The following is a 57,671-nucleotide window of genomic DNA, read 5'->3' as shown; positions in this document are numbered from 1 at the left end:
GATCCACGACATCATGGCGATCCCGTTCATGCTAGGTTGGGCGCTAATGGTAACGTTATGGGCTAAGAACCAGATGCCAAAGATGTATGACCTTAAGTGGATGATGGTTGTTGGTGGTTACATCAACTTCGGTCCATTCAAAGGTAAGCACCCTGACGCAGGTTTTGCGAACGCGGGTGAGAAATTATGGTTCTGGGCATTCGCTGTGTTCGGTCTAGTGATTTCTGCTTCTGGTATGCTGTTGCTATTCCCGAACTTATTCGAGCCTAGCCGTACATTAAGCTTAATCGCGTTAGTGCTTCACTCTGTCAGCGCTATCATCATTACTGCTTTCTCAATCGTGCATATCTTCATGGCAACGGTTATGTCTGAAGGTGGTATGGAGTGTATGGTTTCTGGTTACTGTGATGAAACATGGGCTAGCCAGCACCATAACCTTTGGTTCGATGAGATCAAAGCAAACGGTACCCTAAAGTACAAAGACTAATACTCGTTTGATTATTGTCTGTAAATGCCCTGACTAAGTCGGGGCATTTTTTTGCGCCAATGAAAAAAATTTATTGAGTGGTTAAGGCGAAATGGGTATTACCGCTAAAACTCGCTAGAACGGCGATAGCTGCCAATTTCAATTTATGACCAACTAAGTCTCTCTAATGCATTTATACACTGCTGTGGCGGCATTTAGCTGCAATCTATCCATCGCAGTTACAATCATCCAAGCTTGAGCCATCTCTCTTTTTCGCTAGCAGTAGGGTTAGCGCAAGTCCTCTGCGTCAGCGGTTATGGGCTAGCTGTTGAAAAGCCGCCCTTACCCTACAGCCTCTCACTATATGTAATGGGTGAGTTAAACAGGTATCGATTACTGCCGCTAATGCTTGATTTCACCACGTTGGCAACCGCTTTATGCTCGCTAACGTGAAATGGTGTTAACAGTATGCGTCGCTCAAATTTCCTCTGCATAATTGCTTCTTTGTTTGTCACGAAAAAACAACAAACTTACACCATAAAATGCCTATGTTCGGTTTTGTTTGTTGATAATGGCGGCTTTCTAGAGACAGCTGTTAATGTTTGGTGTTATTGATCTAAATTTGTATAAGTTGCTGACAATTAGCTTGTTTTTGTTGTGTTATTTTAGGTTTTAACTGGAATTGTTTGTGGTTGTGCGCAAGTTAGCTTTTTAAAATATGCTTTAGTTAACACTTTTATTCTGATTTGCCTGAAATCGAATCTTTAATCAGATTTAGATCAACTTTTTTGGGGGTAAAACTCTTTATATTACGCCGGCTATATTGGGGATAGCTCTAACGAATATACACTTTTTACAATGTTAACTGCTTAAACAACAAGTGGTTAACCTGCGTTGCAAGTTGTAGCGTCATTGGATCTATCTTAAGTGTTTATAAACAAAACTATTCCTTCCTACTAGGAGTGAAAATGAAAAAGCAACAGCCTGATCTGAACCGCAGATCTTTGCTGAAAGCACTAACTATCGGCGGCACTGCAAGTGTTGCTATCGCCGCAACTGGCGTCAGTGTTGCTCAAGCAAGTGAAACGAAAGTCAGCACTAAAAATGTAGATGGCTATCATGAAACTGCGCACATTCGCAGTTATTACAATAGCTTACGCGGCTAGTCTAGGAGAAGTACAGCGATGAAGTTAACTCGCCAATCCAACGCGGCACCTACCGTAGAGAAAAAGACTCTAGGTATTAGCCGTCGTCAGTTTATGAAGCAAGCCGGTATCACATCTGGTGGTATCGCAGCAGCTTCTTTATTAGGCACAGGCATGATGCGTAAAGCAGAGGCTAAAGTGCAAACTGTTGCTCATGACGCACCAACAGAAATCAAGCGTACTGTATGTAGTGCTTGTGCGGTAGGTTGTGGTCTATACGCAGAAGTTCAAAATGGTGTTTGGACAGGTCAAGAGCCTGCATTTGACCATCCATTCAACTCTGGCGGTCATTGTGCTAAAGGCGCGAGCTTACGTTACCACACGCATTCAAATAAGCGTGTTAAGTACCCAATGAAGCTTGAAGGCGGTAAGTGGAAGAAGCTTTCATGGGAACAAGCTGTTTCTGAAATCGGCGATAAGATGCTTGAGATCAATCAAACATCAGGTCCTGACTCAGTTTACTTCATGGGTAGCGCGAAATTCTCTAACGAAGGTGCATACATGTACCGTAAGTTAGCGGCAATGTGGGGCACAAACAACGTTGACCATTCAGCGCGTATTTGTCACTCAACAACTGTTGCTGGTGTTGCGAACACTTGGGGTTACGGTGCACAAACCAACTCTTTCAACGATATTCGTAACGCAAAAAATATCTTCCTGATTGGGGCAAACCCAGCAGAGGCGCATCCAGTAGCGATGCAGCACATCTTAATCGCTAAAGAGCGCGGCGCGACAATGACTGTTGCCGATCCACGTTTCTCTCGCACTATGGCGCATTCTGATATCCACCTTCCATTACGTCCAGGTACCGATATTCCTTTGGTTTACGGTCTAATGTGGCACATTTTTGAAAATGGTTGGGAAGATAAAGAGTTTATCCGTACACGTGCTTACGGCATGGACAAGATCCGTGAAGAAGCTGCGCGTTGGACTCCTGAAGAAGTTGAAAACGTAACTGGCGTATCTCGCGAAGCTGTTTATGCTGCTGCTAAACAAATGGCGACTAACCGTCCAGGTACTGTAATTTGGTGTATGGGTGGTACTCAGCATCACGTTGGTAACGCTAACACGCGTATCTACTCTATCCTGCAGCTAGTGCTAGGTAACATGGGTGTGTCTGGTGGTGGTACTAACATTTTCCGTGGCCACGATAACGTTCAGGGCGCAACGGACATGGGTCTGCTATTCGACAACTTACCAGGCTACTACGGCGTTGGTGAAGGCGCATGGCACCACTGGTCTCGCGTATGGGATCTACCATTCGATTCAGTTAAAGCACGTTTCGACCAAAAGTCTTACTTAGGTCGTAGCCCAATGACTACTCCAGGTATGCCATGTTCTCGCTGGCAAGATGGTGTGTTAGAAGCTAAAGACAAACTTGCTCAAAAAGATAACCTACGTCTAGCATTCTTCTGGGGTCAGTCAGTGAACACTGAAACTCGTCAGATGGAAGTGCGTGATGCATTGGACAAGCTAGAAACAGTTGTTGTTGTTGACCCATACCCAACAATGGCGGGTGTTATGCACCGTCGTCAAGATGGTGTTTACTTACTACCTGCAGCTACTCAGTACGAAGGCGAAGGTTCAGTAAACAACTCTGGTCGTAGTGCACAGTGGCGTCAGCAGGTTGTTGAGCCGTTATTCGACTCTAAGAATGACCTAGAAATCATGTACCGCTTAGCGAAGCATGTAGGCATTGCTGACACATGGACTAAGCACATCAAGGTTAACGGCAACATGCCAGATCCTGATGACATCATGCGTGAATACACTAAAGGTATGCGTTCAATCGGTTACACCGGTTGGAGCCCTGAGCGTATCCGTGCTCACACCATGAACTGGGGTGATTTCTCTTCTGAAACACTAGAAGCACCAGGTGGCGTGAACAAGGGCGAGACTTATGGTCTACCTTGGCCATGTTGGGGTACGCCAGAGCAGAAGCACCCAGGTTCACAAATTCTATACCGCACAGGTATGAACGTTAACCAAGGTGGTGGTAACTTCCGTGCTCGTTTCGGTGTTGAACATGAAGGCGTTAGCATCCTAGCTGAAGATTCAGCTTCTGTTGATGCTGATATTCAAGACGGTTACCCACAATTTGATGACAAGATGCTGAAGCAACTTGGCTGGTGGGATGAGCTAACTGCTGAAGAGAAAGCACTAGCTGAAAACCGTACTTGGTCTACTGACTTGGGTGGCGGTATCGTACGTGTTGCACTAGCACACAATATGGTGCCATACGGTAACGCTAAAGCACGTTGTCGTGTTTGGACATTCCCTGATGAGATCCCGACACACCGTGAGCCAATCTACACTGCACGTCGTGATCTAATTGAGAAATACCCAACTCATAACGACATGCAAGTTCACCGTCTACCAACCTTGTACAAGACGTTACAAGACAAGGTTATTTCTGATGATCTAGACAAGAAGTACCCACTAATCTCTACTTCTGGCCGTTTGGTTGAGTACGAAGGTGGTGGTGAAGAGTCTCGTTCTTGCCCATGGTTGGCTGAACTTCAACAAGAAATGTTCATCGAAATTAACCCAGCTGATGCGGCAGATCGCGGCATTCGTGACGGTGATGACGTTTGGGTTGAAGGTGCTGAAGGCGGACGCATCAAGATCAAGGCGATGGTAACTCCACGTGTTGGCGCTGGTGTAACTTGGATGCCTTATCACTTCGCGGGTGTAATGCACGGTGAAGATCTGCAATATCCAGAATCTGGTGGAATTAGCACTAAGCCTTACGTAGTGGGTGAGTCTTGTAACACGGTAATGACCTACGGTTATGACCCTGTGACTCAGATGCAAGAAACTAAAGCCACACTTTGTCAGATTGCTAAAGCTTAATAGCTGTATTAGCTAGGAGAATTGCCAGAATGGCTACAATGAAATTTTTATGTGATACCAAGCGCTGCATCGAGTGTAACGGTTGTGTCACAGCATGTAAGAACGAAAACGACTCTGCTCTAGAGTGGGGAATTCAACGTCGTCGCGTAGTAACTATCAATGACGGTGTTAAAGGCGAAGCATCTATCTCTGTAGCATGTATGCACTGTGACGATGCACCTTGTATGGCTGTTTGTCCTGCAAACTGTTTCTACAAGACAGAAGACGGCATCGTACTTCACGACAAAGATACTTGTATCGGTTGTGGTTACTGCCTATACGCTTGCCCATTTGGCGCGCCTCAGTTCCCTAAATCGGGTGCTTTCGGTGCTCGCGGTAAGATGGACAAGTGTACTTTCTGTGCGGGTGGCCCAGAAGAGAATTTCTCTGAGGCAGAGCATCAGAAGTACGGTGCAAACCGTATCGCTGAAGGCAAGCTACCTATGTGTGCTGAGTTGTGTGCGACTAAAGCGCTACTAGCGGGTGATGCAGATATTGTTTCTTCAATCTTCCGTGAGCGTGTTGCATACCGTGGTTCTAAAAACGCAGCTTGGGGTTAATCAACTTAGGTTGACTAACTTCCAGCGTACCCTGAGTGGCTCATTAACGTGAGCCACCCAGTGGTAAAAGAGGACGTATTATGAACAAATGGTTAAAACACATAGGCGTGGCAATCGCACTGTTTTTCAGTGTGTCTGTTTTCGCTAACGCTACTGACAAAGTGGGCGACACAGTTGAAGTGAGCAACGGCCAAATCTGGGCACAGTTAAAAGCTGGCGAAGAAGGTCGTACAACTTCAACGAGTGAATTCCACACGCAAGCAATCAACACGTATGACCTACGTGTACTTGAATTGCGTAGTGATATTCTTGCTCCAGCATTAATGGCAGCCCTTTTCGGCATGATCATTATTTTTGTTCTGTTTATCAAAGTGAATGGCATTTCTAAGCTTCACGGTGGTTACTCAGGCAAGCTGGTTTACCGTTGGTCTAAGTTTGACGTATCAATTCACTGGCTAGGTGCTATTCCTTGTCTGCTATTGATCCTAACAGGCCTAATGCTAATTGCTGGTCGTTACTTCGTTCAGCCGTACATCGGTGAAGGCCTATGGGCTAGTCTAGTTAACGCTTCTAAGCAGATCCACGACATCATGGCGATCCCGTTCATGCTAGGTTGGGCGCTAATGGTAACGTTATGGGCTAAGAACCAGATGCCAAAGATGTATGACCTTAAGTGGATGATGGTTGTTGGTGGTTACATCAACTTCGGTCCATTCAAAGGTAAGCACCCTGACGCAGGTTTCGCTAACGCGGGTGAGAAATTATGGTTCTGGGCATTCGCTATGTTCGGTCTAGTAATCTCTGCATCTGGTATGTTGCTACTATTCCCGAACTTATTCGAGCCTAGCCGCACACTTAGCTTAATCGCACTAGTGCTTCACTCAGTCAGCGCTATCATCATCACTGCTTTCTCAATCGTGCATATCTTCATGGCAACGGTTATGTCTGAAGGTGGTATGGAGTGTATGGTTTCTGGTTACTGTGATGAAACATGGGCTAGCCAGCACCATAATCTTTGGTTCGATGAGATCAAAGAAAACGGTACCCTAAAGTACAAAGAATAGTCTTCTTTACACTTAATGCCTAAACACCCTAGCTATTCGTAGTTGGGGTGTTTTTTTATATGGGGTAGAGATGTTAACCTGTATGTTTTATGCGCATTCGCTAAAGTATGATCAGCTTAACAAAAAATCTTACACTTGGTTGATAGGAAACGCTAAATCGTAACCTAATCACGTTTTAAGCTCATTTAAAGTGCTAATTTTGCTCATCGCTAGTGCATTCCAATGTTTCCGATTCTTTTGTCATTAGCATTCTTTTATAGGAACTTTTATGTCTTCGATTATTTTGCCTGAAACTGCACAACCCTATAACGCGAATATCACCACGCCTAACTGGATGATTAGCAGTATGGAAAAAGTGATGCAGTTTTATGTGGATCGTAACTTACGACTCGATACGGTTTCGGCAGAGATGATGCCAAATCCAATTGAAGGCAAAAAGTACATGCTTTATGCCCATGTCCCTTTCTGTCACACCTTGTGCTCATTTTGTACTTTCCACCGCTTCCTATTTAAAGAAGATAAGGCTCGTGCTTATTTCATCTCTCTGCGTAAAGAGATGGATATGGTCAAAGCCTTAGGCTATGACTTCGAGTCTATGTATATCGGTGGTGGTACCACTACGGTTCTGGAAGATGAACTTGCTCGTACTATCGAGCACGCTAAGAAGCTGTTCCCTAGCATTAAAGAAGTCTCTTGTGAGTCAGATCCGCAGCACTTAGATAGCCCTGGATTTAAACAGCTTGAAGGCCTAGTGGATCGCATGTCTATCGGCGTGCAGAGTTTCAACGATGATATTCTTGCTATGACAGATCGAATTGAAAAGTTCGGCTCAGGGCAAGAGACATTTGATAAGATCATGGCGGCAAAAGAGCTGTTTCCGATCATCAACGTGGATCTTATCTTTGGCTTCCGTGGCCAAACCGATGAAGTAATCCAGCATGACTTGGATATGGCATCGAAATTAGATCCTCGCCAGATCACCACTTACCCGCTGATGATCACTCACCAAACGCGTAAGAGTGTCAAAGGTAAGTTAGCCGCACCACATGGCGATATGGCTCGTCAGTATCGTCAAATTCTAAACAGCCTTAACGGTCAGTATAACCAGTTATCGGCTTGGGCATTTGGTAAGGCAAATAACGAAGGCTTCGACGAATACGTTATCGATTATGATGAGTACTTAGGTGTTGGCTCAGGCTCGTTTAGCTTCTTGAACGACACACTTTATGTAAATACTTTCTCACTGCGTAACTACCAAGAGCGTATCGCAACGGGTCGTATGGGTGTCGATCAACAGAAAAAATATGGCCGCAAAGAAGTGATGCAGTATCGTTTCTTATTGGGGATGTTCTCTGGTCGACTATCGCGTAAATACTTCCGCGAAACATTTGGCGTTAATCTAGACACCGCGCTGTTTAAAGAGATGACTTCGATGAAGGCTATCGGCGCGATTAAGAATGATCCAACCGATCCTGATAACCTGATCGTGACCGATAACGGCAAGATGATGGGACTACTGATGATGAAAGAGTTCTATTCCGGTATGGATAACGTGCGAGCACAATTGCGCAAGCCGCTTAAAGCCTGCGATATGTAAGGCTAGCAGTTATTACCAATCTAATACTCGCTAGCGAGTATTAGATAGCCAAAAGGGTGAAGCTATACAGCTTCACCCTTTTTTGCGATCAGTGCCTGTAGTTTTTTGATATCTTCTTTTATCTGCAATACATAATCATCGGTATATTGCAGCTGTTCGAATTCAGACAGGCAGACTTGATACCTAGCCAGCTGAGCCTCCGGCGTTGCCCCAAACTCTATCTGTTCGTTTACACCAATAATTGAGTCCATTCAATTACTCCAACATCGATATTTGACTACATGCTACTTTCGTAATTCTTCATTTAGCTATGGCATTATTGAACATCTAATTCTAATTATGATCCGTCTTTGCTGAGCTATACGTTGGTTTATTTAACTTTCAGAGAGTTAGCTATTAAGCGTGTACATTAATGAGAAACGAGTGCTTGCGAGGGCTTACGTGAGTATGAGAGATCGCTTACATCGATAGGAATAAATACAGCTGACTCCTCTTTATGACACATGTTTGGCCAACGGCTTGGAACCCGCTCATAAATCTCTTACTATCGGACTAATTATCTTCTTTAATCGAAAAGTCATGGCGAATATATTACTGGTAGCAAACCTCAATTGTGATCGTATTTTTTTGCTCAACCACAAGCTTAAACCCGGCGGTCGATTTCATTATAAAGATGGCGGTCAGCGTCTAGGTGGAGGCGGTGCCAATACTGGGATAGGCCTAGTCTGGGCTGGGCATCAGGTTTCTCTGGTGACTGAGGTTGGTCGTGATAAGGTTGGTGATTGGTTGATAGCCGAGGCGAGTACCCAAGGAATTAACTGTAGCCAGATCCAACGCCGAGCCGGTAATACCTGTGAGATGTTGCTGATGATGACTCCTGACGGTGAGCGCACCATAATTAGACCCGAACGACCCAAGTTCGAGCTGCCTTTGCCGCCTAACTGGAAAAAGGTCGATGCGTTATATATCAACTCTTCAACCGAAGGTGCGGCGAGTTGGTCTAAAACGGCTATGTCACATTGTTGGGTGGTGGCTCAGTTAGCCAAAGATGAGCGGGCTAGGCCATGTCACGTGCTTATTGCATCGCTGAGTGATATGCAGGGGCGTTGCAATGGTGACCCTTGGCAGTTTGCTCAAGCGATAGCGGGTAAAAACCTAAAGTATTTCGTGGTGACCGATGGCGAGCATGGCGCCATGGCGTATAGTGCAAATGAGGCTATACACGTTGCCGCCGTGCCTAGCAAAGTTATTGATACCACCGGTGCCGGGGACGCTTATGCTGCTGGGCTTATTCATGGCTTGGTTAGCCAGCAAACGATAATAGAGTCTATGCAGGAAGCCGCCGTTTGGTCAGGATTTGCCGTGGCGTGTAATAGTTCTATTCCGGGTAAGGGCTTGAAGCAGCATCTGATGCCTGAGTAGTCCTTGTCGAGTTATGCTTAAGTCGAACTGTGTTTAATTCATATGCGCGTCATATTAGTGACATGCAATTGTCACCTTGTGCGCCTAGGATACCCCGCAGCTACTCTCTGAATGAAAACTTCCACTCTTAGGCTGTATATTGTGCCTCGCTCTTTCGGCGAGGCTTTTTTATTTGCTGCATTTAAATTGCGGCAATAGCTTAAAAGTCGATGCGAGTCTCTGGCTTTTCAGTTACCATTTCACAAAAGTTTAACAACTGCTGGGGTGGGTCGCAGCAGTTCACTGATGTTGAGTGAGGATAGAGTATGGGCAATAGGGTTTGGAACGATAAAAAGCGCTTTATATGGATTCTCTCTTTATTGCTGCTATCCGCTTTTGCGGTGACTAGCGGGATCAGTTATCAAGTTGCCCATGACTCATTAAGTGAACAGATTAAAGAGAATAATCTGCCGCTCACTAGCGATAATATTTACTCCGAAATTCAGCAAGATCTGCTTAGACCGATTTTTATCTCCTCGTTAATGGCGCAAGATACTTTCGTCAGGGACTGGGCCATTAATCATGAGCAGACACCAGATAAACTGATCCGTTATCTCAAGGAGATCCAAGATAAGTACGCCACAGTTACAAGTTTTTTTGTCTCCGAAGCCTCACGTAAGTATTACCACTCTAGCGGTGTATTAAAGCAGATAAAAGATATCGATCCGGAGGATGCCTGGTACTTTCGTGTGCGTTCTCTACCTAAGCATGAATACTATGAAGTCAATATCGATCCCGATACGGCCGATCAAAATAGGACAGTGGTTTATGTTAACTATAAGGTGTTTGATTTTGAAGGGAACTTTATTGGTGTCACGGGTGTTGGGCTGGCAGTCGAAAGCGTTAAGCGTCTGATTGAGCTCTATCAGACTCGATATAACCGCAGCGTCTATTTTACCGATAGGCAAGGGAACGTCACTTTGCACAGTGAACAATATACTGGTGAGGCTAGCCTACAAACCAGCCCTGGTTTGGAGTCTCTCGCCACCCGAATTCTCACCAGTCCGAGTACTTCGTTTTCCTACCAGAAAGCAGGAGAGACGGTCTACTTAAATAGCCGCTTGGTACCTGAATTCAAGTGGTACTTAATTGTTGAACAACAAGAGGCTAGAGGTGAGCAAAAGCTATTGACGACCTTCTGGGCCAATATAGGGTTAAGTCTACTTATTACCCTAGGCATCTTACTTATCGCTAATATGACCTTAGGTCGATATCAGCGGAAATTAGAGTGGATGGCCTCAACCGATAAACTGACGGGAGCGGCTAATCGTCAAGCTTTCGAAGAGTACTTCGCCAAATCTTTAGCCAATTCGGTATTAGAGAGTTCGCCAATGTCGGTGTTGTTATTAGATATTGACCACTTTAAGAGGGTAAATGACTTACATGGTCATAATATAGGTGACCTAGTGATCCAAACTTTAAGCCATCTCCTTAGAGGGCAGCTCAGGAGTGATGATTTACTGTGTCGCTGGGGCGGGGAAGAGTTTTTGATATTACTACCCAGTTGTAACCTAAGCCAAGCGAGTGATATTGCCGAAAAGCTCAGGGAGCTGGTGGAGGCTCGGCTACTGACAATCAATGGCTGCGAAATCAATGTCACTATAAGCTGTGGCGTGGCAGAGTACAGAGTATCTGAGAAGGCCGAAGAGCTGATTAATCGTGCCGATATAGCGCTCTATCAAGCCAAGGAGCAGGGACGTAATCGAGTGGTCATGTCTTATTAGCGCCTTGATTGTAGCGGTGACCCCAAGGCTTGAGTTGCGGGAGTTTTCTGCCGCCGACGCTCAGGGTTTCTATTGCCTTAATCGTGACCCTCAAGTGCTGAAATACACAGGGGATGTTCCATTTGAAAGCGTGCAAGATGCAGCTAATTTTATTCGACACTATGATCAATACCGTCTTAATGGCTTTGGCCGCTGGGCGGTTTACATCAAAGATACTCAAGAGTACATCGGCTTTTGCGGTTTGAGTAAAGTGCAAGGGGCGAGTGATGTGGACTTGGGGTTTAGAATTCGCCGTGAGCATTGGCGCAAAGGGTATGCAACCGAAGCCGCTAATGCTGCCATTGCCTTAGCATCACAGCGTTATGGCTTGCAGCGATTGATAGGGCGGGTGATGGCTGAAAATCTCGCCTCGATTCACACCTTGCAGAAAGTCGGATTTATAGCTGACCCTAGCCAACTTGATATTGAGGTTTGGCGTCATTTCTATATGGAGCTGGATCAAGTTGCCGCATCTATAGGTGATGGTGTTAGGATAGTTTAAGTTTTTCAACAGAGTAGATATCGATGGTACCTCAAACATTAGTCGAGCAGATCTCAGGTATATATCATGGCGAAACAATAACTGAACTCGGTAGCGTAACTTCAGGGATCAATCACAAGGGGCGTGCCACTGAGTTGCAAGTTGGCATCCAAGCCGTTGCCGGAGATGCGCAAGCCGATCCCAAGCATCACGGTGGACTAGACCGAGTGTTACATCATTTTCCCCGAGAGCATTATGGCCAGTACCGACGCTGGGATCTGATGAGTGGCTTTAAAGATGCGCCAGCCATGGGAGAGAATATTAGTACCGTGGGACTCGATGAGACTCAAGTGCATATCGGCGACATCATTAAGATTGGTGACGTTGAGTTACAGGTTACCCAACCACGTTCTCCCTGCTTTAAGCTCAATTTGCAGTTTGGTCATGATGACTTTGCCCTAGCCATGCAGCAGAGTGGTCGCTGCGGTTGGTTTTATCGAGTGCTCAAGGCTGGCACCATCTATGAGGCTGATACTGTCGAGCTGCTCGAGCGCCTGACTGATATTAGTGTCGCCGAGGCGATGCATATCTATTTCTTACCTGAATTTAATGCCGTGCAATACCAACGCTTAGTTAATTGTCAGGGGTTAGCACAGGCTTGGGTGAAGAGCTTGCAGCGCCGCATAGAAAACGGGGTCATCGAAGATTGGCAGATGCGCCTGTATGGCACATCAAAATAAATGAATAGATTCAAAGTGAAGATAATTTCAAGGAGTGGAATGTATGACCCGAGATGAGAAGAATATGGGAGTGTTGGTACACCTAGCGAGTTTTTCTGGGTACTTGGTTCCATTAGGCAGTATTTTGGGGCCATTGATTGTGTGGCTGATGAAACGCGATGAATATGCATTTGTGGAAAGCTGCGGCAGAAACTGCCTGAACTTTAAGATTAGTGTCATTATCTATTTTATTATCAGCGCGATACTCATGTTTGTCGGCATCGGTTTTTTTCTATTTGGTATTTTAGCCATCTTCGATGTGGTTGTGACGGTTATCGCCGCGATTAAGGCGAGTGAAGGCGAGAGTTACAAATACCCACTAACGATTAACTTCATTAAGCAAAGGGTTTATTAATAATCTCTTTATAGAAGGCTGCAAACAAAAATGCCTATTGGGGAGATCCGATAGGCATTTTATTTAGCTTTTTATTTAGTGCGGCAATCAAGAGTTACTACATGTTAGGGTAGTTTGGTCCGCCGCCACCCTCTGGGGTTACCCAAGTGATATTCTGACTCGGATCTTTGATGTCACAGGTCTTACAGTGAATGCAGTTTTGACCATTAATGACAAACTTCTTCTCACCGGCTTCCTCTACTACTTCATACACTCCAGCAGGGCAGTAACGCTGTGCAGGCTCATCGAATTTGACTAAGTTCACTTCGATGGGAATGCGTGCATCCTTTAAACGTAGATGGCATAACTGATCTTCTTCATGGAAGGTATTAGACAAATATACTGAAGAGAGCTTATCGAAACTCAACTTGCCATCAGGCTTAGGATAATCAATCTTGCTGTAAGCACTCACCTCTGCCATCTGAGCATAATCAGGCTTTTCATCCCTTAGGGTGATAGGCAGCTTGCCACCGAACCAATTTTGATCGATATAGTTAAAGGCGCCACCTAGGTAGGTACCAAACTTGTGCATAGCGGGGCCGAAGTTACGTGATGCGAATAGTTCCTCTTTTAGCCAGCTTTCATCGAATCTATCTTGTAGACAATCGAGATCTTTACCCGCTTCGACTCCCGCCATCAACGCTTGGGCTATTGTTTCGGCAGCTAGCATGCCGCTCTTCATTGCGGTATGGGTGCCTTTGATCTTGGCAAAGTTAAGTGTGCCAGCATCACAGCCAATTATCATGCCGCCAGGAAAGGTCAGCTTAGGCAATGAGTTTAGACCGCCTTTCGTAATCGCTCTTGCGCCATAGGCGATACGCTCGCCACCCGTTAGCGTCTTAGCAATAACAGGATGAGTCTTATAGCGCTGGAACTCATCGAATGGACTTAAGTGTGGGTTCTTATAGTTGAGATCGATAATCAAGCCTACAGCAACTTGGTTGTTCTCTAGGTGATACATGAAGCCGCCACCAGAGGCACCTTCAGTTAATGGCCAGCCACCGGTGTGAATGACCTTGCCGAGTTCATGTTGTTCACTCGGCACGGTCCAAATTTCTTTAAAGCCAAGACCATAGTGTTGCGGGGTTTTGCCATTGTCGAGATGGTACTTTTCAATAAGCTGTTTACCTAAGTGACCGCGACAGCCTTCACCAAATACTGTGTATTTAGCGTGTAGCTCCATACCTGGCTCATAGCCATCTTTGGGTTGGCCATCTTCACCCACACCCATGTCACCAATTTGAATGCCTTTCACGCTACCGTCTTCGTTAAACAACAATTCGCTTGCAGGGAAACCAGGAAAGACTTCGACGCCAAGTTCTTCGGCGCGTTCGGCTAGCCAGCGACAGAGATTACCGACACTGATGATGTAGTTGCCTTCGTTGTGCATGGTTTTAGGTACAAGAGCGTTAGGCATGGCGCGTGCATCTGTTGCCGAGCTGAGCATATGGATTTCATCATGGGTCACGGCCGTGAGTAGTGGGGCATTCTTATCACGCCAGTCGTCAAATAACTCATCGAGTACTTTGGGTTCGAACACCGCACCAGATAAGATATGTGCACCGACTTCAGAGCCTTTTTCGACGACGCAGACGGTGAGATCTTGGCCACTGTCTTGAGATATTTGCATTAAACGACATGCCGTTGCCAATCCCGCTGGGCCGGCACCCACGATTACTACATCGAATTCCATCGATTCGCGTTCCATCAGATCACCTTTCCTTCTTATTTCCCCCGATGACAATAGTGCCGATTGAGACCAGCAGGCTATAAACGGGTGTTTTAATATTTTAGTTCACCTTACCTGAAAATTGCTCAAGGGCACAGCGTTTACAAGCTTATGGTGCAGATATTTTAAGCATTTCTTGCCGTGACAACTGTCACAAAAACTTTATATGTGTTGGTTTTTGACGCCAAATGTGGGCTTGAGGGTATGGTTTGTCACAAAAATACGCCTATAATCAAGGTTGACGGTTCTCCGAGCTTCTTACCCTACGTCGAGACAGATACGGGTTTTTAGCCGTGGCAATAACGCCACCGGGGTGGGAAAAGAAATGATCTCACCTCCCCTTACTTGGAAAGGTGATCATGTCCCAACTACAAGACAACTTTGGTCGACGGTTTCATTATCTGCGTATGTCAGTCACTGACGTATGTAACTTTAAGTGCACCTATTGCCTCCCCGATGGCTACCGCCCAGACGGTAAGCCTAAATTTCTCGATCTCAATGAAATCGAGCATCTAGTCTCGGCGTTCTCACAAGTCGGTACCCAGAAGATCCGTATTACAGGTGGTGAGCCATCTTTACGCAAAGACTTCACCGATATTATTCGTATCATTAAAGACAACGATAAGATTAATACCATTGCCACGACTACTAACGGTTACCGCTTAGCTAAGCATGCCCAAGAGTGGTATGACGCAGGCTTAAGACGCATCAACATCTCGGTCGATAGTTTAGATCCTAAGATGTTTTACCAGATTACTGGTGAGAATAAGTTTGATGAGGTGATGCGTGGTGTCGATGCCGCTCTAGAAGCAGGTTTTGAGCGAGTCAAAATCAACGCGGTACTGCTTAAGGGCCTCAACGATAAAGATCTGCCACGTTTTCTGCACTGGATAAAGCACACCCCAATCGATCTGCGCTTTATCGAGCTGATGGAAACCGGTTTAGGCCATGATTATTTCAAGGCTCATCATCTAGCGGGTAACGACATCAAGTTGCAGTTAGAAGAGGCGGGGTGGCAATTCGATACTCCAGCGGTTGACGATGGCCCGGCGCAAAACTTCAGCCATCAAGACTACCAAGGTCGCATTGGGCTTATCATGCCTTATGCTAAAAACTTCTGTGCCAGCTGTAACCGTCTGCGGGTATCGGCAAAGGGTAAGCTACACCTATGTCTATTTACTGAAAACGGTGTCGACTTGCGTGACTTGCTGCAAAGCTCTGATCAACAAGCTGAATTAATTGAACGCTTGCATGGTCAACTTGCACAGAAAAAAGAAACGCACTTCCTGCATGACGGCATCACAGGCGTCACGCAGCACCTTGCCTCTATTGGCGGCTAATTAAATTCTGATCTGACGCAACTTAGTTGCGTCAGAAGCTGGGTATAATCGCCGCTAACACTCTGTACGAAATGATTCGGATAAATAAGAGACCATTATGGGACACTGCACTCAAAGCCAGTTTACGGCGCTAAATATTGCTGTTTTAACCTTATCTGACACCCGTGATTTTGATTCTGATACATCCGGTGCTTTTCTTGAAAGTGCACTGTTAGAGGCGGGGCATAAGCTTGCCGACCGCCAGATCATCAAAGATGATAAGTACCAAATTCGCTCGGTGCTTTCTCAATGGATCGCTTCCGATAATGTGCAGGTGATTATCACCACAGGTGGCACAGGTTTTACCGATAGAGACAATACACCGGAGGCGGTTAAGCCGTTATTCGATAGAGATATTGAAGGTTTTGGCGAACTCTTTAGACATATCACCTACACCGAACTTGGCACGTCAACCGTGCAGTCTCGTGCATTAGGCGGTATCGCCAATAAAACAGCTATCTTCTGTCTTCCAGGCTCTACTGGCGCGTGTAAGACTGGTTGGAATAAGCTGATAAAAGAACAACTCGATGCCACTCATCGTCCATGTAACTTTGTGATGCATGTGAAAAAAGTCACCGAATAAGTCTCAAAAGAGGCAAGTTTTACGGTACTGTTTTGCGGTACTGTCTGTAACTACTTTGACCCAAATTTATAAAAGGCGTAAACCCAATGACCAATGCTTTTACCCATATTAATGCCGACGGTAATGCTCACATGGTAGATGTAACAGATAAGTCTGTTACCGAGCGTGAAGCACGTGCTGAAGCTTACATTGAGATGGCAAGCGAAACCTTAGAGATGATCATGAGCGGTAGCCACCACAAAGGTGATGTCTTTGCCACGGCGCGTATCGCAGGTATTCAAGCCGCTAAAAAAACCTCTGATCTTATTCCACTTTGTCATCCATTAATGCTGACTAAAGTGGAGGTTGAGCTAGAAGCGCAGCCAGAACATAATCGCGTGTGGATCCGCAGCCTATGTAAACTGTCTGGAAAAACAGGCGTTGAGATGGAAGCATTAACAGCCGCTTCTACTGCTGCATTGACTATCTACGATATGTGTAAAGCGGTTCAAAAAGATATGGTGATTTCTCAAGTTCGCTTAACTGAGAAACGTGGCGGTAAGTCTGGGCACTTTAAGGTATAGAGAAGATTATGATTAACGTATTATTTTTTGCACAAGTGAGAGAGCTTCTAGGCACTGCCGGCGTCAAAGTTGAAGCAAGTGAAAACACCCAAACAGCTGAAGGCTTACGTGAAACTTTAGCGGCAACCGATGACAAGTGGGCTAAAGTGCTGGCGTCTGACAAGTTATTAGTGGCAGTAAACCAAACTATCAGTCAGTGGGATACGGCAATTGTCGATGGTGACGAAGTGGCATTCTTCCCACCTGTAACTGGAGGTTAAGATGATCCGTGTACAAACTCAGGACTTTAATGTTCCAGAGGAATATCACTTAATCAGTCAAGATAACAGCGATGGCGCAGTAGTGACTTTTGTCGGTAAGGTGCGTGACTTTAACGACGGCAGCGCGGTAACCGATCTAACGCTTGAGCATTACCCTGGCATGACAGAAGCTGTGTTGAATCAGATTGAAGCCGAAGCGCGTGAGCGTTGGCCGCTGAACAATGTCACTATCATTCATCGAGTCGGTGCTATGGCGCTGGGCGAACAAATTGTATTTATTGGCGTGACCAGTGCTCACCGTAAGGCGGCGTTTGCTGCCTGTGAATTCTTGATCGATTTTCTAAAGACCAAAGCGCCATTTTGGAAGTTAGAAGCCGGTGACAAAGGTGCCAACTGGGTTGAAGCCCGTGATGCCGACGAGCAAGCTGCAAAAATGTGGGATAAATAAAGCGTAATATTAGCGCTGTTATGGACGCAAGGAGATTGGCTAAATGAAGTTTAGGGTGATGTTACTGGCATTATTGCTGCCCTTTTTAGCAATGAGTAAAGTGGCTTTAGCAGCGCAAGATATTCCCGCGATTGCAGCGGCATCGAGCATCAAGTTTGCCCTCGATGATATCGCCAAACAATTTACCCAAGAGACCGGCCGCAAGGTGCGCATTTCTTATGGCTCTTCGGGTAACTTTGTCGCCCAGATCCGTAATGGCGCGCCATTTGAATTGTTTCTGTCTGCCGATGAACGCTATATCACTCAATTGGCTAAGGCGCAGCAAACACCCGATCAGGGCGTTATTTACGCCGTAGGCCAGTTGGCCATTGCCGCCCCGAAGTCTTCCCCTTTGCCGCTCGATGCGAATTTAGAGGGAGTTAAGCAGTTTTTAGACTCCAAACAGCTAAAACGTTTTGCGATTGCCAATCCAGACCATGCTCCTTATGGCGAACGCGCCAAGGAAGTGTTGCAAAAGCTGGGTCTTTGGCAAGGTATTCAGCCAAATTTAGTTTTTGGCGAAAACGTGTCTCAAGCCGCACAATTTGCGGTGAGTGGCGCCACTCAAGGTGGTTTAGTGGCTTTGTCATTAGCGGTAGCAAAACCTTTTAAGGCGCGGGCTAACTATGTAGTGATCCCGCAGGAATATTATACGCCGCTTGATCAGCGTATGGTATTGACCTTGAAAGCGGGTGAAACCGCTAAATTATTTTATACCTACCTGCAGTCAGACTCGGCTCAGACTGTGTTTGCCGATTACGGCTTTGCGAGAGCGACGAATTAATGGATTGGCAAGCCTTACTGCTATCAATCAAGCTCAGTAGTGTGACTGTGCTTATCTTGATCCCGTTAGCCATCATTGCGGGACGTTTTTTGGCTTATCGCCATTTTCGCGGTAAGTCATGGGTCGAAGCCTTAGTCATGGTGCCACTGGTATTGCCACCAACGGTTATTGGCTACTATCTGCTGGTGGGGCTCGGTAGCGAGTCTTGGCTGGGTCGAATGTTAGAACAGCTGCTCGGCCACCAACTGGTATTTCATTTCTCAGGCCTAGTGGTTGCCTCCATCTTAGTTAATATCCCCTTTGCGATTCAGCCTATTCAGCGAGCTTTTGAAGCGGTACCGGAAGATGTACGCGACGCCGCTGCCTGCTGCGGTATGAGTCGACTCAAGGTGCTATTTAAGATTGAGCTACCTATGGTTTGGCCGGGCGTATTAACCGCCATCGTCTTGTGCTTTTCTCATGTATTGGGGGAGTTTGGCGTAGTGCTAATGATGGGCGGTAATATTGCTGGCGAGACCAAGACGATTGCCATCTCAATATACGACAGCGTGCAGGCATTTGATTTTGCTAGTGCAGGCAATATGTCGCTGGTATTACTGTTATTTGCGATTACGGTATTGGCGTTAACGACCAGCTTATCGCGTCGCGTTGGAGGTCAGCATGTCACAAACCGTCGCTGATCTTTACTGCAGGGTTAAACAAACTAAACACATTAAACTCGACGCCGAATTTAGCTGTAAAGCTGGTGAGGTATTGGCCGTTGTAGGTCCATCGGGCGGTGGTAAGTCAACCTTACTGCGGATGATTGCAGGTCTGACACTGCCCGAAAGTGGTGAGATCCGTTACGGTGAACGCCAGTGGTTCAGCGATGCTAGCAAGGTTCAGTTAACGCCGCAGCAACGCCACTTAGGCTATGTGCCGCAACACTTTGGCTTATTTCCTAATTTAACGGCGTTGGAAAACGTGGTGGCGGCACTGGATCATATTCCTAAAGCCGAGCGAGAGGCGCGGGCTAAAGATTGGCTCGAGCGGGTGAATCTTCACGGCCTACCCGATAGGCTTCCTTCGCATCTTTCAGGTGGTCAGCGTCAGCGCGTCGCGTTGGCAAGAGCGCTGGCTCGAGAGCCTTCGGTGTTACTGCTCGATGAGCCATTCTCTGCGGTTGATAGAGAAACCCGTGAGCGACTATATTTAGAATTGGCTCGACTAAAAGAGCAGTTAGCTATCCCGGTTATCATGGTGACTCACGATCTCAATGAGGCCATGTTGCTAGCCGACAGTATGATCTTGATCAGCCAAGGCAAGATGCTGCAGCAAGGTCGTCCGCGAGAGGTGTTGACGCGCCCACGCAATGAGGCCGTGGCTAAGCAGATGGGTCTACGAAATATCTTCGATGCCCATGTGATCGCTCAGGAAGAAGAGCGACAGATCACTTGGCTTAAGTTTGGTGAACACCTGATCGCCAGTACCTATTTCGAAAGCTTAGATGTGGGGACTAAGGTACGCTGGGTGATCCCTAATCAAGGTGTACGCTTTAACTCGATTAAGAAGGGGCGACTGTGTCGCAGCTTCAATAAACTGGATATTACCGTCGACTCTATGCTGGTCATGGGAGAAACAGTACGGGTACTGGCAAGCGTGACGGGGGTGCAGCATAAGATCCATGCCGAGGTGCCATTACACCTAGCGCAACAGCTGGAATTAGTTGTCGGCACACAAACGACTGTGGCACTTAAATCTGAGTTGATTCATATACTGGAAAAGTAGCCAATTTACAGAGTAATTATTGCTATTGAGGCGTATGATCAAAGTTTAATCTTTGCTCCATCTAGATGTTATACACAATGTCATAAACTGAGTTCCTATATTTGAGAGGAGCGCTATTTTATGTCTAAGAAATTAACAGGTTTAATCGTATTATCTGCGGTATTAACCCTTCCAGCCTTTGCGGCTTACAACGGTCCAGGGCCATCGACTCAGGTTAAGACTGCGTCAGATGCGGCTAAAGCGAAAGATGATACTCCTGTTGAATTGACAGGCTATTTAGTTCAAAGCTTAGGTGATGAAAAGTACCTTTTCCGTGACGATAGTGGCGATGTTGAAGTCGAGATCGATAATGCGCTTTGGCGTGATATTGAGGTATCGAGCGACACTAAGGTAAAACTTGTCGGTGAAGTGGACGATGAGTGGCAAGGAATTGAAATAGAAATTGACAGCTTGCGTCTGGTTTCTGAATAATCCTTTAAAAAAAGTGGTTTAGCGTTTTATTTTCGGAGGAGCCATGGCTCGCTGGCTAATTGGTTTGTTATTAGTATCTGGTAGCTCGTTTGCTGGCCAAGGCTTGTATTCATTGTTGTCTACAGGGAATTACCCTACGCCAACAGAGATGATGCAACAGCTGGAGCAGCAACATGAGGGCGTGATCTCTGAATTTGAAGCGGAAATCGAAAATGGCGAGTTGATTTACGAATTCAAGATGATCGATCCACAGGCTAAAACCATCACAGAATATGAATATCGAGCGATAGACGGCAGCTTGAAAGAGCGTGAAGTCTCTCGTCTAAAGAGTGACGACAAAGATGAGCTTTCAGGCGTACTGATGCTGCTACAAAATGGTCACTCGCTATCGGAAATGTTGACCCTAGTAAATGAGAAAAGTAGCGGCTACATAGTGAAAGCTGAAGTCGACAACGATCTAGGGATCAGTTATATAGAATTAGAGATCCTTGATGTTGATGGTAAACGCCAGTTGGCCTTCGACATTGAAAACAAACAATTATTACCACTGCTCAAATGGGACTAAAACATGAAAATACTCATGGTTGAAGATGACGCGACTACCATCGAATATGTCGTAAAGGGATTTGTTGAGCAAGGGCACAATATAGAAACAGCGACTGACGGCCACCAAGGTTTGTTGCTCGCGACGAGTATGAAGTACGATTTAATCATTTTAGATCGCATGTTGCCGCAGCTCGATGGCCTAAAGTTATTAGCGGCGCTACGCGCTACTGGCAGTCAAACCCCGGTATTGATCTTATCTGCGCTGAGTCATGTCGACGAGCGAGTCAAAGGTCTGCGTGCGGGTGGTGATGACTATATGACTAAGCCTTTTGCCTTCTCTGAGCTACTGGTTCGCGCCGAGAAGTTGATGCAGCGTGGTGAATCACAGCCGACGGTTACCGACCTTAATGTGGGCCCGTTAACCATAGAGTTGCTAACACGTAAAGTGACTCTCGATGGTCAAGAGATCTTGCTGCAGCCAAAAGAGTTTCAGTTACTCAAATACCTGATGGAACATGTTAATCAGGTCATTAGTCGCACTCTGCTTTTTGAAGCCGTGTGGGATTATCATTTCGATCCTCGTACCAATGTCATCGACGTGCATATCGCCAAACTAAGACGTAAGTTTGAAGAGTTAGGCCACGGTGAGTTAATCGAAACTGTTCGAGGTGCTGGCTATCGGTTACGCCAAGGGCATTAAGCCCTATCAGAGTAGTGCCTGGCGCATTACCATCATATTCTCGGCTCTAGTAACTGTCATTATTGGCACACTGTTACTGGGGATGTATCGCCAGCTGATCAATGAACAAGAGTATCAGCTTGACTTGCATCTCGACGCCGAAAAAACTCGCTATCAACAGATGGCATTGACCCTGGATAGGCGCAGTTTTGCGACTCAGGTGCGCGGTGCCGACCCAAAAGTTACCCTGATTGTTTGGCGTGACTCCTCCGATTATATCGGCTCTTTGAGCATGATCCCTGACGATATGCCTATGCTACCGGAGAAGCGAGAGTTTCCCGTGTTTACCGGTGGCCCAGAAAAACTGCATATCTTAACCGGCGGCATGGTGATGACTCGCTATGGTCCCATGCTGATCGCGACTCGAGTCGACCAGTTGGGCGCCCTTATCGATAAGTTTACCAATGCAGCGATTACCGCACTGATGCTGACGGTTGTGTTGACCTTAGCGCTGGGCTACCTATTTTCTAAAGCCATTTTACGCCGCCTAGTGCAATATAACCGCCTAAGTAAGAAGATTGAGCGGGGGCAGTATTCGACACGTTTACCCGTAGGCTGGCGCCAAGATGAGTTTGACATGTTGGCTCGCCAATTTAATGGTGTTCTCGATGCGCTAGAGAAAAATCTCGCGGCGGTGCGTGGTGTAACCGATAACATCGCTCATGATCTACGCACCCCATTGTCTCACCTTCGAATCGGCTTAGAGCAGCTACCGAGTAAGCCTAAAGAGGAGCTTGAGGAAAGCTGTGCCATCCTTACTGAAGAGCTAGATCATTGTTTAGCAACCTTCGATGCCATGCTGTCGCTGACACGTATCGAAGAGGGGCAACAAACTCTAGAGCTGCAAGATGTTAGCTTAATTGCGATTAGCCAAGACTTGTTTGAGATGGCCGACGCGATGGCCGAGTTTAATGGCCAGTCGTTGAAGCTGACAACGGGTGAAGAGTTTCAAGTAAGTGGCGATAAATACTTGTTGTTTCAAGCCTTGTTTAACTTGGTTGATAACGCCATTAAGTATTCTGGTGAAGGCGCGACAATCAGTATTTCTCAGAACCGCAATGTGATTTCGATTCAAGACAATGGCCCAGGGATCCCCGAGGGCTCCCGTGACAAAGTCTTTGAGCGTTTAGTGCGTTTAGATCCTAGCCGTCATCACAAAGGCACAGGTCTAGGTTTATCTATGGTGAAGGCGATTCTATCGCGCCATAATGCTAAAATAGCGTTAACCGATAATCAGCCCGGCTTAAAAGTGACTATCACTTTTTAGCCTGCAATCGAGGCCTTAGCGCCCGATTGCTAATCTTTGAGAACGCCCTATATGTACCAAGTCATTGCCGATGAGCGCGATTTTATTGTTATTAATAAATCGGCAGAAGTTCACTTTCATAGCCAAGATGGCACTGCTGGGGTGGTTGCTCAAGCCGAAGCTGATCTTGGCATCAAGCTTTACGCAGTACATCGACTCGATACCCTGACCTCGGGGTTGATTATCTTAGCCAAGTCGAGCACCGCGGCGGCCGAGTTTACTCGTATGTTTTCGGCCCATTTAGTGCAAAAATATTATCTAGCGCTGGCAAAGGGCAAACCAAAGAAGAAGCAGGGCTGGGTGATTGGGGATATGGCCAAATCACGTCGCAGCATGCATAAATTACTTCGCAGTACAGACAACCCCGCTATTACTCAGTTTTTCTCCCGCTCTATCGCTGAGGGAGAGCGTTTGTACCTACTTAAGCCTCATAGCGGCAAGACTCATCAACTGAGAGTGGCATTAGCCAGCATAGGTGTACCCATCTTAGGTGATACCTTGTACGGCGGAGAGAGTGCCGATAGAGGCTATCTACATGCCTATAGCTTGCATTTTAACTATCTAGACCAAGATTATAATTATACTGTGGCTCCTCAAGAAGGTAGTGTTTTTACTGGCTCTGCTGTTAACCTGCAACTGCAAGAGTGGCAGCAACCTCACGACTTAGCATGGCCAAAGCTTAAGAAAGCTTAATAGCAATTATTATAAGACGTTGCTCGACTCAGGGGGCAAATGTTTATACTGATTGGTATAAGGGGTTTTATCTAAGCTTTGCGAATGTATCTACAATGTAATTCTTAGGTAGCAAATGCTGATTATATAAGCTTTTACATTCACAAAAGCGCCGATAACGAGTAGGATAGTGCCCCTAAAAAGTCCATATTCTAGGGCTATGAATTTTATGGTAGTTCAGACTGCTGAGTTACATTATTAAGGGTAGATTTAAACGTGCATAAGCGAGCCATATATCCAGGAACATTTGACCCTGTTACCAATGGTCATGCCGATCTAATTGAGCGTGCGGCTAATTTATTTGAGCACGTGATTATCGGTATTGCTGCCAATCCCTCAAAGCAGCCAAGATTTACCCTTGCAGAGCGAGTCGAGTTACTTCAAACCGTTACTGCGCATCTCGATAATGTCGAAGTGGTTGGCTTTAGTGGCCTACTTGTTGATTTTGCTAAAGAGCAAAACGCCAGCGTTTTGGTCAGAGGCCTGCGTGCGGTATCTGATTTCGAATATGAATTTCAGCTAGCCAACATGAATCGTCGTCTGAGCCCAGATCTTGAAAGCGTATTTTTAACGCCAGCGGAAGAGAATTCATTTATCTCCTCGAGCTTAGTCAAAGAGGTGGCACTTCATGGCGGTGACGTGAGTCAGTTTGTCCATGCTGAAGTCGCTAATGCATTAACACAAAAGGCTAAATAGTTGTCCATGCTTAAGTTTATCCAGTGTCATGCTGCAAGGCTCTTATCTGTTTTCGCCTTAATCTTCTCAGGAGCCAGTATTGCGGCCCCTTGGGTCGATACCTCTGATATCTATTTGAGAGCCGACATTCAGGCGCTTGCTGATGCTGGCGTCATTACCGTCCCAGTGAATACCTACCCTCTGATGTGGTCGGGAATTGGTGGCGATTTGGCAAAAGTGGAGCCTTCGACGTTAACACCAGGATTAGTCGAGGCTTTTTCACGAGTTAATTACTATTACCGTAATGCCGTGGATAACCGTGGCAATATCAGCGTTAAGTTGGCTGCCGCGAGTGATCCTGCGCGTTTTCAACACTTTGGTTCGGATTATCGTGAGCAAGGTGAGGCCAGCACATCCTACGAATATTTAGGCGAGCGATTTGCCTATAAGGTCTCTGCCTCAGCCAATTACGATCCTGAAGATGATGAAGAGTTTCGTTTCGACGACTCCTACCTTGCAATGGCGCTAGGTAACTGGATGTTTACCTTTGGTGCCGTCGAACAGTGGTGGGGGCCTGGGTTCGATTCATCGCTGCATAAGTCGAATAACGCCAGACCAATGCCGTCACTCATGCTGAGTCGTAATAATGCCGAAGCTTTTGAAACACCTTGGCTCTCTTGGCTAGGGCCATGGACATTTACTGCAGGCATTAGCCGTTTTGAAGAGGAGCGCTATGCTCCGCATACACTGTTATGGAACTTTAGAGGTTCAATCCGTCCATTTAGACAGTTAGAGCTAGGCTTGTCTTGGACCACGCAATTTTGTGGTGATGGTCAAGAATGTACTTGGGAAAGTGCATTTAAATCAATGACGGGTCAGCGAGATTGCCGCGCCGACAATGTAGAAGAGTTTGGTTGCTCTAACTACGGTAACCAGATGGCAGGCTATGATATCCGCTTTAGCGATACTTGGTACAATGTGCCATTTGGCGTGTACTACGAGAGAACCTGTGAAGATGCTAAGAGCTCTGCACCTTGGGATATCGTCGATTGTGGAAAACTATTTGGTGCCGATACACGTTTTAACTTAGATGGTCAGCAATATAAGGTGTTCCTAGAATACACAGATACCATGGTAGCCTGTGGTGAAGATCAAAACGCCTTTAACTGTTTCTATGAGCATTCAACCTATAGAAGTGGCTCACGTTATTATGGCCGAGCATTGGGCAGCACTTACGACAGTGACGCCAATGTTTATGTGTTAGGTTTGATTGGTCAGTATGCTAACAGCAAAGGTTTTACCTCGCTGCTGCGTTACGCTCAACTGAATAAAGATGGTAAAAGCCCTAGTCATGGCTGGGCGCCACAGCCTCTTCAAGAGGACTTACTGATGCTGGAGCTCAGTTATCGTCTACCTATCTGGAAGGGAATGATGAGTGTTGGTGGCAGCGTGTCTCAATCAGAGTTTGAGGTGCAAGAGTCTGAAACCAATGCCAGTGTGTTCGGAACTTACGAATATAAGTTCTAACTTACTAGCAAAAAAGCCAACGCACTAAACGTTGGCTTTTTTGTATTAATCCCCGTGAAATACGAACTATAGCGTAGGCTTGTAGTCTCACAGAGACGCTAATAAAAATTACATATAACTGGGTTAGGCTTATATGCCAGTTAGCCCTTTACCTTTGATAAAAATTCCAGCAACTTATTAAGCTACTTTGTGTTTAAAGGTATTTAATAGAGGAAAGCTTACTTTCCCGATAATTACTAAAGGTAACCAAGTTTGTTGGTGATGAATAAGCCAACATAGCATGTAAAGCTTGGTGTACTTATTTTTAGTATTCATCCGAATTGGAGAAATATTTTGATTTCAGTCGTTATCCCCGCAAAAGACGAACAGGCAAATATTGGTCCGCTAGTTGGAGAAATCCACCAAGCTTTGAAAGACAAGACGCCCTTTGAAGTGATTGTTGTGGATGACGGCAGTAGTGATGATACCTTTGGTGAGCTACTGCGCACAGGCGAGCGACTCGGCTGTGCAACTAAGGCGATTCGGCATGAGAAAAGCGCAGGGCAAAGCACCGCGCTATATACAGGGGTACAGAATGCCACTGGCGACATCATCGCAACGCTAGACGCCGATGGTCAAAATGATCCTGCCGATATTCCTGCCATGTTAGATCTGATCCCAACCATGACCCATAAAGATTTTTGTATTGCGGGTTACCGAAAAAACCGTAAAGACACCGCCTGGAAGCGTTTTCAATCTCGCGTCGCCAATAAAATCCGTGATGGCTTACTCGGTGATGGGGTACCCGATACCGGTTGTGGTTTAAAGATCTTCCCTAAGACGAGCTTCTTGAGACTGCCGTATTTCGATCATATGCACCGCTATATTCCTGCATTGATCCGTCGACAGGGTGGCGAAGTTAAAGTTTCTGTGGTTAACCATAGAGATCGCATGGAAGGGGAGTCTAAGTACACAGCATGGAATCGAGTTTGGGTGGGGATTGTTGATATTGCTGGTGTGATGTGGCTAAACCGTAGAACGCGCTTACCTAATATCGTTAAAACCGAGACCACTGGTAATCACTAATCATGAAGCGTTTAGGCAAAATTTTTGCAGTTGTTGTGGTGCTCTCATTATTAATGTTTGCTGCCAAGCAGGGAGCATTTGCAACCTTTACCGATAGTAATTGGGTTGCTAATTATGTCGCGGAAAATGGCACAAAAGGGCTTATCGTCTTATTTTCGATGGGAGCTGCTTACACTAGCGTAGGTGGTCCTAGGCAGTTTATGGCCTTAGTGTTCGGCTTTGCCTTAGGCGGTGTCTATGGGGCGCTACTGGCGACACTCTCCGCCTTGCTCGGTTGTATGATCACCTTCTATTTTGCTCGACTGACCTTCAGAAGCACCCTTAAGAAGCGGTTTGAAGATAAATTGTTTCGTTTTGAGAGGCTGATAATTCATCGTACTTTTTTGAAGGTACTGATGATCCGTCTTCTTCCTATTGGCAGTAACGCCTTAACCAACCTTTTAGCTGGCTCCACTCATGTGAGTGCGTGGAAATTTTTTGCGGGAAGTGGCATAGGCTATATCCCTCAAATGCTTATTTTTAGCTTCGCCGGTGCGGGGATTGGTTTATCTGATTCAAACAACCTATTGATCAGCATAGTGTTGTTTATCTTTGCATCGCTAATCGGTGGCTATCTGTATAAAACACGTCTGCGTAAGCAGGTGGCTGAGATTGTTAGCGATGAATAGTCAGCTTTATATTAAGGTTTAATCAAGATGATTTTGAAATCACTGCAGCAAAGGTTCAATAGCGACGACTATTATCAGGTCTTAAGCGTGTTACTGCTATTTGCTGCCGTGATTCTGCTCGCTGGGATTGGCTGGCGTTCGCCTTGGCCAGCAGATGAGCCCCGTTTTGCCGAAGTAGCCAGAGAGATGGTGGACTCTGGACAGTGGTTTTTCCCTCAGCGTGGTGGTGAATTTTACCCAGATAAACCGCCAGTATTTATGTGGGCTATTGCGCTATTTTATGGTTTCACCGGCAGCTTAAAAGTCGCCTTCTTGCTACCTAATGCCTTGGCTGGCTTACTAACGCTTTTTTTAGTCTATGACCTAGGCTCCAGATTATGGAATGTGCGTGTGGGTCGCAACGCCGCGCTACTGTTGATGTTGGCGCCACAGTACTTGATTCAGAGTAAAAACGCCCAGATCGATGCAATGGTGATGTGTTGGATCACCTTAGGTTGTTACGGCTTATTGCGTCACTTTATGACGGGCCCCCATTGGCGTTGGTATTTTGCGGGCTGGGCTTTTATGGGGCTTGGGGTGATCACCAAGGGGGTTGGCTTCCTCCCTCTGTTGATGCTTATACCTATCATCGGCTACGCCCTTATTCAAAAAGATCTGTTTAAAGGCCGCCTTAAGTGGTGCTGCCTCGCAGGACCGCTGGCGATGTTAGCTGTCATTGCCTGTTGGTTGGTGCCTATGGTGCTAATTGTACAAAGCCAAGGCACACCAGAGCTGATCCAATACCAAAACAATATTTTGTTTAAGCAAACTGGCGAGCGTTACGTCAATGCTTGGCATCATATCAAGCCTTGGTATTATTTCTTGGTGAGTGTGGTACCTATTATGTGGTTCCCATTACCCTTGCTTATTGTTGCCTATTGGCAGCGAGTCGTCGCCAAGGTAAAAGCCGAGCCAACGATTGCCATACTGCTGATTTGGGTCGTGTTAGTTCTGGTTTTCTTCAGTATCAGCCCAGGCAAGCGCGGCGTGTATATCTTACCTGCGCTACCTATGCTGGCATTAGCGCTCTCGGCGATGATTACTGGTGCCGACACAAAGCGTTGGTTTGAGTGGGGTCTTACAGGTTTGCTATGCTTGCTAGGGCTGATATTTACCACAGCTGGTGTGTTGGCCGTTATTCATCATCCCACTATCGTTAAGGCGATGGCCGATTATGCGCAGGATCTTACTCATATAGGCTACCTTTTACTGACGGTGGGTGTTATCTGGTTTGCCGTCTTATTGTTACTGCGGCACTCACAAGCTATGGTCAGAATGGGCGTTAGCCTAGCCATGACTTGGATAGTGATGAGTACTTGGGGTTACAGTATCTTAGAGCCGATGCGCACGCCGCAGGCCTTGATGGCGAATGCCGCCAAGGCGATAGGCCCCGATGGTCAGTTAGGTTTAGTCAAATTCAAAGAGCAGTTTATCTTGTTCTCACCAGTTGATATTACCCACTTTAGTTACCTCGCAACCCTTGAGCAGCAAGAGCGTAATGCCTGGCAGTGGATGCAGGAAGGTGATAAGCGTTTTATCTTAGTCGGCGATCATCAAAAGCTGAGCTGTTTTGATTTCAGCGATGCAAAAAGCATGGGCGTGGCGCACCGCGATAACTGGGTGCTGCTGACCAAAGATAATTTGCTGCCAACCTGCGCCGAGCCAAGCAAGCGCTATCAATATTTCACGCCAACACCAGGGCGGTGGATGGAGTGATTTTAGGTTCTAGGAAAAGCAAAGACGGACGGCCTGTGGCCGAGGGAACGTGACTGCGTCACTGACGGAACGCTGCGCTTACGGAAAAGATGGGAAAAGTTAAGACGATAAAAGCAGGGAAAGCTAAGCAAGCCCAAAGGTGGCGCCTGTTGCTTTTGCTGTTCCTAGTAGGGCGTAGCCCGCTCTCGAAGCGCAGCGTCCTAGAACCTAGGTCCTAGAAGTGAGCTTGCGAACGCTCTCGTACCTTGTTTTAAAGCTTTTGGCACAAGCTACAGAACACCGTCGCACGCTGGCCGAGTTTGATTTCACTGAGTAGATGGCCACAATGGCTACAGGTTTCGCCGCCTCGGCCATAGACATGTAGCTTCTGGGCAAAGTAACCCGGCTTGCCGTCGGCATTGGTAAAGTCTTTCAAGGTGGTGCCGCCCTGCTTAATGGCGCCCGCCAAAATCTGTTTTACTTCACTAACCAAAATCTCGATACGTTCGGCATCGACTTTACCAGCTTCGGCTTGTGGATGAATGCCTGCGGCAAACAGTGCTTCGTTGGCGTAAATATTGCCGACACCCACCACGATATGATTATCCATCAGACATAGTTTTATCGCCTTTTTCTTATTGGCTAAACTCTCTAATAGGTAAGGGGCGTTAAAGGCGTCAGTGAGCGGTTCAGGGCCCAACTTCGATAATAATGGGTGTGCTTGTTCTGGCAGTTCGCACCATAGCCAGGCTCCGAAACGTCTTGGGTCGTTAAAGCGCAGCGCTTTGCCACTGGTAAGTACCAAATCTATATGGTCATGCTTTTCTGCTGGCGTAGAGGCTGGCAGTATGCGCAAACTACCTGACATGCCAAGGTGCACTATGGTAGTACCTGCATCGGTATCAATTAACAAGTACTTCGCACGGCGACGCACATTGCGGATCGTCTGGCCGACGATCTGTTTCGCTATCTCAGGTACAGGCCACCTTAGCGATGGATTGCGTATAATTAAATCGGTTACTTCATTATCAATTAGATAAGGGGAAACGCCTTGGCGAGTGACTTCAACTTCGGGGAGTTCCGGCATGTATTCTCTCTCTTGTTGTTATTACTTTCTTATCGTTTTCTTATTATTTTTCATCATTGCAGCTATCCCGATCACGGTTCTATTCGTTCTGCGGGTAAGAATGAAAGTTAGTTTAGCTGTGCACGAAGAATGGGACTTAGAGCCTCACGTAAACTCGGTGGGATCTGATACCAATTTCCAGCTGGCGACTTTAGTAAGCCTTGCTCGCTAAACAAAATCCACAACTGGGCATCGATGAGATCATCCACTTGGATCACTAGCTCTATCGGCTCACCCACGGTTTCAGGTTTGTCGCTTAGCGCCGATATATGTACTTGTTCCCAAGCATTGGCCCACTCTAAGCAATTAAGCACTCTACTGCTACATTGCCAGCCAGACTGACGCTTCTGTAACCAGTGTTCACCAAATTGCAGTTGAGATAACGGTGCGGCGTTATCGAATAGCGCCTGAGTCTGCATGGGTGTTTGTTGGCTATTTCTCTCGATTACGGTCAAGACTGAGATCATCAAGACTGATGCTAGGATGATGATGGTATTCCACTTCTTGCGGGATAGTGCCATGGTTTGTGTGGGTGGTTGGTTATTTTATAAGTGTATCTGCAAGTTGGGGGAACCACAAATGCTTGGTTTCAAGCTGCCGCTTGGGCTTTAAGTTAGACTTCGTCTAACCATTGGATCAATCAAGCTGCGCTTGATAAAGGTCGTGAGCTTCCAGCTCACACTCGGCCAAGAGGGGATCAACAGCAATCCCCTCTTGGATCACCCCTGCCGCCCCGACGAAGTTGTTTATCCTCAGTCATTTTCGAAAATCGTTATCGCCTCATATTCGCCATCCCAGGCTCACCTAAGGCTACCTCGGCATCCATGCCTCGCTCACGCGCCTAATGTTTACAAGAGTTCTTCAATGACTTCGGCAACTCCGATGGGGGAACTGGTGCTTTCTGTGGCTTTTGAGTTGAAATTGGTTTTGCTGTGTCTTTGTTTTTTCTTTTTTCTTTTTATAGGTCTAACGCTGAGTCTGAAAGGTCGTCTTTTCTAACTCGGTGTAGATACGGCTGAAGCCTTTGGTTTCAGGGATGAAACCGTAGAGCTCACAGGGATGTGCTTGCAGCGTGCTTCAGCAGTATCTGCACATGCGCTGGCCGCAGGCCATTGGAACCGCAGATGTTGGACGATACATCAACAGCTGCCTACGTATTGATGAAGCAAAGGTTCACCACCTAGGCCAAAACAAACCTCCAACAACGCCTATTTCTAGGAGGAGAACTGTTCAAGTAACTGTTCTCCAGCTGTGGTTTTGATGATACGCAGAATCCGAGCTTAAGCGCTCAGTATCAAGAGCCTGATACTCTACTGTTTAGCAAAATAAAATGTGAAAAATTGCGGATATTCACCTATACCTATTGAGTGCTTTATTTTTATACACCTAGGTTTTATATGGAGATAGATATGGTGTCCTTCAATAGAATATTTGCTCTTGTCTTTTTAAGTTTCATATTAACAGCTTGCGGCGGGGATGATGGGGATGGTCCCGTATGTCCTAACAATGTTCCCTGCGAATTAATCAATGATAATGCTGCACCGACAGCAGCTGTTATTTATGAGGTCTCTTTAAGTGTTACCGATGCCGAGGGGAATGATATCTCATCTATCTCTTCGGTTAATCCTGGAAAGCTAGTTGCTAATGTTAGTGGTATCACTGAGCCGACTATCGTCACCTTTGCGAGTACGCTGGGCGAACTGCCTATTACAACGGCGGTTACCGATGATGAGGGCAATGCCAGCGTCGTTATCTACGCCGGCAGTGATCTAGGAGCCGGAACGGTAACTGCAAGCCTGGTCTCGGGTGAGCAAGACACGGCTATTATCGTCATTGGTGCTACCAACTTAGAGATGGGCAGTGGTGATCCATTGCAGTCCGGTGTCGCAGAGGTCAGTACAACTTCGCTATCGGCGGGAGGCACCGCAAGTGTGTCGGTGATGATTGTCGATGAACAGGGAGAGCCCTTTCAGGAACCTGTAGATGTTTATTTCACATCGGCCTGTGCCCAGCTCTCTACACCGTTAGCTCAATTAGACTCACCCGTGCTGTTGGTTGGTGGTGTCGCCACGAGTACCTATATTGCTAAAGGCTGCGCAGGTGCAGATCCTATTAGTGTTAAAGCAACGGTGGCGGGTTTGGATTTAATAGCTTCGGCGACAATTAATGTACTCGAAGCCAAAGAAGGCAGTATTAGCTTTGTATCCGCAGAGCCTTCTTTAATTTCCATTAAAACAACTGGTGGCACAGAGACGTCAGTCGTTAAGTTTCAAGTCTTCGATACTAGCGGTAATCCGGTCACCAATAAATCGGTTAGCTTTAACCTTAATACCGAAATGGGGGGGGCTTATCTCAGTGATGAACAGGGAATTACCGATAACAGCGGTATGGTGCAGACGGTTGTGAATTCTGGAACAGTTGCTACAACAGTTCGGGTGTTCGCAACCGTCGATGGTAGTGAACCACTGCTTATTACTCAGTCTAGCAAGCTGATTATCTCTACGGGGATCCCGGATCAAGACAGCTTCACACTAGCCGTTAAAACTTTGAACCCAGAGGCTTATGATATTGCAGGTGTTGAAGTGCCAGTCAGCGTTTTCCTTGCCGATGCCTTTAATAATTTCGCTCCCGATGGTACTGCCGTGTACTTCACCACCGAGGGCGGCGCCATCGATGACTCCTGCTTTACTTTGGATGGAAAGTGCTCAGTAATATGGCGAAGCCAAAACCCATGGCCTGAAGATGGCCGCTCAACCATCACGGCTTATGCATTGGGAGAAGAGTCATTCCCAGATTCCAACGGTAATGGTCGTTTCGACGAAGAAGAGGTTGAGTTATTTTTGTCGGTTGGTGTTGATGGCCCGCTTTATGATATGGACGGAGCCTTCAACGATTACAATGAGAATCGCATATACGATAAAGATGAGTTTGAAGAGTTAATCGATGATTTACCAATTCAGCGAGACGAACACTATAACGGCGTTCTATGTAGCTACCCTGCACATGATGCCTGTGCCGATGGTGTTAATCATAGTAAGTCTATTACTATCAGAGATAGTGTTGTGATTGTGATGTCTGGTAGTCATGCCATTGCGTCCAATATTGTGGTAATTGATAGCGAAAATAATAATGGCGATCAGGTGTTGGAGCTTGTTAATACAGGTATTGGACAAGTTTCTCTGAATATTACTGACCAAAGAGCGCAGCAGATGCCTTTCGGATCTGAAGTCAGCTTCACCTCTACGGTTGGTGAAGTATTGGGGCAAAGTAGTTTTAGTTGGCCTAACACTAACGCTGAAGGTGGTCAAAACTATGGTGTCGCGGTGAAAGGTGGAACCGAGGCTGCTACTGGGGAGTTGGTTGTAAAGGTAACCACGCCTAGCGGTGTTGAAACTGTTGTTGCTAGAGTGACAGTCATTATCACTCCGTAGTGTCGATGCTTTAGTGACTACTATCTCAATTAAGATTTATTAGTCATTTCTATTGATACCATAAAGGGCGCTTATAGCGCCCTTTTTTATTGTGTTTTCAAGCTGCGCTTGGGCTTTAAGTTAGACAATGTCTAACAACTAAAGTCGTGGCGCTTCGCCCCTTTCTGTTGTTAAGAGTCGAGCCAAGGGGGAAAGCGCTTGTCCCCGCTCTTGATTTCAAAAGAAGAAACCCTCAGCGCCCCAGACGAAGTTGTTGATCCTCAGTCATTTTCGAAAATCGCTATCGCCTCATATTCGCCTCTGATAGGAAGGAAGCCTGAATGTCTTGAAGTGCATGGATGCACGAGAAAGACCATGGCTCACCTAAGGCTATCTCGGCATCCATGCCTCGCTCACGCGCCTAATGTTTACAAGAGTTCTTCAATGACCTCGGCAACTCCGATGGGGAAACTGGTGTTTTCTGTAAGTTCACTTGGAACATTAGTCTGTCGTTTTTTATTGAGAACTCAACAGGTGAAATGATTATGCTTTTCTAACCCCGTGTAGACACGGCTGAAGCCTTCGGTTTCAGGGATGAAACCGTAGAGCTCACAGGGACCCTTTCTCTTATTAAAGAGCTGCAGCGTGCCTAAGAAGTATCTGCACATACGCTGGCCGCAGGCCATTGAAACCACTGATGGTTTTGATTCAGTTTTTAGCTAACTGATAAGTTAAAGGATTCGACTGATACAGTCGCTTAATAATCATGAAATCAGCGGCCTAGCTGATAATTGAAGAGAATAATGATGTTACCTAAAGAAATTGCTCAATTGGCTGTGCAGAAGCTAAATAAGAAGTTATCTAACGAGATTTTTTTGATCATTCAGAATGATCGAGAATTGATGCAGGCTTACTTGAAGGCTGTTGAGGTTAGTGGTGTTGAGTCAGTAAACCAGCAGATTGGTAAAGAGATTAAAGCGGCTTATCAGTTGGTTAATATCAATAAGCGCGAAGATGACCCATCGTGTACTCTGATCAAGAGTCATCAGATGTTTGAGTAACGGTTTTTTTTGGCCTATCAGGCTGCGCCTGAGTTTTAAGTTAGACTACGTCTAACAAGTTAAGCAATCAAGCTGCGCTTGATAAAGGTCGTGAGCTTCCAGCTCACACTCGGGCAAAAGGGGGACAACAGCTTCCCCCTCTTGGCCATTTCTTTCATAAAGAGTCCGAGCCGCCCTAACGAAGTTGTTGAACCTCATACTCCAATAAAAATCGCCTAACGGCTCAGATGGGTCATCTGATGTGAATGGATTCACAAATGCCGTGAAGGCATGGATGCCAGAGAACGGCCATGTCCCCCCGAGCCTGAACCATCATCCATGATGGCTCCACGGCATTACTTTAGATAAAGAGTCATCTGCGTATTTCGGCAACCCCGATGGGGAGTTGGCGTTTTCTGTAACCTTTGAGTTGTTGGTTTTGTCCTTTCTTTTTTTAGTAGTGCGCGGAGTCTCAAAGGTTGTGCTTTTCAAACTCGGTGTAGATGCGGCCGTGACCATCCATGACATGGATGTCATGGTCGAGCCTCCATGGATGGACTTGCAGCGTGTCACGGAAGTGTCTGCACATACGCCTGCCGCAGGCAATTGATTGCATAAGGCGTTGTCAGCGAGAAGTTAGTGTATGAGAGGTAGCAATCTTGATAGCTAAGCTGCTTTCATTGCTTTTTAAAATACACTTTAATTTGAATGAAATTTCATGGATTATTTAATATAAATATTTAAAACAATAGTTTATATTTATTTTGCGTATTTCAGATATCCGAATAATCTTGAAAATAAGCAAATTGCCACTTTATTTGGGCGAAACGATTTTCATATAAAATTACATTCCTTAAAGAAGTCTTTAACGAGAAGTCGCATGTTCTATAAGTATAAATCTTTTAATAATTTCGAGTATCTCTTAGATATATTGCTTCGAGAAAGACTGTATGCAAGCAGGTACCATGAGCTTAATGATCCGATGGAAGGCGTTATAAAGTTTGAAGGAGTTATTCCTAATAATTTGGAGGCTCGTTGGAAAGGAATTCTGAATGAGCTGCGTATATGCTGTTTTACCCCAGATGACTCAAATACGCTTATGTAGGCTCATTATGCAGATGGAGGTCGCGGGTGTGTGATTGAATTTGAACTGGCTAAAAATATTGAAGCTGTAAAGGTTTCTTATAGTAAGAAGCCAGAGGTGTTGGAGTTAACAAGCGAAAAAGCCATTCAAATCCTTAAATATAAAGATAAAAGCTGGAAATATGAAAAAGAATATCGCTGTATCGTTTCAGATGTATACGTCCCTATTTCAGTTACTAAATTAATTTTGGGTCCTAGAGTTCCTGAATCAACTAGAGAACTATTGGAAGGTATCCTTCGTTGCTGTAAACCTAACTTAAAGGTAGTTCACCATAAAGGCTTGGGTGATAGTGTAATAGAAAGCCCTCGAGCAACAGTCTCTAGCAAAAAGGTTTATTACAGACCTAGTGATGCCTGCTCGAAATGTTTGGAAATTGAGCACTATCGGAATGAGTTGGTTGCTAACAAGTAGGAAGCTTAAAGTTCTTCGTTTAGTTCAAAAAACAAAACCCGACAGTGACGTCGGGTTTTGTGTATATAGCACATGCTAACAGTCAAACACTGTGGCTACAGAAACCACCGTAGCAAACCAAGCGACAAACAACTGTTCAAGCAACAGTTAACCACCGGTTGCGTTCATAAAGCGGAGGATCTGCGTTTCCCCATTTGGGTCAAAATGGTGCTCTTTAGGCTTGTGCTTAATGCCGTCTAGAATCGCTGTTTTTAGCCTTTCTATGTCACCGGGGTACTCGCGCACGATGGCTTTTAAGTCCACTGAGTTTTCATTACCTAGGCAGAGTAGCAACTTGCCTTCTACGGTTACGCGTACGCGGTTGCATTCGTGGCAGAAGTTGTTGCTGTGTGGCGAGATAAAACCAACATGAATGTCGCTGCCGGGCATGGTGAAGTAACGTGCAGGGCCACCTGTGCGGCGGTTTGACGGGATAAGCTCATAACGCTCGCTGATGATGTCTTGAATTTCTTTACTGCTGCAGTGGCGGCTGCGCTTGCGCTCATCGATAATGCCCAGTGGCATCTCTTCGATGAAGGCGATATCTAAGTCGCGCTCACGGCAAAATTCAATGAGATCTAATACTTCATCATCGTTTTGGCCCCGCAAAATCACTGCGTTGACCTTAATTTTCTTAAAGCCTGCGGCTATGGCGGCGTCGATTCCGGCGATAACTCGGTCGACTTTGCCGTTACGAGTTAAGCTGGTAAATAGATCGGGCTTTAAGGTATCTAAACTGATGTTGAGTCGGTTTAAACCTGAGTCATGCATCTCTTGCGCAAAACGGGTTAAGCGCGAGCCATTGGTGGTCATCGATAGCTCTTTAAGCCCTGGTAGCTTGCCCAGTAGTTTGACTAACTGATCGCAGTCGGTACGCACTAAAGGTTCACCACCGGTAAGGCGGATTTTCTTTACACCGAGTTCGGTGAAGGCTTGGGCAACCCAAGCCAGTTCTTCGAGGCTAAGGACGTGTTCTTTACTTAAAAAGCAGGGATCTTCGCTCATGCAATACACACAGCGAAAATCACAGCGGTCAGTGACTGATAGTCGCAGGTATTCTACCGTGCGACCAAAAGTGTCAACGATTAAGCTCATACTACTACCTACATGACCCCTTAAAGGAGGTCGGCAAAAGGTTGAATGTAAACTGTGTCACCTGGATTTAACTGATCATCTTTCTCGCCAATTACGATGAGACAGTTTCCTTTTACCATAGAGCTAAGCATCCCTGAGCCCTGAGCACCTGTTGTGGTTACGTGTAACTTACCGTCGGCAGCTAAGTGATAGATACCGCGGGTAAACTCGGTACGGCCTGTACGGCTACGTAGCGGTTTATCTGTTATTGCTGGCACCATTGTTGGTGCCCAGTTTTGCTCGCCAGCAAGCTTACGAATCGCTGGTTGTACAAACTGTAAGAATGACACCATTACGGCAACCGGATTACCCGGTAAGCCGAAGAATAAGCTGTCATCGATTTGACCGAAGGCTAACGGACGACCCGGACGCATATTGATACGCCAGAAGTTAATCTGTCCGACTTGTTCGAGTACCGTCTTGATGTAATCGGCGTCGCCGACCGATACGCCGCCTGAGCTGATCACGATATCTGCCTTGGCTGCGCCATCTTTTAAGGCTTGCGCCAGTGCCGCTTCTGAATCTTGAATGATGCCTAAATCAATGACTTCACAACCTAACTTCTTCGCCATCGATTTGATGGTATAGCGGTTAGAGTCGAAAATGCAGTTGGCCTTTAGTGGTTCGCCCGGCTGGCAAACTTCATCACCTGTTGAGAATACGGCAACTTTTGGACGTTTAAATACCGGTAACTCACCGAAGCCTAATGAGGCCAGTAAACCTTGCTCTGCGGCATGTAAACGGCTGTGAGCTGCGAGGGCTGTCGCGCCCTGAGCGATATCTTCACCCGCTTGACGGATATGTTGGCCTAGGCTCATTTCGCCTTCGAAGCGAACCACGCCGTCTTGCTCGTTGGCAAGCTCGCGTAGCTGTACGGTATCGGCACCTGCAGGCACTGGTGCGCCTGTCATGATGCGTACGGCTTCGCCCGCCTGAATAGTGCCGTTATAGGCGTGACCAGCCATGACTTCGCCAACCATCTTGTATGATGCGTTTGCAGTGTCACTTAGTTTGAACGCGTAACCGTCCATCGCTGAGTTGGTGTGCTGCGGTACATCAACTGGCGAGATGGCGTCGCTAGCTAATACGCGGTTCTCAAGTTCATCTAACTCGACAGCTTCTGTCGTGGTGATTGGTTTTACATAAGATAAGATCTTATCGATACCTTGGCGCACTGAAAGCGTGCTGCTGTTATCGAGTTCGCAGCCGCAGGTTGGTGCCATAGGCAAGTCGATTGGGCATGGCTTCCACGCGGCAATGTACTCACCTACGTAATCGGCAATTTGCTCGATATTATTGATATCTAGACGGTGTAGCTCGCTTGGTAGCTCTGTGTCATCACAGCAGGCAATCGCTTGGATATTGTCATCATGGGTATGGATGAAAGGCTTGCCGTGTGCGGCGCGGTGCAGTTCTATCTTAGGAAGTTCGAGCTTTTTAAAACCTTCAACGAGGACGATATCGATCTTGTCGGCTTCAATCTGTTTCAGCAGGTGCGGTAGCTCAGGATCACCATCTTTGGCGTCTTCGGTCATTAATGCCCAGCGTACATGAGAGGCGACTAACATCTGTTTGGCACCGGCTTTACGCATTTCGTAACTGTCTTTGCCAGGAATGTCGACGTCGAAATTATGATGAGCATGCTTAATGACTGCGAGTCGCACACCTCGGCGATTAAGCTCTGGGATTAATTGCTTTAATAATGTGGTCTTGCCTGTACCGCTATAAGCACAGAATCCGAGTACTGGAATAGGTAACGGATTAGTAAAAGGTATGCTCATTTACACCTCTAGTGATTTTTTTCGTTCGCTATGGCTTCGCCAAGCTGCTGTTTTTGTTCTGGTGTGTTTACGTTTACAAACGCATTAGGCTGATCTGCAAACTCTGCGACGACATAGTGATGCTTGGCATACCAAAAGTCGATTTTGCGCTCGCCTGCATCTAAAAAGGCTTTCATGGATGCGCGTAAACTCGGCTTGAGCAACATAATTACCGGTTGCTCGCGTTTGCCATCGCTAGCTACCGCTAGTTCAGCATCTTCAGCCGTTAATTTCGCTAGCATTCTAGCGACTAAATCTGTTGGTAACAGTGGGCAATCGCAAGGAACGACCAATAAATATTCTGCATCTGTCTCGCTCATTGCGGTGATCATGCCAGCTAATGGGCCTAAGTAGCCGCTATCTTGGTCGCTGATCACCTTAAAACCGAACTCAGAATAACGGTTTTGGTTACGGTTTGCGTTGATCAGGATCTCCTTAACTTGAGGTTTTATCCGATCAATAGCATGTTTAATCATTGGCTGATTCTTTAGCTCGACTAAACCTTTGTCGTTACCACCCATGCGTCTGGCCATTCCGCCAGCAAGGATTACCGCATCCACTTGTGCTGTCATCACTGTTACCCTATTTTTTCTAAAACTTACAAATGAAGTTATCCAACCGATACATTTAATGTCGATAAAATGTCAGCGGGAGAGTCTGCAATATCCTGATTGGCACTAATACTACTGCTTGTAATCGTCTTATCGCAAACTAACCAAGCATGATCGCACACTTTAGTCAGCATACAAGTCTGGTGGCTACTAATTAGCATGCCAGTGCCTTGCTGCTTAAGGTCGGCAATCATCTGTAATACCAGATGTTGTGAATGCTTATCCATATTGGACGTCGGTTCATCAAGCATTAACAGTTTCGGTTGGATAATCCAGGCTCTGGCGATAGCTAAGCGTTGTTTCTCACCACCGGATAAACTCGAGGCAGCCTGAGTGAGCAAGTGGCGTAGCTGTGCCATATCTATTGCCTGCTCGGTACGGGCTTTAAGCAGCTGTTGATCTCGGTCCAAAAACTGTAATGGATAGGTGAGGTTATACATCACACTGCCTTCAAAAAGATAAGGGTGCTGATGCAGATAGATAGCCTTGCCTGTAATTGAGTTGCTGCGCCACCAGGGGGCAATAGAGAAGCCTTGGGCTTGAATCGTTCCAGATGTTGGCTGGATAAAACCTGCCAGTAACTTCATTAATGTGGTTTTGCCGCAGCCGTTATCACCTTGCAGGTGAATCACGCGGTTTTGTTCAAAAACCAACTTTTCAGAGCTAAACAGATGCTTGTCTTCGAAACACATCTCAAGATTTTGCGCAATGATCTTTGCAGTCGCCATTTTTTAATGACTCCTCGGCTCAGCTTTGCCTCTTAACGTACCAAGTGCAAAGTTTAAAATGAGTGCTAGGACCAGCAGTACAAGTCCGAGTGCAATCGCCTGTGCGAAATCACCTTTACTGGTTTCCAGTGCAATCGCGGTGGGAATGTTGCGTGTCACACCCGCAATATTGCCGCCGACCATCATTGAGCAACCAATCTCAGTCAAAATACGGCTAAATGCGGCGATAATAGCTAATAATAGTGGAACTTTAAGCTCTCTGCAGACTGCCCATATCGCGCTAAGTGCGGGGGCGCCTAAGGTGCGGGAGGTTTCCCATGCTCGTCGATCGACACTAGTAAAGGCGGCTTGGCTCATGGCAACAAGCACGGGGGCGCAGATTAACATCTGCCCGAGGATCATGCCTTTTTGAGTGAACAGCCATTTCAAATCCCCAAGAGGCCCCATTCGAGTTAGCAATAGATAGACCAATAGGCCGATTACTACGGTAGGAATGGACTGAAGAGTTTGGATAAGGTTGGTGACTAACCAGCGGCCGGGAAAGCGAGCAAAGGCTAGCAGAAAACCCAATACCATCGAAGGCAGGAGCGTGATCGCTAGCGCCGCAAATGATACTGAAAAAGATACGGAAATAATGGACCACACTTCAGGGTCCAATGAAAACAGCAGGCCTAATGCCTGCTGTATAAGGGCTAACCAGCCTTCATTCATTCGCTATATGTTGCCTTGAACAATTGTTCACCCTGAACTTTATAATTGTTGATCATGCCTTGCGCTTCAGCGCCGATCAGCCAGTCGCTCAATGCTTGAGCACCCTTGTGATTAAGTGTTGGGTACTTAGTTTCACTGATTAGTATGATTTGGTATGGGTTAGCTAGTGCTGCACCACCATCGAAATCTACTGCTAGATCTATTTTACCTGAATAAGCCACAAAAGTGCCACGGTCAGATAGCGTATAAGCTTCTAATTCGCTAGCCATAAGTAGGGTTTTGCCCATACCTTGACCAACGGCTGTGTAACCTTCGAAATCTGGAGTGATGTTAGCATTTTTCCATACAAGTAGTTCTTTCATGTTGGTGCCTGAGTTGTCACCACGAGAAATGAAAGGAACGCCTGATTTAGCGATTTTTTCGAAAGCTTCTTCAGCTGTTTTGCTTGAACGAATTTTAGCTGGGTCGTTCTTTGGACCAAGAACCACGAAATCGTTTTCCATAATACCACGTGGTAGACGGCCGTAACCTTCTTCAACAAACTTAGCTTCGGCACCAGGAGCGTGAGTCATTACAACATCAACATCACCTTGGCGAGCAAGTTTAAGTGCCTTACCTGTGCCCGTTGCGATAACTTGTACCTGATAGCCTGTTTCTGCTTCAAATTTTGGCAGTAGGTTCTTAAGTAGACCCGAGTTCTCAGTACTGGTTGTTGTCGCAAGCTTGATGACTTCATTGGCTTGAGCTGGCATACCAACAAATAGCGCTGCGGTAACCGCAAGACCAATAACGCGTTTAAGGTTTAGCATTTTTACTCCTTGGAAAAATAAAATAGGCCTCTCTCGATACCTGAGTGCCTGTTTGAAATCGAAATCACCCTAGAGAAAAGCAAGTTTGATGCCATGCTTGAATTGCATTATTTAAGCTCACATTTGTAACACTTGTGCGATCTATGTCGCATCAATGGTAAAAAAAACGCAGACATTATGTCCCAAGGTCGCGATTACATGGTTCATAGTGACCTATTTTGACGGGTAAGATGGTAGACTTGCTACATAATGAGTCAAAATGTCCCTCGCCAGACAAGGTGGGGCAGAGAATGAATAATATGAAGCCACTTCCTTCCGCTGTATCTGTATTGATTGTTGATGACGAGCCTGGCATGCGCAGCTTTTTAAAGAAAGCGCTTGCGAAGAAGTTTGCCTTAGTTGAAACCGCCTCTAGCGTCGAAGATGCTGAGCAGCTGCGTTCACGTTGTCATTTCGACCTATTGATTGTTGATATTCGTCTACCGGGCCGCTCGGGTATTGAATGGCATGAGGCGCTTAACGATCAAGAGAGACGCTCAGACATCATCTTTATGACTGGCTATGCTGATATGGATGTGGCCATCAAAGCGCTACGCGCAGGTGCATCAGACTTCATAATGAAGCCTTTCCATCTTGAGCAGATGATGAAGGCTGTCGATCGCTGTATTGAGCGACGCCTGCTTAAGCGTGAAAACTTAATGCTGCGTCGTGAAGTGTCATTTAACCAGTCTTCGACCATCATCGGCCAAAGCGATGCGATGACAGAGGTGAAACATGTTATCGAACGTGTGGCACCAACCAATGCCGTGGTATTGATTGAAGGTGAATCGGGTACGGGTAAAGAGTTAGTGGCCAGACAGCTTCACATTCTCAGTGGCCGCCAAGGGCCATTCGTGCCAGTCAACTGTGGCGCCATCGCTCCTGAACTATTAGAGAGTGAGCTTTTTGGTCATTCGGCGGGTTCTTTCACTGGCGCCAAGGGTAACCGAGAAGGCTTATTTAGTTTTGCTTCTGGCGGTACCATCTTCCTAGATGAAATTGGCGAGATGCCGCTGAAGATGCAAACAGCACTATTGCGCGTGCTTGAGCAGCGCACTATTCGCCCTGTAGGTAGCGAGAAAGAGATCAATATCGATGTGCGTGTATTAGCGGCAACTAACCGTAAACTTTCCGAAGAAGTTGAAGCTGGTAACTTTAGACGCGACCTGTATTATCGCCTCAATGTGCTCGATATCGTGATCCCGCCACTACGTGAACGCCCAGAAGATATCGTTGAGCTGACTCATCATTTTACTTGCCAATTAGCCGCCGAACTCGGTGTGAAAGAGGTGGTTTGGAGTCATGAAGATCTATTGAAGCTGCAACAGCACGAGTGGCCGGGTAATATTCGTGAGCTGCGAAATATGATTGAACGCTGTATCCTATTGGGCAAGCCACCTGCTGAGTACTGGAAAGTGCAGCCAAAGGTTGAATCGCTAGGCGAGTCAGGTTACCCATTACAGTGGGCCCTTAAAGATGTTGAGCGTGATCATGTGACCAGAGTGGTCGATCTACACGGCGGCAATAAGTCTGCCGCAGCAAGGGATCTTGGCGTATCACGTAAGACTCTAGATCGAAAATATAAAGAATGGTTCGGCGGTGAAGCCGATAAAGAAGAATAAATAACCACGGGATAAGCCCGTTCACACCATCTGCTTTGGGTGTGTAGGAACTTGTCCCAAGCAAGGTTTAATAGATAAGGCTAGAGCACTCTAGGGGAGTATAGGTGTCTTTTTTTTCTAATATGTTTGGTGTTAGTTGGCAGCAAATGCAGGCTAAGGTTCGCTATCGAATCCTGATTTTAACCTTGTTGCCTATCTTGCTCACTCTGGTGAGTTTGGTTTTTATTACCATCTATTGGAATATTAGCTATACGGGTAAGCAACTGTTTATGAAGGTCAAAGCCGATTTGACCGTAGCAAATAGCACCCTAGTGACGGTTCAAACAAACCAAGAAAACCAGCTAGAGTTGGTGATGGAGTCTTGGCAATTCCAGAATGACTTTAGGCAAATTGGCACCGGCTCCCAATTCCCCCGTGATAACTTGCAGCTGGTACTAGAGCAAGCTAAGAAAGATCTTAATTTAGACTTTTTGCGATTACTTAGTGTGTCTGAGGCTGCAGCCGACCCCGACCTAAGGCAGATGTTGCCGCATATCGAAGGGCTTGCTCCTTTTTCTGGGCTAATGGTGCTTGAGCCGAGTCGATTGGCTCGTATCGATCCCGTACTTGCTGATAGGGCCAAAGTGTCTGTAATGAAGACATTGCGAGCTCAAGAGCCCAGTAAGCACGAGGAAAAGCGAGGCCTATTAAGTCGCAGCTTGCTACCTGTTGCCGATATGAATGGTAATGTCGCCTGGTACTTAGACGGCGGCATCATGCTGAATCGTGATACCCGTATCGTCGACCATATTCGTGATCTCGTGTACGACAAGGGCACCCTGCCGGAGCGCTCTATCGGTACAGTGACCATCTTCCTCGATAATATCCGTATTAGTACCAACGTGCCGTTGCACTTTTTTCCTCAAGGTGATGATAAGCAGGGCCGCGCCTTAGGTAGCTTAGTGTCGTCAGAGGTACGCGAGAAGGTGCTTAATCAAGGCTTGTTATGGGTCGATAGAGCCTTTGTCTTTAATGACTGGTTTATTTCGGCCTATGCGCCACTTGAAGATATCAACGGTAAGCGTATCGGTATGATCTACACCGGCTTTTCTGAATCTCCCTTTATTCACAACTACCTGCTTAATATTATCGAGTTGGGCACCATTTTGATGTTGGTGCTGCTGGTATCGGGTTGGTTGGTATACCGTGGTGCTTATAGCTTGTTACAGCCTATTGAGCGCATTCATCACGTGGTTAAAGCGGTGCAGTCGGGACGTAATCTGCGAATCGGATCATTGGGCTTGGACAGCGATAATGAGCTGTCTAACCTTGCAGAGCAGTTTGATAACATGCTGGATCTGCTGCAGCGCCGTAACACTCAAATCCAAGCCGCAGCCGAGCAGTTAGAGGTTAAGGTTGAGGAGCGTACCCGCAGTTTGCAGGAAAAAACCGAAGAGCTACAGGCTAACGTCGCCTTACTTAATGAAACCCGACAGCAGCTAGTGATCAACGAAAAGTTGACGGCTTTGGGGGAACTTACAGCGGGTATTGCCCATGAGATTAATAACCCTACTGCGGTGATTCTGGGGAATATGGAGCTGCTTAAATATGAGCTTGGCGATAGAGCCGAAGACGTAGAGGAAGAGATCGAGCTGGTCATTCAGCAAGTGGGGCGGATCAGCACCATTATTCGTAGTCTGTTGCAGTACAGTCGCCCTGGTGAGTTTAATGCGCCATTAGAGATGCATCAGATCACGCCGATTATCGAAGAGATGTTGGTATTAGTGCGTCACTCGATTCAAAAGCAGCAGGTGGTACTCAATCAAGAGCTCAACGCCAGTTACCCTATTCAGGTTAATCGCCCCCAGTTGCTACAGGTATTGATTAATCTTGTGGTAAACGCCGCTCATGCAATGGACGGTAAAGGCCAAATTTGGATCCGTACCTATGATTGGGTGCAGCATGGCGAGCCTGTCGGGGTTAAGATTGAGGTTGAAGATGAGGGTAAAGGGATCCCTGAAGAGGAGCTTAACCGCATTTTCGACCCCTTTTACACTACGCGCAAGGATGGTACTGGATTAGGCTTATCCCTTAGCTACGGCATCATTAAGCGTATTGGTGGCACGATTGAAGTGAACTCTACTGTGGGTAAAGGCAGTATATTTACCATAGGTTTGTACCACCAAGCCATTGAAGACCAAAACAATACTCCTTATGACGGCTTACAGTTTAGCGGTAAGCCCACCGAGATGTCGGCAGACTAGTCACCCTAAAAAAAGCAAATGTGGGCCATGCTGAGTAGCTCGCCCACTCGCAGAAGCTAATCCTTTATCATTCCCCTCGTTTGGATTGAATTCCAGTCAAAAAAAAAGCCAAGATATTATCTTGGCTAAAAGAGTGTGTGAGCAATGTCGTGCTTAATAAAACGCTAACTTGCAGGAGATGAGATGCCTTTAAGTATGAGCGAATCATGGAACGCATGTAAATAGTAATCATTATCATTTAGGGTTGCAAGTCTAATGATGAGAAAAGTAACATTTTTTTCTATTTATGATTATTAGTACTTTTAAAACAGTATATTAGAGCTGTGAATTTACATTGTGAACAAAGCTTGATGCTCATATCAAGAGTCGCTTGTCGTGAATGTCAGGCAAAAAAATAGCCGAGATAAAATCCCGGCCACAAAGAGTGTGTGAGCAATGTCGTGCTGTAAAAACTCATTTAACAAATCGAGATGATGAGAACTTTATTTGTTAATCCGAGTTTTGGAACGCAAGTTAACAATAATCATTCTCATTTAGATTTGCAAGCTTTATCGCACAACTTTTCACATCCTGCTCATTTTTTCTAAGACATATATCTTAGCTTGTCCAGTAGAGGCTAAACGTGTTTTTGCAGGTGCAGCTTATTCTGGCTGTGGCTTTGCGCATCGCTAACCATAGCTGTAATCTGGTATTGATTACGGATTAGCATGTTTAGCATGCTAGGAAAACAGTTACGGGTTTTAACATCGATACGTTGGTAGCCCTGTTCAGTCGCCCAGCGTTCCTGATATTCCAGTAAGCTCTTGGCTAAACCTAGACCGCGAAAGTCCGGTGCAACACCACCTAGCCAGCTGTAGAATACTTGGTCATCGGTTTGGTAGCCAAGTTTAAAACCGGCAATTTCGCCTTCGACTTTAGCAACAAGCAATAACGCTGGACCAGCAAGCAGACGCTGACGGATCTCTTGGCTAGCGTAGCCTTGTTCAAATTCAGGGATGCTTACATACACAGTCTGGATAAGATCAAATACTTCAGGCGTAAACTCGGTTACGGCTTCAATTTCAATGCTGTACATTTCTAACTCTCATAACTTCGCCAGTTCACCCTGTGATACAACCAAACCATTGGCTGAAAGGTGAACGAATTGGCGAAATTATAACAGGTCAGTCCAGTTGTTGTTAAGCGTTAACAGCCTTTAGATGGCGGTTTTGCGGGCAGTATCCTGTAAGATCTTATCTTGTAAGAACTTTAACAGCAGGCCATAGGCAGGTAAAAATAGGCCTAAACTGACAATGAGCTTAAATCCATAGTCAACGGTGGCGATTTCTGGCCAGTGGGCGGCCATAAACTCGTCTGTTGAGGCGTAGAAAGCTAAGCCGAAGAACACTATCGTGTCTATCAGGTTACCGACGATAGTAGAGGCAGATGGTGCTACCCACCAAGACTTGGTTTCTCTAAGCCTAGCAAAGACAAAAATATCCATCAGCTGGCCCACTAGGTAGGCGGCAAAGCTTGCGAAAGCGATTCTGAATACAAAGTTATTGAACTCAAGTAATGCCTCGGCGCCTTGAAAGCTACCTTGGTGAAAAATCACGCCCATTAAGTACGAGATGATCAGCGCCGGTAACATGGCGAGGAAGATAATCTTTCTGGCTGCTTGCTGGCCAAATATGCGTACGGTGAGATCGGTCGCTAGATACACAAATGGAAAGCTAAATGCACCCCAGGTAGTGTGGAAGCCAAATATCTGAAACGGAAGTTGTACTAGGTAGTTACTGGCACAAATAATAACAATATGAAAGCTGGCTAAAAGCAGCAATGCACGGCGAAGCTGTGCGGGGGTTAACATCAACATCTTGTGGCCTTTTTAAATAAATCGGGCGGGGTTAGGGAACCCGCAATAGCGAACGTCGCTATAATTTTACAATTTTTGGTTAAACATAGTGGTTCGTCCCCCATCGAGATAGGGGGGCGCAAATTATAGAGCAGATTTTTATTTGAGCAAGTGCAAATCTCAGCAGCAGGAGAATTTCTACCTGCTAAGCATGGATAGCGAGAGGAGCTGGAGTGCTATAACTCAGTTAAGATAGACAAAATCGTAGTGAGCTTATTCTCAAGCTCGGTCCACTCTTTATCGGCCTCTGAGCCAGCAACTATACCTGCGCCAGCAAATAGATTGATGCGCCCTGGCTCAATTAAGGCGCTGCGGATCGCTACGGCAAACTCACTTTCATACTTATTGAAATAGCCGCAGGCTCCGGCATACCAGCCCCTAACGTAACCTTCCTGCTGTCTAATAAAGCTCATCGCCGACTCTTTCGGTAAGCCGCCAACCGCTGGTGTTGGATGCAGTGCTTGGATCAGTTGAAAGTCATTGATCCCAGGCTTAAGTTCGGCACGAATAGAGCGATGCAGATGCTGAATATGGCTGAGCTTAAATACCGTTGGGGTTTCTTCCGCGCCCACATAATTACTCAATGGGTTAAGTACATTAACGATATGCTGTCTAACCAATTGGTTTTCATGGCTGTTCTTAGTGTCATCGAGTAGCGCTTGAGCCAGCGCTTTATCTTCTTCCTGATTCAGCCCACGTACTGTCGTGCCTGCCAATGCTTCGGTAAATAACTCACGTTGACGGCGTCGATACAAGCGCTCCGGTGTACAGGAGATAAAGGCGCTTTCTGGGCTAAATTGAAAGCCAAATTGAAAGCTATTTGGGTTGCGGCCCTGCCAGCAGGCGAGCAGCATCCAAGGATCTACTTCTTCATTTATCTCAAGTTGGGTGACTCGAGACAGAACGACCTTAGGCGTGTCTTCGATAAATTTTGGGTGAGTGACACGATTAACGAGCTCGTTCCAGCGGTATCTATCGGGTCTATCACTACGTCCCATCAGTGCCACCTTGTTAGGAGGCGTCAGTGGTTTAGGGGCATCGAGTGCTTGTAGCGATTGTAGGGCGTTGTCAATTTCAACCGTAAACTCATTCTCGGTAAAGTTGAGATTGACCAGTAATTTGTATTCATTACCACTGCGGCGCAGTTCGATGCGAGGCAGAATAAAATGTGCTTTGCCGAATTCAGCCCAGCTTTCATTACGGCGATCAAACGCCACCCCGCCGTAATAACGTATGTCTTGGTTGCTGGTGAGGGTTCTCTGTTTTTGATACTCGGCGGCGAGTGCTATGTCATCGACATCATCGCCAAAGAAAAAGTCCTTACAACAGCCGATGGCTGCGACCTCCTCTTCAGTATCACGGCCCTTCCAATACACTCTTGGGTAGGTGGTTTGCGCCGCTAACCAGGCAATGACTGGGATCGGTGAAACCACCACTGACAGCTGAGCAATTGGGTCGCTGTTTGGCTGGAGAGTAAAGGATTTGATTTTGTCGGTTAAAGACTTAATAGCTTGAGGCAGCAAGGGGATGGTCAATAAGTACTCCAAACAAATATCATTAGGGCTTGCTTAGAGGAGCTGCCTCTAATCGGGTAAAACCCATCGCACATTGGTAATAAGAATCTTTACCACAAAGTAATAGTCTGTGAATGGAGTGTCAAGTTGATCGCTCTGCCTATGTGAGCTCTCACTGACTATTTAATCGACATGCTTTAGATTTAGCCATCGACGATTGAAGATCTGTAGCTAGCTATATGTTTATAGAAGAGTTTGAATTAATGCCATTGTTGTCAGGCTGTGATGTTGATGCGCCGTTTTGTCCTTTTGTAGCGCGCAGTGGGTCATTATGTCCTTTGTGGTGATAGCTTCTTTTCCATAATGTTCAAATTAGTCGATCTAGGTTTGTTTTATCATTTTATTTACTTGAGAGATAGGCGCTGCTTTTTGAGAATAGCGCCAAATATATGGTTAGGATGATGAAACTAGATGAAAAAACAACAAAAGGTACTGAGAGTATCTACCTTAGCATTAGCGATGAGCATGGCGTATCAAGTTCAGGCTGATGATTTAGAAAGAGACCCTATTTTAGATGTAACCGAAGTTATTGTCGTGCACGGTGAGCGTGCTTCAGTAACTGAAGCGGCCACGACTCACTGGAGTCTAGACGAAGAGCAAATTAAGGCGTCTGGTGCGCAAAGTATTGATCAGATTTTAAAAAACGTGCCGGGGATCTACGTTAGAACGGGCGGGCAGGGCACGCCTCGTGTGGACATTCGCGGCTTTAAAGCGCGCCATGTGATTTACCTTATCAATGGTGTACCTGCAAACGATGCAGAAGATGGCCAGTTTGACCCAAGTCTTATCCCAACCTCACAAGTTGCCTCTATTGAAGTCTCAGTCGGCCCTTCATCTGTGCTGTACGGCCCTGGTGGCGCGGGTGGTGTGATCAATATTATTACCAAGCAAGGTGACAATGCGCCTGCAATTTCTGGTCGCCTAGAAGCAGCTGAAGACAACACGTTTAACGGTGATTTAAGTGCAGCGGGTAGCGGTGATAACTGGCAAGGGTTAGTGAACTACACGCGCCAGCAGACTGACGGCTGGCCTATGTCTAGCGACTATAAAGATACTGAATATCAGCAAGGGGACGTGCGTGAAAACGCCGATAAGACCCTAAATAACTTCTATGCCCAAGGTAGCTACTTAATTAACGATAATACTCAGCTAATGGCGAACATGAGTATTCGTGACGGTGAGTGGGGCAAGCCTAGCCGTGACGGTCGTGGTACTGGCAGCGTTAAATTTGAGCGAGTTGATGACTACCAAGCGAAAACATTCCAGTTAGGTGTTGCTCATAAATTCAATGATATGTTCACTCTGCGTGGTTTTGCTTATCACAACCAGAGCGACGTATTAGAGACCCAATATAAAGATAAAACCTATCAGGCGATTAAGGCTCAACAAGATGGTCGCTCTACCGTACAAGGCGGTAATTTACAGTTCATCTCTAACCTTGATGATGCTGGTGTAATCACTACGGCCTTGATCGCAGAGAAGCAAAGCTGGGAATCTTACGCGGTAAGCGCTAATGACGTAGCAACCTATAGCGGCGGCACAGGCTCTGGTGGTGGAACTGGCGGTGGAAGCGGTGGCGGAACTGGTGGTGAAAGCGGCGGCGGAACTGGTGGTGAAAGCGGTGGCGGAACTGGCGGTGGAAGCGGCGGCGGAACTGGCGGTGGAAGCGGCGGTGGAAGCGGTGGCGGAACTGGTGGTGGAAGCGGCGGCGGAACAGGTGGTGAAAGCGGCGGCGGAACTGGCGGTGGAAGCGGTGGTGGAACTGGCGGTGGAAACGGTAACGGCGATGGCAACTTCGATGATTCATCTTGGTTGTATACCGCAGCATTAGAGTACCAATATCAAGCCGATAACTATGGCGTGACCTTAGGTGGTGCTTTTCATGATCAGGATCGTTTAAACGAATCTGAAAATGACTACTCGGGTCAATTATCAGGTTACTGGCAAGCATTTGAAGATACGCGTATCAACATGGGCGTGGCGCGCAAGGTGCGTTTCCCATCGATGCGTAACCTCTATGCACAGTCTTCTGGTAATGCAGAGCTACAAGCGGAAACCTCACAGCACTATGAGCTTGGTCTGTTGCAACAACTTGGATACTCGACTGAGCTAAATGTAGCCGGTTATTACACCGATGCCGAAGACTATATTGCCAAAGATCTCGATGGTGTCTACCAGAACATGGGTCGTTACGGATTTAAGGGTGTCGATCTACAGCTAGAGAATAACAGCTTCGATAATCTTTCTATGACAGTGTCTTACAGTTTCTTAGACACCGAAGACAAGAGTGCTGAAGAGGCGATGCAGACTCTGGAATATCGCCCTAAGCATCAGGTGCGTTTCCAGGCTGAATATACCTTACCATTCGAGATGCGCGTTAACTTAAACGTCGAGCGCATCATGGATCAGGTCTACTACGCGCAACAGAAAGTGTCTGGCCAGAATATGTTAGTCGAGCAGTCACTGGATGATTACACCTTAGTCGATCTTAATCTGGTTCAGCCGCTTATGGGTGACAATTTAGAGCTATACCTGCGTGCAACCAACTTACTCGATGAAAATTACGATCAGAGTGAAGCCTTGCCGCAAGCGGGTCGTCAGGTGTTCATCGGCATTAACTGGCAGATCTAGGTCTTTCGGGGAGTAATATGAAACTCATAGCGCTAGAAGGGATTCATTTTGGCTATGGATCTAACCAAAGCGAGATCTTGGACGATCTCAATTTGGTGGTTAATGCTGGAGAGTGCCACTGCATTAATGGACCAACAGGCTCGGGAAAGTCGAGCCTGTTACACCTTATCGCGGGGGAGCTGTCTCGGCCCTATGAGGGGGATGTGTATCGTGACCCTTCATTGCTGGTCGGTTTGGTGATGCAAGATCCCAATGTACAGGTTTTACGTCAAACAGTGGGGGCTGAAATAGCCTTTGCTTTGGAGAACTTAGGCGTCGCACCTGAGCTCATGGTCGAAAAAGTGCAGCAGTCGTTAAGACGAGTTGGCTTGTACATTAGTTTAGATACTCCAGTTGGTGTTTTATCGCTTGGGCAGAAATATCGCTTGATGATGGCCGCGCAATTAGTGTTTAAACCGTCACTACTATTGCTAGATGAACCCTGGGCCCAGCTCGATGACAAAGGTGTAAGAGAACTCTATAGCGTTCTGAAAACATTGTTGAGTGAAGGTGTGGCGGTGGTGATGGTCGAGCATAACCCCGGTGCGTTTTCAGGCTTAGTCGATCACCTATGGTTACTCGATGCTGGTGTGCTAGAAGCTGGAGGCCTACCTGCTGATCAAGGGCAAACCACTTCCGTTATCGAGTCCAGTAAAGAGCCTGCGGGTACTGCTGGGGTAATTCGTCACATTAAACCTAGGCTCAGTGACAAAGACTGTGAGTGCTTAATCAAGATCCAGCCACATGAGTTTAGATTTTTAGAGCAAGATTGCTTATTTCAATGTCAGCAAAGCTTATCGCTATACAAGGGCGAAGTCGTTGCCTTAGTGGGTGACAATGGTGCGGGTAAAAGTAGTCTACTCAAAACCCTAGCGGGTATTCAGGCCAATATCCCAACCTTTCCAATCTCTGTATTGGGTAAGCGCCCACGGTTGGGGATTTATGGCTCACAACTTGGTCTATTGATGCAAAGGCCAAATCGGCAGTTGTTTGAGCAAAGTGTACTGAGTGAGCTGCAATTTGGTTTAAAGCGTTTCAAGTTACCTTTAGCTCGCGCAGAGCATATTTTACAAACACTAGGATTAACTCATCTGGGGGAGTGTTCACCGCATAAGTTGTCCTATGGGCAGCAGCATATTATCGCGCTAGCCTCTCTGGTCTGCTTGCAGCCAAAGGTGCTGTTGCTCGATGACCCGTTTGCAGGACTCGATAAGCAGCACGTAGAGAAAGTCGTAGTGCTATTGCAACAATTGAGTGCCCAAGGATGCGGGATCTTACTGACTAGTCATCGCTGCGTTCCAGCTCTGGAGGTCGATAACTACTGGTTGATCGAGTCAGGAAAGCTGCTAGATGGAGCTGGACACATTGAGCAGCTAAATGTGGGTTAAACATCGCATGGGTCGTAACGCCAACAAGTATTCAGGCTCGATGCTGAGTGCGACTCAATCCTGTGCACTGGCACTCATACTGAGCTTAGTACTGTCGAGTTGCGCCTTTTTCCTTCCCAATAGTGGCCTTGGCTGGTTGGTACTGGTAGATCTCTTGTTAGTCGGTCACGGCTTATATCTCAAGAACAAGATCACCGCGCTGCTGAAACTTGGCCTAGTGCAGTTAGCGCTAACCTTGCCCCTCTATTACCTGCTCCATGGTGAGGCTCAGCTGCTTGATGGCGTAATTGTGGTGCTGCGAGTGTTTTTAGCAATGCTGCCCGGCTGGTGGCTATCGAGTACTCAAAGCCCTGAACGTTTAGGAGAGGTGCTTAGCTGGGGCTTACCCGCCAAGTGGGCATTTGTGATAGCGGCCTCAATTGGGTTACTGCCCTACATGTTGCAAGAAACTAAAGAGATCTACGCAATTCAGTGCTTACGCGGGGCAAACATAACGCCTAAAGCACTGAGGAACCCCAAAAACTGGCCAGAGCTTATTTACTGTGTCGTGCTGCCAGTGCTTATCCAACTACTAAAGCTATCGAAACAGATGGCAAAAGCCGCTAAGTTACGCCATTTCGGTAAAGTTAATCGGCCAACTCATTGGCCAGCAACAAAGGAAGATAAATGAAATCTCCATTTGACCTACAAGATGCCCTGTTTATTGGATTTTGCGCCACCTTACTTGTGGTGCTGAAAAGCATGCTACGCCTAAAACTAGGCTTGAGTGGTCACTCCATGTTTTTGATGACCTTTTTCTATCTTATTTGCTATGGCGCGGTGGGGAGAGTGGGTTGCATTACCGCCTGCGGTTTACTGGCAGGCTTAGTCGCTATGATGCTGAGTGTCGGCAAAGGAGGGCCGATGATCTTACTTAAATTTGGCCTACCAGCCATGGCGATGGATCTCGCGTTATTGATCATGGCGGGTTTATTTAGCCTGCGTTGGCAAAGCATTATTTTGGCATTGGTGGCTTGTCTAGCTTGGGCAGGGAAAGGTTGGCTAGGTAATTTACTGGCAGGAATGAGCGGCCAAGTCGCGCTGGCGCAGTTTGGACTGAGCTTCATACAAGGTGGAGCGTTCGCTATTGCAGCGGCATTGCTTGTGCCTACGGTCTTAAAACGGTTACATGCCCATGATCTGCTGCATAGCAGCCAGATTGACGATAAATAGTGTGTTTGTCGTTATTGAGAAAAACAACATCAGCAACTAAAAAAGGGTTTTAGATGAAAGCTTGGTTAATTTGTATTGATGACACCGATGATATCGGAACTAAGGGCACCGGAGAGATTGCCGAAGAGATTGCAGCAAAACTCGCACCCGCGTCATTAACTGGGGATGATAAGCCCCCAGTTAGTCGCATGGTGACCCGTCATCAACTGTTTGTGCATCCCGATATTCCTTATACCTCGCATAACAGTGCCATGTGTTTTCAGATTGATACAAGCTTGAGTTTTGATGAGATTAAAGCCATCTGTATTGCGCATTTAAAGCAAGAGTCAGCAGCGGCATCCGATCCCGGTTTAGCCATCTTAGATCTCGCCTCTAGCTATGATATTCAGCAATTAATCGCCTTCGGTCAGCAAGCTAAAGTAGAAGTGAAAACCAAACCGCAGGCTTACACTCTGGCAGAAGTGTTAGGCATTGATTTGTCGGAGCATGGTGGCACAGGACAAGGCGTTATTGGCGCAGTTGCAGGCTTAGGATTACGCTTGAGCGGTCAAGACGGTCGGGTGAAGGGCCAGTTAAAACTAGGGCAGAGCACTGATGAGTCTGAAGCGATTGAGCTGACCGTTGCAGAGGTCCTTGCCCGTACTGGATTAGAGGCGGTGATCTCAGTTGAGGGTGAGAAGCTAGCTGTGGAGCAAGTGCTAACACTTAAAGGCAAGATCAAGGCGGTATTTACCCAACATCAGTTTGCCTTGTTAGTGAGTCGCGATGCCGGCCGCTGGGTAAATGCCACTAAACAGCAGTTAAAGCCTTATTAGTTTTCACTCGACTCAGGACAATAGGAGAGAGTATGCAGCAGTGGTTTACCCAAATTGATGGCTTATGGCAGTTTAAGTTTGGTATCGAAGACTATCTTCCCGCCCGCGCCGCCGCGGATAACTGTGAGGTATTTCTTAGTGATGATGAAGATGAGCATACCGATAATGTTGCTCGCTCTTGCTACAACTGCATGTATCGTCGTTGGCAACCGACTAGCTTTCAATGCTATAAGCGACGTGCGGAATAACAGTAAACATTAATATTAGTGATGGAAAATTATTTTTTATTACAAATTGGAGCTTATTTGTTGTGCATTAGCGAGTATTAATTAACTTTGTCTATGGTGATTTAACAGTCCAGAGAATAGAATAGCTGGCTTCTTACAGAAAATATCAAGGTGAATCCCGTGTAATCCGGGTCACTAAATCATACTTCTGCAAGGGGGACAGTGGCTATATTTGTTACTGTATTAAAGGTTTAATCATCCGGGGACCAAAGAGATAATGGGTGATTCATTCGAATCAAATGGCTTGATAAAGATATCGGTTTCAAAGTTGAAAGTCGGTATGTTTGTTGAGGCAATAGATAAAAGTAACAGCCAAGTGAATATTGCGAGTGCAGGGCAAATTCGCAGTGCAGAAGCCATTTTAAGACTACATAAGAGTCAAGTGACTCATGTGTGGGTTAATGGTGAGCGTTCAGAGCCTAGCTTAGGTTTAGGGCGAGCTGTTGCGGCCCCTAAATCTTCGACGAAAAAAGTCAGTGTTGACCGCACTACAACTCAAAAGCAGGCAAAAGAACTTATGGTTGAGGCGAAAGATCTCATCCAAAAGGTGCTGTCTGAAACTTTTGAAGGTAAGGCTGTCGAGGTTGAACCGTTCGAAGTGTTAGCCGACAATATGATTGAGTCGGTGATGCTCGATGCCGATGCCCTCAAATGTGTCTCTGCATTGCGTTCTAAAGACGTTTATCTACTAGAGCATTCGATTAATGTTGCCTTCTTGCTGGTGACATTTGGCCGTTACTTAAATTTTGATACTGACATGCTACGCCAGATGGCCATTGGCGGGATCTTGCATGATATTGGCAAAATAAAGGTCGATAGCGAGATTCTAAATAAGCCGAGCAAATTAACTGCTGAAGAGTTTGAGCACGTGAAACTTCACCAGACTTATGCCGTGGAAATCATGGGACAGACCAAAGGTTTATCTCAGATCAGTAAAGATATTAGTTTGATGCACCATGAAAAACTCGACGGCAATGGCTATCCTCTCGGGCTAAAAGGCGATGAGATCCCAATTCATGGACGCATGAGCTGTATTGTCGATATCTTCGATGCATTAACTGCAACCCGCTGTTATAAAGAAGCCATGAGTCCGGCAGCGGCTTTTAAGATCTTACTCAGTTTGACGCCATTCCACTTAGATCAAAAGCTGGTTTATGAATTTATTCGCTGCGTAGGCGTGTATCCGGTAGGCTCGTTAGTACAGTTGTCTGATGGGCGTATTGGTATCGTATGGGAATCTAAGGGGCGCGATGCGCTGCACCCTAAG

54 protein-coding genes and 1 riboswitch (2 of these 55 cut by a window edge) are annotated in these 57,671 nt (G+C 46.3%); of the genes, 41 read left to right on the top strand and 13 right to left on the bottom strand.

Features of this window, described 5'->3' with window-relative positions:
- The 6 genes from Q1A86_RS03710 to Q1A86_RS03685 all read left to right on the top strand — a co-directional run.
- Positions 1–487 carry the final stretch of a formate dehydrogenase subunit gamma gene (locus Q1A86_RS03710; protein WP_299802997.1) on the top strand. Its footprint begins 494 nt before the window's first position, so the window shows 487 of its 981 coding nt (coding positions 495–981); its start codon lies beyond the left edge, outside the window; it ends in the stop codon at positions 485–487.
- A gap of 947 nt (positions 488–1,434) precedes the next feature.
- On the top strand, positions 1,435–1,632 hold the full coding sequence (locus tag Q1A86_RS03705) for a twin-arginine translocation signal domain-containing protein (protein ID WP_028766715.1): 198 nt from the start codon (positions 1,435–1,437) through the stop codon (positions 1,630–1,632).
- A gap of 18 nt (positions 1,633–1,650) precedes the next feature.
- Complete coding sequence (locus Q1A86_RS03700; protein WP_299802993.1) at positions 1,651–4,524, top strand: formate dehydrogenase subunit alpha; 2,874 nt, start codon at positions 1,651–1,653, stop codon at positions 4,522–4,524.
- Between the two features lie 29 nt (positions 4,525–4,553).
- The gene (fdh3B, locus tag Q1A86_RS03695) at positions 4,554–5,123 is read left to right on the top strand and encodes a formate dehydrogenase FDH3 subunit beta (RefSeq protein WP_220762269.1); all 570 of its coding nucleotides are present in this window, start codon (positions 4,554–4,556) and stop codon (positions 5,121–5,123) included.
- Between the two features lie 80 nt (positions 5,124–5,203).
- On the top strand, positions 5,204–6,187 hold the full coding sequence (locus tag Q1A86_RS03690) for a formate dehydrogenase subunit gamma (protein ID WP_299802988.1): 984 nt from the start codon (positions 5,204–5,206) through the stop codon (positions 6,185–6,187).
- Positions 6,188–6,455: 268 nt separating this feature from the next.
- The gene (locus tag Q1A86_RS03685; protein ID WP_299802986.1) at positions 6,456–7,784 is read left to right on the top strand and encodes a coproporphyrinogen III oxidase family protein; all 1,329 of its coding nucleotides are present in this window, start codon (positions 6,456–6,458) and stop codon (positions 7,782–7,784) included.
- Positions 7,785–7,846: 62 nt separating this feature from the next.
- On the opposite strand, the gene Q1A86_RS03680 is transcribed toward Q1A86_RS03685, so the two are convergent.
- A complete protein-coding gene (locus Q1A86_RS03680; RefSeq protein ID WP_299802984.1) occupies positions 7,847–8,035 on the bottom strand; it encodes a hypothetical protein in 189 nt (62 codons plus the stop codon).
- A 328-nt stretch (positions 8,036–8,363) separates the two neighbouring features.
- On the opposite strand from Q1A86_RS03680, the gene Q1A86_RS03675 reads away from it, so the two are divergent.
- The 5 genes from Q1A86_RS03675 to Q1A86_RS03655 all read left to right on the top strand — a co-directional run bounded on the left by Q1A86_RS03675 (position 8,364) and on the right by Q1A86_RS03655 (position 12,623).
- Entirely contained in the window at positions 8,364–9,206 is an 843-nt protein-coding gene (locus Q1A86_RS03675) for a PfkB family carbohydrate kinase (RefSeq protein ID WP_299802982.1), read from the top strand.
- 305 nt (positions 9,207–9,511) lie between these two features.
- A complete protein-coding gene (locus Q1A86_RS03670; RefSeq protein WP_299802980.1) occupies positions 9,512–10,969 on the top strand; it encodes a sensor domain-containing diguanylate cyclase in 1,458 nt (485 codons plus the stop codon).
- A 16-nt stretch (positions 10,970–10,985) separates the two neighbouring features.
- Complete coding sequence (locus Q1A86_RS03665; protein ID WP_299802978.1) at positions 10,986–11,510, top strand: GNAT family N-acetyltransferase; 525 nt, start codon at positions 10,986–10,988, stop codon at positions 11,508–11,510.
- 23 nt (positions 11,511–11,533) lie between these two features.
- Positions 11,534–12,229, top strand: a complete 696-nt coding sequence (locus tag Q1A86_RS03660; protein ID WP_299802976.1) for an MOSC domain-containing protein — start codon at positions 11,534–11,536, stop codon at positions 12,227–12,229.
- A 43-nt stretch (positions 12,230–12,272) separates the two neighbouring features.
- Positions 12,273–12,623, top strand: a complete 351-nt coding sequence (locus tag Q1A86_RS03655) for a DUF4870 domain-containing protein (protein WP_299802974.1) — start codon at positions 12,273–12,275, stop codon at positions 12,621–12,623.
- Positions 12,624–12,720: 97 nt separating this feature from the next.
- Here the strand turns inward: Q1A86_RS03655 and Q1A86_RS03650 are convergent, their stop codons facing one another.
- Positions 12,721–14,370, bottom strand: coding sequence for an electron transfer flavoprotein-ubiquinone oxidoreductase (locus tag Q1A86_RS03650; RefSeq protein WP_299802971.1), 1,650 nt, complete (start codon positions 14,368–14,370; stop codon positions 12,721–12,723).
- 256 nt (positions 14,371–14,626) lie between these two features.
- A riboswitch (molybdenum cofactor riboswitch) is annotated at positions 14,627–14,763 on the top strand.
- Here Q1A86_RS03650 and moaA (Q1A86_RS03645) point away from each other — a divergent pair.
- The 18 genes from moaA (Q1A86_RS03645) to Q1A86_RS03560 all read left to right on the top strand — a co-directional run bounded on the left by moaA (Q1A86_RS03645) (position 14,751) and on the right by Q1A86_RS03560 (position 29,698).
- Positions 14,751–15,731 carry a GTP 3',8-cyclase MoaA gene (gene moaA / locus Q1A86_RS03645; RefSeq protein ID WP_299802969.1) on the top strand — a complete coding sequence of 327 codons (981 nt, stop codon included), beginning with the start codon at positions 14,751–14,753 and terminating at the stop codon, positions 15,729–15,731. It overlaps the preceding riboswitch by 13 nt.
- 97 nt (positions 15,732–15,828) lie before the next feature.
- On the top strand, positions 15,829–16,353 hold the full coding sequence (gene moaB / locus Q1A86_RS03640) for a molybdenum cofactor biosynthesis protein B (RefSeq protein WP_299802967.1): 525 nt from the start codon (positions 15,829–15,831) through the stop codon (positions 16,351–16,353).
- Between the two features lie 86 nt (positions 16,354–16,439).
- The gene (gene moaC, locus Q1A86_RS03635) at positions 16,440–16,916 is read left to right on the top strand and encodes a cyclic pyranopterin monophosphate synthase MoaC (RefSeq protein WP_041411171.1); all 477 of its coding nucleotides are present in this window, start codon (positions 16,440–16,442) and stop codon (positions 16,914–16,916) included.
- Positions 16,917–16,924: 8 nt separating this feature from the next.
- Positions 16,925–17,176: a molybdopterin synthase sulfur carrier subunit gene (moaD, locus tag Q1A86_RS03630; protein ID WP_299802963.1), complete on the top strand. Its 252-nt coding sequence runs from the start codon at positions 16,925–16,927 to the stop codon at positions 17,174–17,176.
- A gap of 1 nt (position 17,177) precedes the next feature.
- Positions 17,178–17,624, top strand: a complete 447-nt coding sequence (moaE, locus tag Q1A86_RS03625) for a molybdopterin synthase catalytic subunit MoaE (RefSeq protein ID WP_248999678.1) — start codon at positions 17,178–17,180, stop codon at positions 17,622–17,624.
- Between the two features lie 43 nt (positions 17,625–17,667).
- Positions 17,668–18,447, top strand: coding sequence for a molybdate ABC transporter substrate-binding protein (gene modA, locus Q1A86_RS03620; protein ID WP_299802958.1), 780 nt, complete (start codon positions 17,668–17,670; stop codon positions 18,445–18,447).
- Positions 18,447–19,127: a molybdate ABC transporter permease subunit gene (gene modB, locus Q1A86_RS03615; RefSeq protein ID WP_299802956.1), complete on the top strand. Its 681-nt coding sequence runs from the start codon at positions 18,447–18,449 to the stop codon at positions 19,125–19,127. The genes modA and modB overlap by 1 nt, the downstream gene beginning before the upstream one ends.
- Positions 19,108–20,214 (top strand): ABC transporter ATP-binding protein, encoded by a 1,107-nt coding sequence (locus Q1A86_RS03610; RefSeq protein WP_299802954.1) that lies wholly within the window; start codon positions 19,108–19,110, stop codon positions 20,212–20,214. The genes modB and Q1A86_RS03610 overlap by 20 nt, the downstream gene beginning before the upstream one ends.
- A 120-nt stretch (positions 20,215–20,334) precedes the next feature.
- Entirely contained in the window at positions 20,335–20,685 is a 351-nt protein-coding gene (locus Q1A86_RS03605) for a NirD/YgiW/YdeI family stress tolerance protein (protein ID WP_299802952.1), read from the top strand.
- Positions 20,686–20,728: 43 nt separating this feature from the next.
- Positions 20,729–21,250, top strand: coding sequence for a hypothetical protein (locus Q1A86_RS03600; RefSeq protein WP_299802950.1), 522 nt, complete (start codon positions 20,729–20,731; stop codon positions 21,248–21,250).
- Positions 21,251–21,253: 3 nt separating this feature from the next.
- The gene (locus tag Q1A86_RS03595) at positions 21,254–21,931 is read left to right on the top strand and encodes a response regulator transcription factor (protein ID WP_299802948.1); all 678 of its coding nucleotides are present in this window, start codon (positions 21,254–21,256) and stop codon (positions 21,929–21,931) included.
- A gap of 82 nt (positions 21,932–22,013) precedes the next feature.
- Positions 22,014–23,237 (top strand): HAMP domain-containing sensor histidine kinase, encoded by a 1,224-nt coding sequence (locus tag Q1A86_RS03590; protein ID WP_299803152.1) that lies wholly within the window; start codon positions 22,014–22,016, stop codon positions 23,235–23,237.
- 51 nt (positions 23,238–23,288) lie between these two features.
- On the top strand, positions 23,289–23,969 hold the full coding sequence (locus Q1A86_RS03585) for a TIGR01621 family pseudouridine synthase (RefSeq protein ID WP_299802946.1): 681 nt from the start codon (positions 23,289–23,291) through the stop codon (positions 23,967–23,969).
- A gap of 255 nt (positions 23,970–24,224) precedes the next feature.
- The gene (gene coaD, locus Q1A86_RS03580; RefSeq protein WP_299802944.1) at positions 24,225–24,704 is read left to right on the top strand and encodes a pantetheine-phosphate adenylyltransferase; all 480 of its coding nucleotides are present in this window, start codon (positions 24,225–24,227) and stop codon (positions 24,702–24,704) included.
- Positions 24,705–24,710: 6 nt separating this feature from the next.
- A complete protein-coding gene (locus Q1A86_RS03575; RefSeq protein ID WP_299802942.1) occupies positions 24,711–26,210 on the top strand; it encodes a capsule assembly Wzi family protein in 1,500 nt (499 codons plus the stop codon).
- Between the two features lie 333 nt (positions 26,211–26,543).
- Entirely contained in the window at positions 26,544–27,275 is a 732-nt protein-coding gene (locus tag Q1A86_RS03570) for a glycosyltransferase family 2 protein (protein ID WP_299802940.1), read from the top strand.
- Between the two features lie 2 nt (positions 27,276–27,277).
- On the top strand, positions 27,278–27,943 hold the full coding sequence (locus Q1A86_RS03565; RefSeq protein WP_299802938.1) for a TVP38/TMEM64 family protein: 666 nt from the start codon (positions 27,278–27,280) through the stop codon (positions 27,941–27,943).
- A 33-nt stretch (positions 27,944–27,976) separates the two neighbouring features.
- Entirely contained in the window at positions 27,977–29,698 is a 1,722-nt protein-coding gene (locus tag Q1A86_RS03560) for a glycosyltransferase family 39 protein (RefSeq protein ID WP_299803150.1), read from the top strand.
- Positions 29,699–29,948: 250 nt separating this feature from the next.
- On the opposite strand, the gene mutM is transcribed toward Q1A86_RS03560, so the two are convergent.
- Together mutM and Q1A86_RS03550 are read right to left on the bottom strand one after the other, a co-directional pair.
- Positions 29,949–30,764: a bifunctional DNA-formamidopyrimidine glycosylase/DNA-(apurinic or apyrimidinic site) lyase gene (mutM, locus tag Q1A86_RS03555; RefSeq protein WP_299802936.1), complete on the bottom strand. Its 816-nt coding sequence runs from the start codon at positions 30,762–30,764 to the stop codon at positions 29,949–29,951.
- A 107-nt stretch (positions 30,765–30,871) separates the two neighbouring features.
- Positions 30,872–31,324 carry a hypothetical protein gene (locus Q1A86_RS03550; RefSeq protein ID WP_299802934.1) on the bottom strand — a complete coding sequence of 151 codons (453 nt, stop codon included), beginning with the start codon at positions 31,322–31,324 and terminating at the stop codon, positions 30,872–30,874.
- An 888-nt stretch (positions 31,325–32,212) separates the two neighbouring features.
- Between Q1A86_RS03550 and Q1A86_RS03545 the strand changes: the two genes are divergently transcribed.
- From Q1A86_RS03545 to Q1A86_RS03535, 3 genes are all read left to right on the top strand, one after another.
- On the top strand, positions 32,213–34,234 hold the full coding sequence (locus Q1A86_RS03545) for a hypothetical protein (RefSeq protein WP_299802932.1): 2,022 nt from the start codon (positions 32,213–32,215) through the stop codon (positions 34,232–34,234).
- A 782-nt stretch (positions 34,235–35,016) separates the two neighbouring features.
- Positions 35,017–35,274, top strand: coding sequence for a hypothetical protein (locus Q1A86_RS03540; RefSeq protein WP_299802930.1), 258 nt, complete (start codon positions 35,017–35,019; stop codon positions 35,272–35,274).
- A 1,114-nt stretch (positions 35,275–36,388) separates the two neighbouring features.
- Positions 36,389–36,808 carry a hypothetical protein gene (locus tag Q1A86_RS03535; RefSeq protein ID WP_367277876.1) on the top strand — a complete coding sequence of 140 codons (420 nt, stop codon included), beginning with the start codon at positions 36,389–36,391 and terminating at the stop codon, positions 36,806–36,808.
- A 147-nt stretch (positions 36,809–36,955) separates the two neighbouring features.
- Here Q1A86_RS03535 and moaA (Q1A86_RS03530) read toward each other — a convergent pair whose 3' ends face one another.
- From moaA (Q1A86_RS03530) to Q1A86_RS03505, 6 genes are read right to left on the bottom strand one after another with little or no spacing between them, the layout of a single operon-like run.
- On the bottom strand, positions 36,956–37,942 hold the full coding sequence (moaA, locus tag Q1A86_RS03530; protein ID WP_299802928.1) for a GTP 3',8-cyclase MoaA: 987 nt from the start codon (positions 37,940–37,942) through the stop codon (positions 36,956–36,958).
- 20 nt (positions 37,943–37,962) lie between these two features.
- A complete protein-coding gene (locus tag Q1A86_RS03525) occupies positions 37,963–39,762 on the bottom strand; it encodes a bifunctional molybdopterin-guanine dinucleotide biosynthesis adaptor protein MobB/molybdopterin molybdotransferase MoeA (protein WP_299802926.1) in 1,800 nt (599 codons plus the stop codon).
- Between the two features lie 8 nt (positions 39,763–39,770).
- The gene (gene mobA, locus Q1A86_RS03520) at positions 39,771–40,373 is read right to left on the bottom strand and encodes a molybdenum cofactor guanylyltransferase MobA (RefSeq protein ID WP_299802924.1); all 603 of its coding nucleotides are present in this window, start codon (positions 40,371–40,373) and stop codon (positions 39,771–39,773) included.
- 38 nt (positions 40,374–40,411) lie between these two features.
- On the bottom strand, positions 40,412–41,140 hold the full coding sequence (locus tag Q1A86_RS03515; protein WP_299802922.1) for an energy-coupling factor ABC transporter ATP-binding protein: 729 nt from the start codon (positions 41,138–41,140) through the stop codon (positions 40,412–40,414).
- 3 nt (positions 41,141–41,143) lie between these two features.
- Positions 41,144–41,851, bottom strand: a complete 708-nt coding sequence (locus Q1A86_RS03510; RefSeq protein WP_299802920.1) for an ABC transporter permease — start codon at positions 41,849–41,851, stop codon at positions 41,144–41,146.
- On the bottom strand, positions 41,848–42,660 hold the full coding sequence (locus Q1A86_RS03505) for a substrate-binding domain-containing protein (protein ID WP_299802918.1): 813 nt from the start codon (positions 42,658–42,660) through the stop codon (positions 41,848–41,850). The genes Q1A86_RS03510 and Q1A86_RS03505 overlap by 4 nt, the downstream gene beginning before the upstream one ends.
- A 230-nt stretch (positions 42,661–42,890) precedes the next feature.
- Here Q1A86_RS03505 and Q1A86_RS03500 point away from each other — a divergent pair, with 230 nt between their 5' ends.
- Together Q1A86_RS03500 and Q1A86_RS03495 are read left to right on the top strand one after the other, a co-directional pair.
- Positions 42,891–44,321 carry a sigma-54 dependent transcriptional regulator gene (locus Q1A86_RS03500; protein WP_299803147.1) on the top strand — a complete coding sequence of 477 codons (1,431 nt, stop codon included), beginning with the start codon at positions 42,891–42,893 and terminating at the stop codon, positions 44,319–44,321.
- A 104-nt stretch (positions 44,322–44,425) separates the two neighbouring features.
- Positions 44,426–46,564 (top strand): ATP-binding protein, encoded by a 2,139-nt coding sequence (locus Q1A86_RS03495; protein WP_299802916.1) that lies wholly within the window; start codon positions 44,426–44,428, stop codon positions 46,562–46,564.
- Positions 46,565–47,180: 616 nt separating this feature from the next.
- On the opposite strand, the gene Q1A86_RS03490 is transcribed toward Q1A86_RS03495, so the two are convergent.
- The 3 genes from Q1A86_RS03490 to Q1A86_RS03480 all read right to left on the bottom strand — a co-directional run bounded on the left by Q1A86_RS03490 (position 47,181) and on the right by Q1A86_RS03480 (position 49,993).
- A complete protein-coding gene (locus tag Q1A86_RS03490; protein WP_299802914.1) occupies positions 47,181–47,639 on the bottom strand; it encodes a GNAT family N-acetyltransferase in 459 nt (152 codons plus the stop codon).
- A 120-nt stretch (positions 47,640–47,759) separates the two neighbouring features.
- Complete coding sequence (locus tag Q1A86_RS03485; RefSeq protein ID WP_299802912.1) at positions 47,760–48,419, bottom strand: 7-cyano-7-deazaguanine/7-aminomethyl-7-deazaguanine transporter; 660 nt, start codon at positions 48,417–48,419, stop codon at positions 47,760–47,762.
- A 215-nt stretch (positions 48,420–48,634) separates the two neighbouring features.
- Positions 48,635–49,993: an isochorismate synthase MenF gene (locus tag Q1A86_RS03480; protein WP_299802910.1), complete on the bottom strand. Its 1,359-nt coding sequence runs from the start codon at positions 49,991–49,993 to the stop codon at positions 48,635–48,637.
- Between the two features lie 450 nt (positions 49,994–50,443).
- On the opposite strand from Q1A86_RS03480, the gene Q1A86_RS03475 reads away from it, so the two are divergent.
- The 7 genes from Q1A86_RS03475 to Q1A86_RS03445 all read left to right on the top strand — a co-directional run.
- Positions 50,444–52,663: a TonB-dependent siderophore receptor gene (locus Q1A86_RS03475; protein WP_299802908.1), complete on the top strand. Its 2,220-nt coding sequence runs from the start codon at positions 50,444–50,446 to the stop codon at positions 52,661–52,663.
- A gap of 17 nt (positions 52,664–52,680) precedes the next feature.
- Positions 52,681–54,090 (top strand): ATP-binding cassette domain-containing protein, encoded by a 1,410-nt coding sequence (locus Q1A86_RS03470; RefSeq protein ID WP_299802905.1) that lies wholly within the window; start codon positions 52,681–52,683, stop codon positions 54,088–54,090.
- A gap of 7 nt (positions 54,091–54,097) precedes the next feature.
- On the top strand, positions 54,098–54,760 hold the full coding sequence (locus tag Q1A86_RS03465; RefSeq protein WP_299803145.1) for an energy-coupling factor transporter transmembrane component T: 663 nt from the start codon (positions 54,098–54,100) through the stop codon (positions 54,758–54,760).
- A complete protein-coding gene (locus Q1A86_RS03460; RefSeq protein WP_299802903.1) occupies positions 54,757–55,302 on the top strand; it encodes a core component of ECF transporter in 546 nt (181 codons plus the stop codon). The genes Q1A86_RS03465 and Q1A86_RS03460 overlap by 4 nt, the downstream gene beginning before the upstream one ends.
- Positions 55,303–55,355: 53 nt before the next feature.
- Positions 55,356–56,117: a DNA-binding protein gene (locus Q1A86_RS03455; RefSeq protein WP_299802901.1), complete on the top strand. Its 762-nt coding sequence runs from the start codon at positions 55,356–55,358 to the stop codon at positions 56,115–56,117.
- Between the two features lie 32 nt (positions 56,118–56,149).
- Positions 56,150–56,365, top strand: coding sequence for a hypothetical protein (locus Q1A86_RS03450; RefSeq protein ID WP_299802899.1), 216 nt, complete (start codon positions 56,150–56,152; stop codon positions 56,363–56,365).
- Positions 56,366–56,621: 256 nt separating this feature from the next.
- Positions 56,622–57,671, top strand: partial view of an HD-GYP domain-containing protein gene (locus Q1A86_RS03445; protein WP_299802897.1) — the 5' portion only. The gene runs 135 nt beyond the window's last position; only the first 1,050 of its 1,185 coding nucleotides appear in the window; its start codon is at positions 56,622–56,624; the stop codon falls past the right edge of the window.

This window comes from uncultured Shewanella sp. (genome assembly GCF_947497935.1).
Classification (GTDB): Bacteria; Pseudomonadota; Gammaproteobacteria; order Enterobacterales; family Shewanellaceae; genus Shewanella.
The sequence above is the reverse complement of the archived record's forward strand: the minus strand, read 5'-3'. Positions and strand labels throughout refer to the sequence as shown.

Bases quoted from the DNA above. Each gene is read 5' to 3' on its own strand.
- Q1A86_RS03610 (WP_299802954.1), top strand. From the start codon at position 19,108: ATGTCACAAACCGTCGCTGATCTTTACTGCAGGGTTAAACAAACTAAA.
- Q1A86_RS03525 (WP_299802926.1), bottom strand. From the start codon at position 39,762: ATGAGCATACCTTTTACTAATCCGTTACCTATTCCAGTACTCGGATTC.
- Q1A86_RS03680 (WP_299802984.1), bottom strand. From the start codon at position 8,035: ATGGACTCAATTATTGGTGTAAACGAACAGATAGAGTTTGGGGCAACG.
- Q1A86_RS03675 (WP_299802982.1), top strand. From the start codon at position 8,364: ATGGCGAATATATTACTGGTAGCAAACCTCAATTGTGATCGTATTTTT.
- Q1A86_RS03505 (WP_299802918.1), bottom strand. From the start codon at position 42,660: ATGCTAAACCTTAAACGCGTTATTGGTCTTGCGGTTACCGCAGCGCTA.
- Q1A86_RS03545 (WP_299802932.1), top strand. From the start codon at position 32,213: ATGGTGTCCTTCAATAGAATATTTGCTCTTGTCTTTTTAAGTTTCATA.
- Q1A86_RS03460 (WP_299802903.1), top strand. From the start codon at position 54,757: ATGAAATCTCCATTTGACCTACAAGATGCCCTGTTTATTGGATTTTGC.
- fdh3B (WP_220762269.1), top strand. From the start codon at position 4,554: ATGGCTACAATGAAATTTTTATGTGATACCAAGCGCTGCATCGAGTGT.
- Q1A86_RS03650 (WP_299802971.1), bottom strand. From the start codon at position 14,370: ATGGAACGCGAATCGATGGAATTCGATGTAGTAATCGTGGGTGCCGGC.
- Q1A86_RS03485 (WP_299802912.1), bottom strand. From the start codon at position 48,419: ATGTTGATGTTAACCCCCGCACAGCTTCGCCGTGCATTGCTGCTTTTA.
- moaC (WP_041411171.1), top strand. From the start codon at position 16,440: ATGACCAATGCTTTTACCCATATTAATGCCGACGGTAATGCTCACATG.
- moaE (WP_248999678.1), top strand. From the start codon at position 17,178: ATGATCCGTGTACAAACTCAGGACTTTAATGTTCCAGAGGAATATCAC.
- Q1A86_RS03470 (WP_299802905.1), top strand. From the start codon at position 52,681: ATGAAACTCATAGCGCTAGAAGGGATTCATTTTGGCTATGGATCTAAC.
- mutM (WP_299802936.1), bottom strand. From the start codon at position 30,764: ATGCCGGAACTCCCCGAAGTTGAAGTCACTCGCCAAGGCGTTTCCCCT.
- Q1A86_RS03655 (WP_299802974.1), top strand. From the start codon at position 12,273: ATGACCCGAGATGAGAAGAATATGGGAGTGTTGGTACACCTAGCGAGT.
- moaB (WP_299802967.1), top strand. From the start codon at position 15,829: ATGGGACACTGCACTCAAAGCCAGTTTACGGCGCTAAATATTGCTGTT.
- Q1A86_RS03605 (WP_299802952.1), top strand. From the start codon at position 20,335: ATGTCTAAGAAATTAACAGGTTTAATCGTATTATCTGCGGTATTAACC.
- Q1A86_RS03540 (WP_299802930.1), top strand. From the start codon at position 35,017: ATGATGTTACCTAAAGAAATTGCTCAATTGGCTGTGCAGAAGCTAAAT.
- Q1A86_RS03500 (WP_299803147.1), top strand. From the start codon at position 42,891: ATGGTAGACTTGCTACATAATGAGTCAAAATGTCCCTCGCCAGACAAG.
- Q1A86_RS03685 (WP_299802986.1), top strand. From the start codon at position 6,456: ATGTCTTCGATTATTTTGCCTGAAACTGCACAACCCTATAACGCGAAT.
- moaD (WP_299802963.1), top strand. From the start codon at position 16,925: ATGATTAACGTATTATTTTTTGCACAAGTGAGAGAGCTTCTAGGCACT.
- Q1A86_RS03600 (WP_299802950.1), top strand. From the start codon at position 20,729: ATGGCTCGCTGGCTAATTGGTTTGTTATTAGTATCTGGTAGCTCGTTT.
- Q1A86_RS03700 (WP_299802993.1), top strand. From the start codon at position 1,651: ATGAAGTTAACTCGCCAATCCAACGCGGCACCTACCGTAGAGAAAAAG.
- Q1A86_RS03450 (WP_299802899.1), top strand. From the start codon at position 56,150: ATGCAGCAGTGGTTTACCCAAATTGATGGCTTATGGCAGTTTAAGTTT.
- Q1A86_RS03565 (WP_299802938.1), top strand. From the start codon at position 27,278: ATGAAGCGTTTAGGCAAAATTTTTGCAGTTGTTGTGGTGCTCTCATTA.
- Q1A86_RS03550 (WP_299802934.1), bottom strand. From the start codon at position 31,324: ATGGCACTATCCCGCAAGAAGTGGAATACCATCATCATCCTAGCATCA.
- Q1A86_RS03490 (WP_299802914.1), bottom strand. From the start codon at position 47,639: ATGTACAGCATTGAAATTGAAGCCGTAACCGAGTTTACGCCTGAAGTA.
- Q1A86_RS03595 (WP_299802948.1), top strand. From the start codon at position 21,254: ATGAAAATACTCATGGTTGAAGATGACGCGACTACCATCGAATATGTC.
- moaA (WP_299802928.1), bottom strand. From the start codon at position 37,942: ATGAGCTTAATCGTTGACACTTTTGGTCGCACGGTAGAATACCTGCGA.
- mobA (WP_299802924.1), bottom strand. From the start codon at position 40,373: ATGACAGCACAAGTGGATGCGGTAATCCTTGCTGGCGGAATGGCCAGA.
- Q1A86_RS03670 (WP_299802980.1), top strand. From the start codon at position 9,512: ATGGGCAATAGGGTTTGGAACGATAAAAAGCGCTTTATATGGATTCTC.
- Q1A86_RS03705 (WP_028766715.1), top strand. From the start codon at position 1,435: ATGAAAAAGCAACAGCCTGATCTGAACCGCAGATCTTTGCTGAAAGCA.
- Q1A86_RS03660 (WP_299802976.1), top strand. From the start codon at position 11,534: ATGGTACCTCAAACATTAGTCGAGCAGATCTCAGGTATATATCATGGC.
- Q1A86_RS03590 (WP_299803152.1), top strand. From the start codon at position 22,014: ATGTATCGCCAGCTGATCAATGAACAAGAGTATCAGCTTGACTTGCAT.
- Q1A86_RS03455 (WP_299802901.1), top strand. From the start codon at position 55,356: ATGAAAGCTTGGTTAATTTGTATTGATGACACCGATGATATCGGAACT.
- modA (WP_299802958.1), top strand. From the start codon at position 17,668: ATGAAGTTTAGGGTGATGTTACTGGCATTATTGCTGCCCTTTTTAGCA.
- Q1A86_RS03475 (WP_299802908.1), top strand. From the start codon at position 50,444: ATGAAAAAACAACAAAAGGTACTGAGAGTATCTACCTTAGCATTAGCG.
- Q1A86_RS03515 (WP_299802922.1), bottom strand. From the start codon at position 41,140: ATGGCGACTGCAAAGATCATTGCGCAAAATCTTGAGATGTGTTTCGAA.
- Q1A86_RS03690 (WP_299802988.1), top strand. From the start codon at position 5,204: ATGAACAAATGGTTAAAACACATAGGCGTGGCAATCGCACTGTTTTTC.
- Q1A86_RS03575 (WP_299802942.1), top strand. From the start codon at position 24,711: ATGCTTAAGTTTATCCAGTGTCATGCTGCAAGGCTCTTATCTGTTTTC.
- moaA (WP_299802969.1), top strand. From the start codon at position 14,751: ATGTCCCAACTACAAGACAACTTTGGTCGACGGTTTCATTATCTGCGT.
- Q1A86_RS03510 (WP_299802920.1), bottom strand. From the start codon at position 41,851: ATGAATGAAGGCTGGTTAGCCCTTATACAGCAGGCATTAGGCCTGCTG.
- modB (WP_299802956.1), top strand. From the start codon at position 18,447: ATGGATTGGCAAGCCTTACTGCTATCAATCAAGCTCAGTAGTGTGACT.
- Q1A86_RS03465 (WP_299803145.1), top strand. From the start codon at position 54,098: ATGGGTCGTAACGCCAACAAGTATTCAGGCTCGATGCTGAGTGCGACT.
- Q1A86_RS03585 (WP_299802946.1), top strand. From the start codon at position 23,289: ATGTACCAAGTCATTGCCGATGAGCGCGATTTTATTGTTATTAATAAA.